55 protein-coding genes and 1 tRNA gene (1 of these 56 only partly in view) are annotated in these 55299 nt (G+C 68.5%); 21 read left to right on the forward strand and 35 right to left on the reverse strand.

What is annotated here, in order from left to right; translation table 11 throughout:
- Window positions 1-176: 176 nt before the first annotated feature.
- The gene (dcd, locus tag KBZ33_RS09630) at window positions 177-770 is read right to left on the reverse strand and encodes a dCTP deaminase (protein ID WP_254952809.1); all 594 of its coding nucleotides are present in this window, start codon (window positions 768-770) and stop codon (window positions 177-179) included.
- Window positions 771-774: 4 nt separating this feature from the next.
- Window positions 775-1350 carry a cob(I)yrinic acid a,c-diamide adenosyltransferase gene (locus tag KBZ33_RS09635; protein ID WP_254952808.1) on the reverse strand — a complete coding sequence of 192 codons (576 nt, stop codon included), beginning with the start codon at window positions 1348-1350 and terminating at the stop codon, window positions 775-777.
- A gap of 200 nt (window positions 1351-1550) precedes the next feature.
- Here KBZ33_RS09635 and rph point away from each other — a divergent pair, with 200 nt between their 5' ends.
- The 4 genes from rph (at window position 1551) to KBZ33_RS09655 (ending at window position 4844) form a co-directional block, all read left to right on the forward strand.
- A complete protein-coding gene (gene rph, locus KBZ33_RS09640) occupies window positions 1551-2285 on the forward strand; it encodes a ribonuclease PH (protein WP_254952818.1) in 735 nt (244 codons plus the stop codon).
- A 67-nt stretch (window positions 2286-2352) separates the two neighbouring features.
- The gene (ntcA, locus tag KBZ33_RS09645; protein ID WP_254952807.1) at window positions 2353-3093 is read left to right on the forward strand and encodes a global nitrogen regulator NtcA; all 741 of its coding nucleotides are present in this window, start codon (window positions 2353-2355) and stop codon (window positions 3091-3093) included.
- A 75-nt stretch (window positions 3094-3168) separates the two neighbouring features.
- Window positions 3169-4416 carry a DUF3084 domain-containing protein gene (locus KBZ33_RS09650; protein ID WP_254952817.1) on the forward strand — a complete coding sequence of 416 codons (1248 nt, stop codon included), beginning with the start codon at window positions 3169-3171 and terminating at the stop codon, window positions 4414-4416.
- Window positions 4413-4844 (forward strand): resolvase, encoded by a 432-nt coding sequence (locus KBZ33_RS09655; protein WP_254952806.1) that lies wholly within the window; start codon window positions 4413-4415, stop codon window positions 4842-4844. The genes KBZ33_RS09650 and KBZ33_RS09655 overlap by 4 nt, the downstream gene beginning before the upstream one ends.
- Here KBZ33_RS09655 and KBZ33_RS09660 read toward each other — a convergent pair.
- The 4 genes from KBZ33_RS09660 to psbH are packed head-to-tail and all read right to left on the reverse strand — an operon-like array spanning window position 4822 to window position 6289.
- A complete protein-coding gene (locus KBZ33_RS09660) occupies window positions 4822-5079 on the reverse strand; it encodes a DUF3146 family protein (RefSeq protein ID WP_216907642.1) in 258 nt (85 codons plus the stop codon). The genes KBZ33_RS09655 and KBZ33_RS09660 overlap by 23 nt on opposite strands.
- 56 nt (window positions 5080-5135) lie before the next feature.
- On the reverse strand, window positions 5136-5744 hold the full coding sequence (gene pth / locus KBZ33_RS09665; protein WP_254952805.1) for an aminoacyl-tRNA hydrolase: 609 nt from the start codon (window positions 5742-5744) through the stop codon (window positions 5136-5138).
- Window positions 5745-5757: 13 nt separating this feature from the next.
- Window positions 5758-6069 carry a TatA/E family twin arginine-targeting protein translocase gene (locus KBZ33_RS09670; protein ID WP_254952804.1) on the reverse strand — a complete coding sequence of 104 codons (312 nt, stop codon included), beginning with the start codon at window positions 6067-6069 and terminating at the stop codon, window positions 5758-5760.
- 19 nt (window positions 6070-6088) lie between these two features.
- Window positions 6089-6289: a photosystem II reaction center phosphoprotein PsbH gene (gene psbH / locus KBZ33_RS09675; RefSeq protein ID WP_254952803.1), complete on the reverse strand. Its 201-nt coding sequence runs from the start codon at window positions 6287-6289 to the stop codon at window positions 6089-6091.
- A 128-nt stretch (window positions 6290-6417) separates the two neighbouring features.
- Between psbH and psbN the strand changes: the two genes are divergently transcribed.
- The gene (gene psbN / locus KBZ33_RS09680) at window positions 6418-6567 is read left to right on the forward strand and encodes a photosystem II reaction center protein PsbN (protein WP_254952802.1); all 150 of its coding nucleotides are present in this window, start codon (window positions 6418-6420) and stop codon (window positions 6565-6567) included.
- 13 nt (window positions 6568-6580) lie between these two features.
- Here psbN and KBZ33_RS09685 read toward each other — a convergent pair whose 3' ends face one another.
- Window positions 6581-9526: an alpha-mannosidase gene (locus tag KBZ33_RS09685; RefSeq protein ID WP_254952801.1), complete on the reverse strand. Its 2946-nt coding sequence runs from the start codon at window positions 9524-9526 to the stop codon at window positions 6581-6583.
- A gap of 161 nt (window positions 9527-9687) precedes the next feature.
- Here KBZ33_RS09685 and KBZ33_RS09690 point away from each other — a divergent pair, with 161 nt between their 5' ends.
- Together KBZ33_RS09690 and KBZ33_RS09695 are read left to right on the forward strand one after the other, a co-directional pair.
- Window positions 9688-9807, forward strand: coding sequence for a photosystem II reaction center protein I (locus KBZ33_RS09690; RefSeq protein WP_015109632.1), 120 nt, complete (start codon window positions 9688-9690; stop codon window positions 9805-9807).
- 200 nt (window positions 9808-10007) lie between these two features.
- Entirely contained in the window at window positions 10008-13031 is a 3024-nt protein-coding gene (locus tag KBZ33_RS09695; RefSeq protein ID WP_255011686.1) for a DUF3769 domain-containing protein, read from the forward strand.
- Here KBZ33_RS09695 and KBZ33_RS09700 read toward each other — a convergent pair.
- The 7 genes from KBZ33_RS09700 to KBZ33_RS09730 form a co-directional block, all read right to left on the reverse strand.
- A complete protein-coding gene (locus tag KBZ33_RS09700; protein WP_254952799.1) occupies window positions 13028-13660 on the reverse strand; it encodes a 3-isopropylmalate dehydratase small subunit 2 in 633 nt (210 codons plus the stop codon). The two genes, KBZ33_RS09695 and KBZ33_RS09700, sit on opposite strands and share 4 nt — an antisense overlap.
- A complete protein-coding gene (gene leuC, locus KBZ33_RS09705) occupies window positions 13657-15099 on the reverse strand; it encodes a 3-isopropylmalate dehydratase large subunit (protein ID WP_254952798.1) in 1443 nt (480 codons plus the stop codon). Before leuC ends, KBZ33_RS09700 begins: the two co-directional genes overlap by 4 nt.
- Complete coding sequence (locus KBZ33_RS09710; RefSeq protein WP_254952797.1) at window positions 15096-15374, reverse strand: DUF2811 domain-containing protein; 279 nt, start codon at window positions 15372-15374, stop codon at window positions 15096-15098. Before KBZ33_RS09710 ends, leuC begins: the two co-directional genes overlap by 4 nt.
- A gap of 357 nt (window positions 15375-15731) precedes the next feature.
- Window positions 15732-17006: a competence/damage-inducible protein A gene (locus KBZ33_RS09715; RefSeq protein WP_254952796.1), complete on the reverse strand. Its 1275-nt coding sequence runs from the start codon at window positions 17004-17006 to the stop codon at window positions 15732-15734.
- A complete protein-coding gene (locus KBZ33_RS09720) occupies window positions 17003-18085 on the reverse strand; it encodes an MraY family glycosyltransferase (protein ID WP_254952795.1) in 1083 nt (360 codons plus the stop codon). Before KBZ33_RS09720 ends, KBZ33_RS09715 begins: the two co-directional genes overlap by 4 nt.
- Window positions 18086-18143: 58 nt before the next feature.
- The gene (gene glyA, locus KBZ33_RS09725; protein WP_261362357.1) at window positions 18144-19457 is read right to left on the reverse strand and encodes a serine hydroxymethyltransferase; all 1314 of its coding nucleotides are present in this window, start codon (window positions 19455-19457) and stop codon (window positions 18144-18146) included.
- Between the two features lie 117 nt (window positions 19458-19574).
- Window positions 19575-19648: transfer RNA gene (locus KBZ33_RS09730), tRNA-Arg, on the reverse strand.
- Between the two features lie 116 nt (window positions 19649-19764).
- On the opposite strand from KBZ33_RS09730, the gene KBZ33_RS09735 reads away from it, so the two are divergent.
- The 3 genes from KBZ33_RS09735 to KBZ33_RS09745 are packed head-to-tail and all read left to right on the forward strand — an operon-like array spanning window position 19765 to window position 20602.
- Window positions 19765-20004, forward strand: a complete 240-nt coding sequence (locus KBZ33_RS09735) for a hypothetical protein (protein ID WP_254952793.1) — start codon at window positions 19765-19767, stop codon at window positions 20002-20004.
- Window positions 20001-20288 carry a DUF3181 family protein gene (locus KBZ33_RS09740; RefSeq protein ID WP_254952791.1) on the forward strand — a complete coding sequence of 96 codons (288 nt, stop codon included), beginning with the start codon at window positions 20001-20003 and terminating at the stop codon, window positions 20286-20288. Before KBZ33_RS09735 ends, KBZ33_RS09740 begins: the two co-directional genes overlap by 4 nt.
- Window positions 20289-20344: 56 nt before the next feature.
- Window positions 20345-20602: a cytochrome-c oxidase gene (locus KBZ33_RS09745; RefSeq protein WP_254952790.1), complete on the forward strand. Its 258-nt coding sequence runs from the start codon at window positions 20345-20347 to the stop codon at window positions 20600-20602.
- A gap of 34 nt (window positions 20603-20636) precedes the next feature.
- On the opposite strand, the gene murJ is transcribed toward KBZ33_RS09745, so the two are convergent.
- Window positions 20637-22241, reverse strand: a complete 1605-nt coding sequence (gene murJ, locus KBZ33_RS09750) for a murein biosynthesis integral membrane protein MurJ (protein WP_254952789.1) — start codon at window positions 22239-22241, stop codon at window positions 20637-20639.
- Between the two features lie 66 nt (window positions 22242-22307).
- Here murJ and sfsA point away from each other — a divergent pair, with 66 nt between their 5' ends.
- Window positions 22308-23066, forward strand: a complete 759-nt coding sequence (gene sfsA / locus KBZ33_RS09755; protein ID WP_254952788.1) for a DNA/RNA nuclease SfsA — start codon at window positions 22308-22310, stop codon at window positions 23064-23066.
- Here sfsA and KBZ33_RS09760 read toward each other — a convergent pair.
- Complete coding sequence (locus KBZ33_RS09760; protein ID WP_254952787.1) at window positions 23054-23248, reverse strand: DUF4278 domain-containing protein; 195 nt, start codon at window positions 23246-23248, stop codon at window positions 23054-23056. The two genes, sfsA and KBZ33_RS09760, sit on opposite strands and share 13 nt — an antisense overlap.
- Before the next feature lie 306 nt (window positions 23249-23554).
- Between KBZ33_RS09760 and KBZ33_RS09765 the strand changes: the two genes are divergently transcribed.
- The 3 genes from KBZ33_RS09765 (at window position 23555) to KBZ33_RS09775 (ending at window position 27143) form a co-directional block, all read left to right on the forward strand.
- Window positions 23555-25000 carry an ammonium transporter gene (locus KBZ33_RS09765; RefSeq protein WP_254952785.1) on the forward strand — a complete coding sequence of 482 codons (1446 nt, stop codon included), beginning with the start codon at window positions 23555-23557 and terminating at the stop codon, window positions 24998-25000.
- A gap of 104 nt (window positions 25001-25104) precedes the next feature.
- On the forward strand, window positions 25105-26313 hold the full coding sequence (locus KBZ33_RS09770; protein ID WP_254952784.1) for a 4-hydroxy-3-methylbut-2-enyl diphosphate reductase: 1209 nt from the start codon (window positions 25105-25107) through the stop codon (window positions 26311-26313).
- 152 nt (window positions 26314-26465) lie between these two features.
- On the forward strand, window positions 26466-27143 hold the full coding sequence (locus KBZ33_RS09775) for a DUF1997 domain-containing protein (protein ID WP_254952782.1): 678 nt from the start codon (window positions 26466-26468) through the stop codon (window positions 27141-27143).
- Window positions 27144-27182: 39 nt separating this feature from the next.
- Here KBZ33_RS09775 and KBZ33_RS09780 read toward each other — a convergent pair whose 3' ends face one another.
- The gene (locus KBZ33_RS09780) at window positions 27183-27659 is read right to left on the reverse strand and encodes a DUF4079 domain-containing protein (RefSeq protein WP_254952814.1); all 477 of its coding nucleotides are present in this window, start codon (window positions 27657-27659) and stop codon (window positions 27183-27185) included.
- A 67-nt stretch (window positions 27660-27726) separates the two neighbouring features.
- On the reverse strand, window positions 27727-29289 hold the full coding sequence (gene purH, locus KBZ33_RS09785; protein WP_254952780.1) for a bifunctional phosphoribosylaminoimidazolecarboxamide formyltransferase/IMP cyclohydrolase: 1563 nt from the start codon (window positions 29287-29289) through the stop codon (window positions 27727-27729).
- A gap of 56 nt (window positions 29290-29345) precedes the next feature.
- Here purH and KBZ33_RS09790 point away from each other — a divergent pair, with 56 nt between their 5' ends.
- On the forward strand, window positions 29346-30023 hold the full coding sequence (locus tag KBZ33_RS09790) for an alpha/beta hydrolase (RefSeq protein ID WP_254952779.1): 678 nt from the start codon (window positions 29346-29348) through the stop codon (window positions 30021-30023).
- A gap of 21 nt (window positions 30024-30044) precedes the next feature.
- On the opposite strand, the gene KBZ33_RS09795 is transcribed toward KBZ33_RS09790, so the two are convergent.
- Window positions 30045-30416, reverse strand: coding sequence for a DUF3155 domain-containing protein (locus tag KBZ33_RS09795; RefSeq protein ID WP_216907583.1), 372 nt, complete (start codon window positions 30414-30416; stop codon window positions 30045-30047).
- A gap of 406 nt (window positions 30417-30822) precedes the next feature.
- On the opposite strand from KBZ33_RS09795, the gene KBZ33_RS09800 reads away from it, so the two are divergent.
- Window positions 30823-31953 carry a HAMP domain-containing sensor histidine kinase gene (locus tag KBZ33_RS09800; RefSeq protein ID WP_254952777.1) on the forward strand — a complete coding sequence of 377 codons (1131 nt, stop codon included), beginning with the start codon at window positions 30823-30825 and terminating at the stop codon, window positions 31951-31953.
- On the opposite strand, the gene KBZ33_RS09805 is transcribed toward KBZ33_RS09800, so the two are convergent.
- The gene (locus tag KBZ33_RS09805; protein ID WP_254952775.1) at window positions 31913-32665 is read right to left on the reverse strand and encodes an adenosylcobinamide-GDP ribazoletransferase; all 753 of its coding nucleotides are present in this window, start codon (window positions 32663-32665) and stop codon (window positions 31913-31915) included. The genes KBZ33_RS09800 and KBZ33_RS09805 overlap by 41 nt on opposite strands.
- A 91-nt stretch (window positions 32666-32756) precedes the next feature.
- Between KBZ33_RS09805 and tgt the strand changes: the two genes are divergently transcribed.
- The 3 genes from tgt to KBZ33_RS09820 all read left to right on the forward strand — a co-directional run bounded on the left by tgt (window position 32757) and on the right by KBZ33_RS09820 (window position 35939).
- Entirely contained in the window at window positions 32757-33878 is a 1122-nt protein-coding gene (gene tgt, locus KBZ33_RS09810) for a tRNA guanosine(34) transglycosylase Tgt (RefSeq protein ID WP_254952813.1), read from the forward strand.
- A gap of 32 nt (window positions 33879-33910) precedes the next feature.
- On the forward strand, window positions 33911-34069 hold the full coding sequence (locus KBZ33_RS09815) for a photosystem II reaction center protein K (RefSeq protein ID WP_015109656.1): 159 nt from the start codon (window positions 33911-33913) through the stop codon (window positions 34067-34069).
- Window positions 34070-35129: 1060 nt separating this feature from the next.
- Window positions 35130-35939 (forward strand): hypothetical protein, encoded by an 810-nt coding sequence (locus tag KBZ33_RS09820; RefSeq protein ID WP_254952774.1) that lies wholly within the window; start codon window positions 35130-35132, stop codon window positions 35937-35939.
- Between the two features lie 31 nt (window positions 35940-35970).
- Here the strand turns inward: KBZ33_RS09820 and KBZ33_RS09825 are convergent, their stop codons facing one another.
- Window positions 35971-36699, reverse strand: a complete 729-nt coding sequence (locus tag KBZ33_RS09825; RefSeq protein WP_254952773.1) for a WecB/TagA/CpsF family glycosyltransferase — start codon at window positions 36697-36699, stop codon at window positions 35971-35973.
- Between the two features lie 79 nt (window positions 36700-36778).
- Between KBZ33_RS09825 and KBZ33_RS09830 the strand changes: the two genes are divergently transcribed.
- Window positions 36779-40009: a glycoside hydrolase family 15 protein gene (locus KBZ33_RS09830; protein WP_254952771.1), complete on the forward strand. Its 3231-nt coding sequence runs from the start codon at window positions 36779-36781 to the stop codon at window positions 40007-40009.
- On the opposite strand, the gene KBZ33_RS09835 is transcribed toward KBZ33_RS09830, so the two are convergent.
- From KBZ33_RS09835 to KBZ33_RS09900, 14 genes are all read right to left on the reverse strand, one after another.
- Window positions 40006-40998 (reverse strand): Gfo/Idh/MocA family protein, encoded by a 993-nt coding sequence (locus tag KBZ33_RS09835; RefSeq protein WP_254952769.1) that lies wholly within the window; start codon window positions 40996-40998, stop codon window positions 40006-40008. The genes KBZ33_RS09830 and KBZ33_RS09835 overlap by 4 nt on opposite strands.
- A 35-nt stretch (window positions 40999-41033) precedes the next feature.
- Window positions 41034-42308, reverse strand: a complete 1275-nt coding sequence (locus tag KBZ33_RS09840) for a hemolysin family protein (RefSeq protein ID WP_254952768.1) — start codon at window positions 42306-42308, stop codon at window positions 41034-41036.
- Between the two features lie 932 nt (window positions 42309-43240).
- Entirely contained in the window at window positions 43241-43549 is a 309-nt protein-coding gene (locus tag KBZ33_RS09845; protein ID WP_315859184.1) for a hypothetical protein, read from the reverse strand.
- A gap of 246 nt (window positions 43550-43795) precedes the next feature.
- The gene (locus KBZ33_RS09850) at window positions 43796-43921 is read right to left on the reverse strand and encodes a hypothetical protein (RefSeq protein ID WP_255011689.1); all 126 of its coding nucleotides are present in this window, start codon (window positions 43919-43921) and stop codon (window positions 43796-43798) included.
- A gap of 81 nt (window positions 43922-44002) precedes the next feature.
- Window positions 44003-44248 carry a hypothetical protein gene (locus KBZ33_RS09855; RefSeq protein ID WP_254952766.1) on the reverse strand — a complete coding sequence of 82 codons (246 nt, stop codon included), beginning with the start codon at window positions 44246-44248 and terminating at the stop codon, window positions 44003-44005.
- Between the two features lie 132 nt (window positions 44249-44380).
- Window positions 44381-44635 carry a hypothetical protein gene (locus KBZ33_RS09860; RefSeq protein WP_254952764.1) on the reverse strand — a complete coding sequence of 85 codons (255 nt, stop codon included), beginning with the start codon at window positions 44633-44635 and terminating at the stop codon, window positions 44381-44383.
- Between the two features lie 141 nt (window positions 44636-44776).
- Window positions 44777-45778, reverse strand: a complete 1002-nt coding sequence (locus KBZ33_RS09865) for an ArdC family protein (RefSeq protein ID WP_254952763.1) — start codon at window positions 45776-45778, stop codon at window positions 44777-44779.
- A gap of 238 nt (window positions 45779-46016) precedes the next feature.
- Window positions 46017-46814: a DISARM system phospholipase D-like protein DrmC gene (drmC, locus tag KBZ33_RS09870; protein ID WP_254952762.1), complete on the reverse strand. Its 798-nt coding sequence runs from the start codon at window positions 46812-46814 to the stop codon at window positions 46017-46019.
- The gene (drmB, locus tag KBZ33_RS09875; protein ID WP_254952761.1) at window positions 46811-48709 is read right to left on the reverse strand and encodes a DUF1998 domain-containing protein; all 1899 of its coding nucleotides are present in this window, start codon (window positions 48707-48709) and stop codon (window positions 46811-46813) included. Before drmB ends, drmC begins: the two co-directional genes overlap by 4 nt.
- A 20-nt stretch (window positions 48710-48729) precedes the next feature.
- Window positions 48730-52269: a DISARM system helicase DrmA gene (drmA, locus tag KBZ33_RS09880; RefSeq protein WP_254952759.1), complete on the reverse strand. Its 3540-nt coding sequence runs from the start codon at window positions 52267-52269 to the stop codon at window positions 48730-48732.
- A 4-nt stretch (window positions 52270-52273) separates the two neighbouring features.
- The gene (locus tag KBZ33_RS09885) at window positions 52274-52624 is read right to left on the reverse strand and encodes a DUF86 domain-containing protein (protein ID WP_254952758.1); all 351 of its coding nucleotides are present in this window, start codon (window positions 52622-52624) and stop codon (window positions 52274-52276) included.
- Window positions 52614-52925, reverse strand: coding sequence for a nucleotidyltransferase family protein (locus KBZ33_RS09890; RefSeq protein ID WP_254952757.1), 312 nt, complete (start codon window positions 52923-52925; stop codon window positions 52614-52616). Before KBZ33_RS09890 ends, KBZ33_RS09885 begins: the two co-directional genes overlap by 11 nt.
- A gap of 30 nt (window positions 52926-52955) precedes the next feature.
- Window positions 52956-53483 (reverse strand): hypothetical protein, encoded by a 528-nt coding sequence (locus tag KBZ33_RS09895; protein WP_254952755.1) that lies wholly within the window; start codon window positions 53481-53483, stop codon window positions 52956-52958.
- On the reverse strand, window positions 53467-53988 hold the full coding sequence (locus tag KBZ33_RS09900) for a hypothetical protein (RefSeq protein ID WP_254952754.1): 522 nt from the start codon (window positions 53986-53988) through the stop codon (window positions 53467-53469). Before KBZ33_RS09900 ends, KBZ33_RS09895 begins: the two co-directional genes overlap by 17 nt.
- A 289-nt stretch (window positions 53989-54277) precedes the next feature.
- Between KBZ33_RS09900 and KBZ33_RS09905 the strand changes: the two genes are divergently transcribed.
- Window positions 54278-55299, forward strand: partial view of a Fic family protein gene (locus KBZ33_RS09905; RefSeq protein WP_255011691.1) — the 5' portion only. Its footprint extends 313 nt past the window's final position; 1022 of the gene's 1335 nt are visible here — the first part of the coding sequence; the start codon lies at window positions 54278-54280; its stop codon lies beyond the right edge, outside the window.

The following is a 55299-nucleotide window of genomic DNA, read 5'->3' on the forward strand; positions in this document are numbered from 1 at the left end:
GTCGCCTCCCAGTCACTCTCAGAAATGCCGGCAGGTGGTGGATGCATCTCGGGCAGTCTCTGCCTGAGATCCAAGCTGTTTTCAGAGGTCTGTCAAGAGCGGAACTGCCCCGGAGCTTTCTCCCCCCTGAACAGTTACCCGACAACCAACAATCCATTTCGCTGCAGAAGCCCCCCTCAAACCCTCGCCAGCGTCACCCGCTCGGGCTGGTGCTGGTATTTGCCCTGGCGGTCGTTGTAGGTGGTGGCGCAGGGATCGCCCTCAAAGAACAAGAGCTGGCAGATGCCTTCGCTGGCGTAGATGCGGCAGTCGGCACCGGAGGAATTGCTGAACTCCAGGGTGAGGTGGCCCTCCCAGCCGGCCTCCGCCGGGGTGGTGTTCACGATGATGCCCAGCCGCGCGTAGGTGCTCTTGCCCAGGCAGATCACGGTGATGTTCGTCGGCACCCGCATCCGCTCCAGCGCCACCCCCAGCCCGTAGGAATGGGCTGGCAGGATGAAGTAATCGCCGTCGTCGTCGCTGTGCATCGGTGCCGGCTCCAGGTTGGCCGGGTTGAACCGCTTCGGGTTCATCACCGTGCCCGGCACATGGCGGAAGATCAGGAACTCCTGCGGCGACAGCCGCAGGTCATACCCGTACGACGAACACCCGAAGCTCAGCACCGGTCCGGTGCGGGCCTCCGGATCCAGGTGGCGCACCAGCGTCGGCTGAAACGGCTCCAGCATCCCGGCCGCGGCCTGTTCGTTGATCCAGTGGTCGTTCTTGAGCATGGCGTCAGCCGCCGCGGCGCAACTGGGTGACCTGATCGGCCATCGCCATCAGGCTGGCCGGCATCGAGGGGCCCGTCAGGATGACATCCAGATGGGCCGGCCGCTGCTCGAGCGCCTCGATCACCGCTTCGGCGCCCAGGTAGCCCAGGGCCACCGCCAGGCCCAGCTCATCGAGCACCAGCAGATCCAGGTCGCCCTTGAGCAACCGCTCACGGCTCACCTCCCACACCGCCGCCACCGCCGCGAGCGCCTCCTCGGCCGTGGCCCCCTCCTCCCCCTGGGAACCCGGCGGCCCATCGAGGCAGTGGGGCGTGCCCGGCCGCAGCCACTCCAGCCGCCCGCACAGCCGCAGGCTGCCGGCCGGCCCCTGCTCCACGCCCCCCTTGAGGAACTGGCTCACCAGCACCCGGCTGCCCAGCCCGGCGCTGCGCAGGGCCTGGCTGAACACCGCCGCGAAGCTGCCCCGGAACGGCGCCGTGTGGATCTGCAGCAAGCCCTCCGGCTGGCTCACCAGCCGTAAGGGCGGCACCAGCGCCACAGGCCGATGGGGGTGGCTGGTGTCGATGAGGCTGGCGGTCATGGACACCCCAAGGAAGCGTTGGTGTGAAGGGTCCGGACGGCAAGCCCCAGCCCCTCACCTCCCGAATGTAGCGGCCCCTGCCGGCTCGGCACACCATCGGTAGTGGCTCGGAACAGACGTACCACTGGCGACGTTTACGCTGCCCCAGCCCCGCCCCAGCCCGCGTGCCCAGCCCCGCTGACGCCCTTCGCACGGACCTCCTGCGTAGCGATGGCCGCCGCGCCGACGCGCTGCGCCCCGTGGGCCTCGAATGGGACCCGATGGGCTTCGCGCTCAGCTCGGTGTTCTTCTCGGCTGGCCGCACCCGCGTGCTCTGCAGCGTCTGCCTCGATCCCGAGGTGCCCCGCTGGCGGCGCGGCTCGGGCAGCGGCTGGCTCAGCGCCGAATACCGCCTGCTGCCGGCCTCCACCCCCAGCCGCCAGGGCCGCGAACTGATGAAGCTCTCCGGCCGCACCCAGGAGATCCAGCGGCTGATCGGCCGCAGCCTGCGGGCCTCCCTCGATCTGGCGGCCCTCGGCGAGCGCACCCTGCTGGTCGACTGCGACGTGCTCCAGGCCGATGCCGGCACCCGCACCGCCTCGATCACCGGCGCCTGGGTGGCCCTGGCCGCCGCCCTGGAGCGCCTGCAGCAGCAGGGCGTGCTGGAGGCCTCGCCGCTGCGCCAGCAGGTGTCGGCCGTGTCGGTGGGCCTGGTCGACGGCCGGGCCCTGCTGGATCTCGACTACTCCGAGGATTCCCGCGCCGAGGTCGACCTCAACGTGGTGATGGACGAGCAGGGCCGGCTGCTGGAGATCCAGGGCACCGCCGAAGGCGCCCCCTTCCCCCGCTCCAGCCTCGACACCCTGCTGGATCTGGCCGAACCGGGCCTGCGCGCCCTGCAGGAAGCCCAGCTCCAGGCCCTGGCTGAGGTTGCGGCCACACGGACGACCGGCTAAAGAGTGTCATTGGCTACATGGATCAGCCAGACCGATCCATAGGTTCCTAACCATTCGCCACGCCTTGATGGTCGGCGCCACGCGTGGCTTCAGCCGCTACCCCAGCAGCCCATCCAGCGGTTCCCCCGGCGCCGTGACGCCCATGGGCCCCCCGGGCGCCACCAGCGTCACCCTGCTGGAGGTGATCCGGGGCCTGGCCGGCAGCAACATCGAAACCATTGAGCGCGGCAAGACGATCTTCTTCCCCGGCGATCCCGCCGAGCGCGTCTACCTGCTGCGCCGCGGTGCCGTACGCCTCTCACGCGTCTATGAGTCCGGCGAGGAGATCACCGTGGCCCTGCTGCGCGAGAACAGCCTCTTCGGCGTGCTCTCCCTGCTCACCGGCCAGCGCTCCGACCGCTTCTATCACGCCATCGCCTTCACCCGGGTGGAGATGGTCACGGCCCCGGCCACCTCGGTGCGGCGGGCCATCGAGCAGGACGCCAGCGTTGGGCTGCTGCTGCTGCAGGGCCTCTCCTCCCGCATCCTCCAGACCGAAACCATGATCGAGACCCTCACCCACCGGGACATGTCCTCCCGGCTGGTGAGCTTCCTGCTCGTGCTCTGCCGCGATTTCGGCGTTCCCGGCAGCGAGGGGATCACCATCGACCTGCGCCTCTCCCACCAGGCCATCGCCGAGGCGATCGGCTCCACCCGCGTCACCATCACCCGCCTGCTGGGCGACCTGCGCAACGACGGCCTGGTCCAGATCGACCGCAAGAAGATCACCGTCTTCGACCCCATCGCCCTGGCCAAGCGATTCAGCTGAACGGGCGGCCCCGGCCGGGTGCCAGGTGGCCACCGGCAGGGATACTTGGTGCACCGCGGAACCGAGGCGCAGACGGTGTCGGGTTGGCTGCTGATCCTGGCCCTTCTGGTGCTCGGTGGGGTGCTCTCCACCCTGGGCGACCGGCTCGGCAGCCGCGTGGGCAAGGCGCGCCTCAGCCTGTTCAACCTGCGGCCCCGCAAGACGGCCGTGGTGATCACGGTGCTCACCGGCAGCCTGATCAGCGCCGTGTCGCTGGCGTTGATGCTGCTGGTGAGCGAGCGCCTGCGGGTGGGGCTCTTCCAGCTCGACCAGATCGAGGATCGCCTGCGCGACAGCCGCGCCGCCCTGCAGCGCAACAAGGTTGAACTGCAGCGCACCCGGGGCGAACTGGAGCGCAGCCGCCTCGATCTGAGCACCGCCGAACGCCGCCGCGACCAGGCCCTGGCCAGCCAGCGCCGGGCCCAGAGCCAGCTGCTGGCCGCCGAGGGCCGCGTTGACACCCTGCGCCGCGAGCTGCAGCCCCTGCAGGCCGAGCGCGGCCGGCTGGAAGCCGAGCGGGCCCGGCTCACCAACGAGGTGCGCGGCCGGGACGCGGAGATCCGCCGCACGGAAGCCGAACTGGCCAGCGTGCGCCGCCGCATCGCCGCCGGCGCCAAGGAACTCAAGGACCTCGAAACCAATGTCATCGCCCTGCGCCGCGGTGATGTGGTGATCGCCAGCGGCCAGCCCCTGGCCACCGCCAAGGTGCAGCTGCAGCGCCCCGACCAGGCCAAGCAGGTGATCGATGCCCTGCTGCAGGAGTCGAATCGGGCGGCCTTCCAGCTGCTGCTGCCCGGCCAGGCCCCCAACCGCCAGATCCTGCTGGTGCCCCGCAGCGACATCACCCGGCTCGAATCGCTGCTCGCCACCCCCGGCACCTGGGTGGTCAGCATCCGCTCGGCCGCCAACGTGCTGCGGGGCGAGGCCCAGGTGCTCGCCTTCCCCGACCTGCGCCCCAATCGCCAGGTGGTGCAGCAGGGGGAGGTGCTCTCCCGCACCGCCCTCGAGCCCGACGTGCGCGACCTCGAGGCCGTGCGCAGCCGCCTCAACCTGCTGCTGGCCGCCGCCTTCGCCAAGGTGCAGCGCCAGGGCACCCTGGCCAACGGCCTCCAGTTCGATGCCGCAAGCTTGAACGCCCTGGCTCGCGAACTCAGCGAGCGGCCAGACGGGGTCACCGCCAACCTCGAAGCGGTGGCCAGCCAGAACGCCGACACCCCCGACCCGATCGCCGTGGAGCTGCGCTGGATCCGCAAGGACGCCCCCACCGGACCCCTGCGGCCATGACGCTGGCGGCACCTGGCCCCCTGGCCGGCCTCGATCCCGGCCGCAGCAAATGCGGCCTGGTGCTCACCGATCCCCAGCGCCTGGAGATCCGCCAGGCCCTGGTGCTGCCCCCCGAAGCGGCCTGGAAGCTCCTGCAGGACTGGCACCGCCACCAGGCCCTGGCGGCCGTGGTGATCGGTGATGGCACCGGCAGCGGCCCCTGGCGGCAGCGCCTGGAGCCCCTGCTGCCGGTGGAGCTGGTGGACGAGCGCGGCACCACCCTGGCGGCACGGCAGCGCTACTGGGAGCTGTTCCCCGCCCGGGGCTGGCGCCAGCTGCTGCCGCTCGGCCTGCGCCAACCTCCGCGCGACTGGGACGACGTGGTGGCCCAACTGCTGCTGGAGCGCCGGCTGGGGTGGCCTCTGCTCAGAACGACGCCCGCACCGTGAAGACGTAGTCGCCGCCGGGTTCGAGCTGGTAGTCGGCCTTGAGCAGGAAGCGCAGCAGGGCGTCCTGGATCAGGGCACGCCCCAGGGAGGGCTCCACCTGCAGTTCACCCCGGTCGAAGGCCCAGCGGAAGCGCCACTGGAAGCTGCCGGCGCTGATCTCCCCCTCCAGCAGGCAGGGGCTGAAGCTCTGGCGCAGCACCCGCAGCTGTGCGTTGGTGGCAGGAAGACGACTCACGGGAAGCGGGGGGCTGCGACGGGTGGAGGTGGTGCCGTCGGTGTCGATCGATGCTCTCAGGATGGCGGCGGATCGGGGCGAAAACTGTTCAGGCGGTTGGCGGCCCGCTCCAGACCCACCCGGCGGATCAGGTCGATGCCCGCCTCCACCTCTTCGAGCACCGTGTCCAGCACGGGCCGATCGGTGGCGGAGAACTTGCCCAGCACGTGCGACACCGTGCGGGCCCGGCGCTCCTCGGGGGTCTCGCCGGGGGCACCGATGCCGATGCGCAGCCGCGCAAAGGACTCGCTGCCCAGGTGGGCGATCGTGCTGCGCAGGCCGTTGTGGCCGCCGGCGCCGCCTGAGGCCCGCACCCGCAACCGCCCCAGGGGCAGGTCCATGTCATCCACCAGCACGAGCATCTGGGCGGGCTCAAGCCGGAACCAGTCGAGGGCGGCGCGAATCGAGCGGCCGCTGTCGTTCATGAAGGTCTGGGGCATCAGCAGCCGCAGACGCCTGTCCCCCTGGCCGGTCTCGGCCAGCAGCCCGTGCAGGCGTCCCTGGTTGCGGAAGCTGGCGCCACCGGCGCGGGCCAGCCGCTCCAGCACCATGAAGCCGACGTTGTGGCGGGTGTCGGCGTAGCGGGCGCCGGGATTACCCAGCCCCACCAGCAATTGCAGATCCAACGGATGGCCGCCCTCAGCTGGAGGGGGCGGCGCTCTCCTCAACCACCACCACCGGTGTGGCAGCTTCCGTGGCGGCTGGGGTGACGACGGCTGCGGTGTCGGCAGCAGGCGGGATGGCGGCGGGGGGGCCGGAGATGTCGATGGACTGGTCGGTGCCCACCGCCGTACGGAACTCTTTCTCGAACTCCTGCGAGGCCGACTGGAAACCGCGCAGGGTGCGTCCCAGGGTCTTGCCGAGCTCGGGCAGGCGCTTGGGTCCGAAGACCAGCAGTCCGATGGCGGCGATGACCGCCATCTCGGGCAGACCGATGCCGAAGATGTTCATGGACAGGGGGCGAGAGGAATCAGCCGACGCCGTTCCAGTTGACGTTGATGCCCTCAAGCAGGAGGGACTTGTTGTACAGCTGCAGGATCACCAGCAGGAACACCAGGAAGAGCAGCATGGCCACGCCCATCACAGGGGTGGTGCCCCAGCCGGGCACCACCTTGCCGTATTCGGAGTTCAGGGGGCGCAGAAGATCTCCCAGACGGGTGCGTTGGGCCATGGCAGCTCGGACCTCTCGGGCACGGGATCGCGGTGCTTACTGTAAGGGTCTTGCCGGCCGCACCGAGATGGGCTGTCGAGAGTTGTGACGCAAACCTCGCGTCCCCTGCCCCGCCTGAGAGCCCCCCCATGGATCCCGCCGCCAGCACCTCCCCCGCCCTCTCCGTGGCCCTCACGGTGCTCGCGGTGCTGCTGGCCCTCACCGGTTTCGGCGTGTACACCGCCTTCGGCCCCCCCTCCAAGAGCCTCACCGATCCCTTCGACGATCACGAGGACTGAGCCGCCGCGGCTTCTACGTCCGGCCGCGTGCCAGCTTCCAGTGCCCCAGTTGCCAGGGGGACAGCAGCAGGTGATCGCCGCTGCCGTCGTCCGCCAGCCCCTGGCCAAGGCCGTCGCAGCGCTCCAGCACCGCCCAGTCCGGGCCGGTGCAGAGGCGGCGCCGGCAGGGGCCCAGGTTCTGCACGCTGAGCAGCACCTCCCCCATGCCCGCCTGGTTGCCTTCCGCCGGCAGCGGCCGCAGGGCCACCAATTGAAGATCGTCCCCGAGCGCGGGGAAGAACGTTGCGCCTGGCGCGACTGGCTCGCCTGAGGCCGCCGCCGCCACCATCGGCCGGCACCACAGCGGTTCCCGCAGCCGGGTGGCCTGCTGGGGCGCGGCGGCCGCCCGCCAGCCGTCTGGACAGGGCAGCAGGGCCAGCCGCTGGCGCTGCCAACCGTTGTCGGCGCCGGGATCGGGCCAGGTGGGCCCGCGCAGCAGCGAAATTCCGAGGGTTTCGGCCGTCGCCGACACCCCCTGGGGGCCGTCCAGGAGCACCGCCAGGCCATCGCCGCGGCCCGGACCCACCGAGGCCAGCCAGCTGATGGCGCTCACCTCCCAACGGGCCCGCTCCCGGGCGGTGCGGGCCGTGGCCGGCCGCTCAATCACCCCACCGGAAGTGTCGGCCGCCCAGCGGCAGACCGGCGCGGCCAGGGGAATCTCCAGCCGCAGCAGCTCATGGCGCTGCTGCCACCGGGTGCTCAGCACCAGCTCCAGCCAGGGGCTGCCCGCCAGCAGGCGGCCGTCCAGGCGCACCGGGCTCTCGCCGCAGCGGCCGCGCCAGACGAAGCGGCCACACAGCGGCCCCGTCTCCAGCCATTGCGGCGCCCCCTGCCAGCTCCACTCCAGCGGGTGCTGGCGGTAGTCGGCAGCCAGATCCCAGGCATCCCAGAACTCGCCCCGATCGCGCCAGCGGCACCAGGCCAGCGGCCCCGCCAGCTGTGGCGTGCCGGCCGCATCAAACAGCTGCTCCACCCCCCGCGGACCGACCAGCACCGAGAGCCGGCCGTTGCTCAGCTGCCAGTGGTCCGGCCCCCCGGCCTCAGCCCGCTCCAGCCGCACCGCCCCCTCCACGGGCCAGAACTTCGCGCCACTGCCTTGGCGCCGCAGGCGTTGCACCCCCACGCCCTCGATGCCGGGGATCTGCAGCCACTGGCCGCCCCCGGGGGCCGGTTGCCCGCCCAGGCGCCGTTCGCCGTCGCCGTCCGTCCCTGCCAGCCACCAGTCGCCCGCCGGCAGCCGCAAGGTGCGGGGCTGGGCCGGCAGCGGTTGGAGCTGCATGGCGCACCAGGCTTCGGCAGCCCCGGCTGGCGCTCCCCCATCCAGGCACCGCCCCAGGGCCCGGTCGCGGCGGCGGGCGGCCCCGCGGCGGGCGTTCCGCCACTGGGGTTCGGCCTGCTCGAACACCTCCGGGATCGAAGTACCGGGCAGGATGTCGTGGAACTGCTGGAACAGCAGGCTGCGCCAGTCGCCTTCGGAGGCCTCAACGGCCTCGGCCGGCTGCGCGAACAGCGCCGCGGCCAGATCCGCCTCCCGCAGCAGCCGCTCCAGGCTGCGGTTGTGGCGCTTCTGGTCCGGGCGGCTGGTGGCGCAGCCCCGGTGCAGCTCCAGATAGAGCTCGTCGCGCCACACCGGCAGTTGACCGGCCAGGGATTCCAGCGGATCGAGATAGGCCCGCAGGGTGCCGTGCCGCTGGCCGGCCGCCACCGGCTGCCCCTGCCACAGCTCCAGCTGCTCCAGCATCTCGGCGGTGGGTCCGCCGCCGTGGTCCCCCACCCCCGGCAGCCAGAGCGCATCGGCGCAGCCGCTGGCCTGTTGCCACTGCAGCCGGTAGCGCTCCATCGCCACCGGGTCGCCATCGCTGCCGATCGGTGCCGTCATCAGGGCCAGCACCTCGGCGCCACAGCGGCTGCGCCAGCGGAACAAGCGATGGGGGAAAGGGTTGGTGGCGTTCCAGGCCAGCTTGTGGGTGCAGAACCAGCGCACGCCGGTGGCGGCCGCCAGCGCCGGCAGACCGGCGGCGAAGCCGAAGCTGTCCGGCAGCCAGGCCAGCCGGTGGCTCCACTCCGGAAAGGTGCGCCGGCTGTAGTGCTGGCCCTCCTGGAACTGGCGCAGCAGCGAGCTGGTGGACAGCAGCACGCAGTCGCTCTCGACCCATGGGCCGTTGAGGGGTTCGAAGCGACCCGCCGCCATCGCCTGGCGCAGGCGGGCGAACAGGGCCGGCCGATGGCGCTCCAGCCAGGCATAGAGCGCCGGAGTGGAATGGCCGAAATGGAGCGAGCCGAAGCGCTCCATCAGATCGAGGGCGGAGGCGAAGGTGCGCTCCGCCGCCTGCCAGGTGTCGGCCACGGGCCACAGCCAGGCCAGGTCGAGGTGGGCGTGGCCCAGCACGTGCAGCAGCCCCTCCCCCGGGGCCTCGGTGCGGCCATGGGCGCGGCGCAGCTCGCGCAGCTCGGCGGCGGTGGCGGCCAGCAGGCCGAGGGGATCGGCCGGGTCCAGCGGCTCGAGCTCGATCCGGCTGGTCATCAGGGCGCCGTCATCGTGAACCGGGCTGCGCAGCCGCAGCTCCAGATCCAGGGCCTCCCCCTGCCACCAGCGCTCGGGCAGGGTCCAGCGGCAGGCGGTGTCGAACAGATCACCACTGTGGACCCGCTGCCCATCGACCCACAGCTCGGCCCGGTCGGCCCACCAGCGCAGCACCAGCCGGGCCCGGGCGCCCGCCGCCAGGGGCCGCAACGACTCCGGGCAGGGGCAGCGCAGCTGCAGATGGCGCCACTGACCACCCCGCGGCCAGAGGATCAGGCCCCGGGCGGCCCAGTCGGGGCGATGGGTGCGTCCCCACGCCTCCCCAAGGGCCGGACCGCTTCCGCCCCCAGGCTGCACGCCCTGCCAGAGGGGTTGGAGATCCAGGGGCCGAAGCATGGGGAACGTGACCGAAACGTTTCAATCGGAGCCGGTTGCCCCTGCCAAACGGCATCGGACAGCCTGGATGTCAACCACCACCCATAAGATGATGCGGCTGCCGAGGGGTCATTGAGACCCGTACCGGCGCCTGTCACTCCCTGTCACCCGCCGGACAGACCATGCTCGCTCTCAAGATCTCGGTTTACTCCGTCGTCTTCTTCTTCATCGGGATCTTCGTCTTCGGCTTCCTGGCCAGCGATCCCACCCGCTCCCCCAGCCGCAAGGACCTGGAGGACTGAAATCTCTTCTGCGGCGACGCCATCCGCCACCCGTCCCGACAACCGGACCGCAGCGGGGGAAGCCCCCTGACTCCCATGGCAGGATCGGCCGCGTCCTCGCCGCTCCTCCACCACCTGTGGTGCTCCATCCCAGCTCGGGACGTCGCCAGGCCCCTGAAGGCCTGACCCCTGGGCTAGGCCTGTGGATAGGGCTGTGCGGCGTGCTGGCGCTGACGGCATCCCCGGCCAGGGCACGACCGGAACTCCCCTCCAGGCTCCAGGCCGCCCAGGCGCAGCTGGCGCCGGCAGCCCCCCCCACAGCCAATCCCTTCGACGACGAGCCCCAAGCCGAGCCGCACGTCCAGTCGCAGCCTGAGCCCCCAGCGGAACCAGCAGGCCCCGTTCAGCCTCTGCCTGCGGCCGCGACGGCACCGGCGCCAGGCGTTGACCCCGCACCGACGGGCGACGCGGTGCCCCTCGAGCTGGAGCTGACCGCCAACCAGCAGGGCTACGACAGCCAGCTGCAGCGCTTCGTGGCCACCGGCAGCGTCATGGCCCGCCTCGCCGGTGGCCGGCTGCTGGCCGACCGGCTGGAGTTCGAGGCCAGCACCCGCACCCTCCTGGCCGTGGGCAATGTGCGCTTTCAGCGCGGCCAGCAGTACCTGCAGGGCAGTCGCCTCCGTTATGCCCTTCTGGAGGGAGTAGGGGAAATCGACGACGTCTATGGCGTCATCGATCTGGACAGCACCCAGGAGGATTTCGACCTTGAGCAGGCCGCCTCCACGCCCCTGCCGCCGCCGGAGCCGATCAGCTGCACGCCCTCTTATCCGGCCGTACCTCAGTGGCAGCCGTACCCCTGGGCCGTCACCACCTGGGCCGGCCAGATGTATGCCGGTGAATTCGGCGACACCTTCACGTTCAGCGGCCGCTTCCGGCCCGAATACCTGGGGGGGATCGGGATGCAGCGCCGCCTGTTCCAGGCAGGCCCGCTGTCGCTGGAGTTCGATGCCAACCTGCTGGGGCACAAGGCCAATTCCCAGCCGGGGGGCGGCTTCAACCAGCTGTTCCCCTTCTCCGACACCCCCGCCCAGAACTTCGGCGAATTCACCGGTGGTATCGGCCTGCGACTCTGGCTGCGGCCCTGGCTCAACGTCTTCTTCGTGGAGGGCCTGAGCGTCACCACGGCCAAGAGCAACTACGAGCAGACCTTCCGAGAGAACTCGGCGCGCCTGCTCAATTACCTGGCCTTTGAGGTGGAGGCTCTGGTCACGCCCCGTTGGTCGGCGGTGGGCCGGATCCACCACCGATCAGGGGCCTACGGCACCTTCAGCGGCGTCAGCGAGGGCAGCAACGCCTATCTGCTGGGTCTGCGCTATCGCTTCGGCACCGACAACATCGCCAGCCAGCCGCTGCCGGTGCCGCCCGCCCAGGGCTGCCCGGGGGCCCCACCGCTGGCCAGCGAGCCACCCGATGGGCTGGCCCAACAGCTGGAGCAGGTGACGATGGGCCCCGGCTGGACCGGCACCAGCGGCCAGCCGGCCCCACCGCCGCCCCAGGCCGCCCCCCCGGCCCAGGGCGGCGTGTGGCGCAACGCCCGGGAGCAGGAACGGCGGCGCCGCGAGGCCATCGCCAGGATTCCCCAGCGGGTCGAGAACGTGACCTTCGAGCGCAGTCTCAAGGCCGAGCGGCGCTTCGGCTTCCCGCGGGAGTTCACCACGCCGGACACGGCCAACGATTTCGGCACCACCCGGCCCGAGCAGCTCAAGGACCAGACCACCACCGGCAACCAGGAACTGATCAAGGGCACCGTGAGCCGCTGGCGCCTCCAGGCCCGGCGGCTGAAATTCACCCCCAACACCCTCTCGGGCGACCGGGTGGGCTTCACCAACGACCCATTCACACCCGCCCAGTCGTGGATGGATTCGGAGCAGGTCGTCATCACCCTGCTGCCCAACGGCGACACCCTGGTCAAAGCCCGCCGCAACACGCTGCGGCTGGAGGATCGCCTGCCGGTCCGGGTCGTGCGCGAGCGCCGCATCGAGAAGGAAGAAGAGGTGAGCAATCCCCTGGTGATCGGCAACGACCGCGAAGACCGGGACGGCTTCTTCCTCGGCTACAACATTCCGGTCAAGATCGGTGAGAAGGGACTCCTCAACCTGCAGCCGCAGGTGATGATCCAGCGCCTCTACACCGGCAACACCGACGCCTACCCCCTGCCCGGATCGCCAGCGGGCTCCACCAACATCGTGGAGCAGCCGGCCGAGGGCGGCGACTACTTCGGCCTCGACGCGCGACTCACCGGGCCCCTGCTGGGCTTCAACGCCGATGCCCGCCTCAGTCTCTCCACCCTCAATCCCGACAACATCGCCAACGGCACCCGCAGCTTCGGCGACCTGGCCCGGGTGCTGAATGTGCCCCTGCTGGGCACCAGCACCTTCCGCCTCTTCGGCGCCTATCGCTTCCGCACCTGGAACGGCTCCCTGGGCGAGCAGGACGTCTACTCCGCCTATGGCGTTTCGCTCGAGCAGCAGGGGAACCTGCCCAGCTGGGGTCAGCTGTCCCGCAGCTACTACTGGCGCATGGGGGTGGGTAACTTCCAGGCCGTCCAGACCAATGACATCGATCTGCTCCAGGTTTGGCGCGCCAATGGCATCGGCTCCTTCAACGTCTCCTACCCGATCTGGACCGGCAAACCCACAACCAGCCCACCGGTGATCTCCCTGGCCAATTCACCGGTGCCCATCGTTCCCGGCCTGCGCTTCAACGCCAACCTGCTCGGCGTGGCCGCCTACTTCAGTGACGGCACCAACCAGAACACGGTCGGTCTCTCCGGTGGCCCCACCCTCACCCTGGGACGCTTCGAGAAGCCCTTCCTCGACTACACCCAGTTGACCGTCACCGGCGGCATCACCCTGCGCCAGGGCCAGAGCCCGCTCAACTTTGACCGCGCCGTTGACCTGGGCACGATCGGCATCGGCCTGTCCCAGCAGCTGGTGGGGCCGCTGGTCTTCAGCGGCGGCATCGGCTTCAACGTGGATCCCAGTTCGGGCTTCTACGGCGATGTCACCGGCTCCTATGTGGAGCTGCGCTGGCAGCGGCGCTCCTACGAAGTCGGCGTGTATTACAGCCCCTACGACGGTCTGGGTGGCATCCGGGTGCGCCTCAACGACTTCAACTTCAAGGGTCCCGGCACCCCCTTCATCCCTTACCACCCCACCCAGGGGGCCCTGCAGCGGCCCTTCTAGGCCGCCGCGAACCCGCTCAGGTAGGGGAGCCGGCTGGCGGTGGCCCGCAGCTCGCCGTCATGGGCCACCAGTTGGGCGGTGCCGTTCCATTCGCCGCTCACCAGCATGCGGCGGGGGCCGGCAGGCAGGCTCAGCGACCACTCCTGAACGTCGCCACCGGCCTTGAGTGTCACCCGGGGTGGCTCCAGTTCGAGTTGGAGAACCGCACCGGGATGGGCGGCGATGGCGGCCTGCAGGGCCAGCACGGCGTCGTGGTCGGCGCTGAGGCAGGGGATCCCCAGGGCCAGGCAATTGCCGAAGAAGATCTCGGCGAAGCTTTCGCCGATCACCGCCCGCAGGCCCCAGCGCATCAGCGCCTGGGGGGCGTGTTCACGGCTGGAACCACAGCCGAAGTTGCGGTTCACCACGAGGATCGCGGCGCCCTGGTTCTCGGGCCGGTCGAAAGGGTGATCGCCGGCCCGCTCGCTGCGGTCATCGGCAAAGACACCCTCCGCCAGCCCGTCGAAGCTGACGCACTTGAGGTAGCGGGCCGGGATGATCCGGTCGGTGTCGATGTCGTCGCCGGGCACGACCACGGCGCGGCCTTCGCAGCGCTGGATCGGTCCGGCCGGGAAAGGGGTGGTGCTCATGCTCGGGTGCTGGCGGGCTCTGGTCTCGTCGGGGCGGCGACCAGGCGACGCACGTCGGCCACATGGCCGCTCACCGCCGCCGCCGCCACCATGGCGGGGCTCATCAACAGGGTGCGGCCGGTGGCCGACCCCTGGCGCCCCTTGAAGTTGCGGTTGCTGGAACTGGCGCTGATCTGGCGCCCCTCAAGGCGATCGGGGTTCATGGCCAGGCACATCGAGCAGCCCGGTTCGCGCCACTCGAAGCCGGCGGCACGGAACACCGCATCGAGGCCCTCGGCCTCGGCCTCAGCCGCCACCTGCTCACTGCCCGGCACCACAAAGGCCTTGATGCCGGCCGCCACGTGGCGGCCGCGGGCAACGTCGGCGGCGGCCCGCAGATCGCTGAGGCGGCCGTTGGTGCAGCTGCCGATGAAGCACACATCCACCGGCAACCCCTCGATCGGCGCACCGGGACGCAGATCCATGTAGCGGTAGGCCTCCTCGGCGATCGGCCGCTCGTCGCTCTCGGTCTGCTCGAGGGTGGGAACGGTTTCGTCGACGCCGATGGCCTGGCCCGGCGTGATGCCCCAGGTGATGGTGGGCGCGATCGTGGCCGCCTCAAACACCACCTCGTGATCGAAGCTGGCCTCAGGACCCGAGGCCAGGGAGCGCCACCAGGCCACGGCCCGCTCCCAGGCCTCCCCGGCGGGGGCGTGGGGCCGCCCCTTGAGGTAAGCGAAAGTGACGGCATCGGGGTTGACGTAGCCGCAGCGGGCCCCCCCCTCGATGGCCATGTTGCAGAGCGTCATCCGCTCCTCCATGGAGAGGGCCTCGATCGCCGGTCCGGCGAACTCGTAGGCATAGCCGACGCCGGCCTTCACCCCCAGGGTCCGGATCACGTGCAGCACCAGATCCTTGGCATAGACGCCGGGTTGCAGGGCCCCCTCCACCCGGATCCGACGCACCTTGAGCTTGCCCATCGCCAGGCTCTGGCTGGCCAGCACGTCGCGCACCTGGCTGGTGCCGATGCCGAAGGCGATGGCACCGAAGGCGCCGTGGGTGGAGGTGTGGGAATCGCCGCAGGCCACGGTCATGCCCGGCTGGGTAAGACCCAGTTCGGGGGCGATCACGTGCACGATCCCCTGGCGGCCACTGCCGAGGCCATGCAGGGTGATGCCGTGACGGGCACAGTTGCCCTCCAGGGTGGCGAGCATCGCCTCGGCCAGGGGGTCAGCGAAGGGGCGGACCTGGGAGGTGGTGGGGACGATGTGGTCCACCGTGGCCACCGTGCGCTCGGGGTGGCGCACCGACAGGCCCAGATCGTCCAGGGCGGCGAAGGCCTGGGGGCTGGTGACCTCATGGATCAGGTGCAACCCGATGAACAGCTGGGTGGCACCACCCGGCAGGTCGGCGACCCGGTGCAACTCCCAGACCTTGTCGTAGAGGGTGCCGGCGCTCAAGAGGAAGGATCGAGACGGTCTGAAACCACCCTAGAAGGCATGTGTTCCGCCGGGGCGGGCTCGCGCCGGAAGAGACCGTCGAGGTAGTGGCGGGCCACGGCCCGGTCATGGCTGGCGTGCTGGAACAGAAAACCGGCCAGGGCGGCCTGCATCAGCCGGTACTGGTCCCATTGGGGGTGCACCCGGATGAACTCCCGCATGGCCTCGAAGAGGTCCTCCGGCATCTGGTTCTCGATGCTCACGGTCCGGGGAGCGTGGTCGGGGATCTGGCTCATGCGGTGCTGGTCGTCGGTCCCCCCCATCAGGCCATGGGGCTCCCCCCGACGTCAAAGCGGGCCCCACCGGTCCGGTCCCAAGGGACCGCCACTGAGAATCACGGCGGGGGGCGGCTTCCGGGCCAACGCTCGGGGGCGGCTGTCGGACCTGCGTGCGGGACTGCGTCCGGTCAAGGGGGGAAGGCCTTTCCCGCAAAAAGAGGTGAGGACCCCTCTGGCAGCTCCCACCCGGCCCCAGCGGCCTGTGGAAAAACCCCGGTGTTTCGGGGGAAAAGTCGCCGGCAGGGGGGAAAACTCCATGCCACAGGATTCGTGATCGTTGGCGGCCGGGGCAGCAGATGTTCCGATGGGGCCCGATCAGCTGGCTGCCGTGTTCAGCCGTAACCGCAGGCGGTTCAGGCTTTCCCCCACCGTGAGCGTCTGGATCCAGGTGCGCTCACGGCCACGGCCGAAGCGCACCGCCTCGCTGTGGATGCCATCGGGACCGGCCACGGCGATGTGGACCAGACCCAGGGGCTTCTCGGGGCTGCCCCCTCCGGGCCCGGCGATGCCCGTCACGGCCAGGGCCCAGGTCGCCCCCGTCAGGCGCCGCGCCCCTGCAGCCATCGCCTCGGCCACCGGGTCGCTCACCGCCCCATGGGCATCGAGCAGCTCAGCCGGCACTCCCAGCAGGTCCTGCTTGACGGCGTTGGCGTAGGCGATCACCCCACCGAGAAACACCTCCGACGCCCCCGGCACCGCCACCAGGGCCGCGCCGAGGCCACCACCGGTGCATGACTCCGCCACCGCCAGGCTCTCGCCGCGGCGGCGCAACTCCGCCAGCACCACCGAGGCCAGGCTGTCGCCATCGGCGCCGAAACAGCTGGCACCGGTTCGGCGGCGCAGTTCCGCCTCCACCGGGGCCAGCAACGCGGCGGCAGCGGCCCCATCGGCGGCCCTGGCCGTGACGCGCAGCTTCACCTCCCCCGCACCGGCATAGGGCGCCACGGTGGGGTTCTCCAGCGCCAGCAGGTCCTGCACCCGCTCCGCCAGGTCGGATTCGGCCACGCCCCAGAAGCGCAGCATGCGGCTGGCGAACACCCCGTCCGCCAGGCCCGCCTGTTGCAGCCAAGGCGCCGCAGTGGCGTCCCACATCGCCCGCAGTTCGCTGGGCACCCCGGGGAAGGTGAGCACGGTGAACCCCGGCACCGGCGTCCAGATCATCCCGGGCGCGGTGCCGGTGGGGTTAGGAAGCACCGCGGCACCGCGCGGCAACAGGGCCTGCTTGCGGTTGCTGGCGGCGACGCTGCGGCCCCGGGCCGTGATCCGGGCCTGGATCGCCGCCCAGATCTCGCCGTGCTCCACCAAATCGGCGCCGAAGGCCGCCGCGATCGCTTCGGTGGTGAGGTCGTCGGGGGTGGGGCCCAGGCCGCCGGTGGTGATCAGCACCCGGCAGCGGCCCGAGGCCTGGCGCACCGCTTCGATCAGCCGTTCGCGGTTGTCGCCCACCACCTGCTGGCGGTGGTGCACCACCCCGAGGGCCGCCAGCTGTTCAGCGAGCCAGCGGGCATTGCCGTTGACGATGTTGCCCAGCAGCAGCTCGGTGCCGATGCAGAGCACCTCCACCCCGGCGCCGCCGGGGGAGCCGTTCACTTGGCCTCCTGCTGCATCTGCCGGCGGCAGACCACGAGCACGGCGATCAGCACCGCCGTGGCCAGGGCCAGCCAGAGGAAACGCATCTCGGCATTGGCCAGCACCAGGGCGATGGACGCCAGCCACTGGGTGAAGGCATAGATGACCACCACGGTGCGGCGATGGCTGAAGCCGGCCCGCAGCAGCCGGTGGTGCAGGTGACGGCGATCGGGATAGAAGGGCGAGCGGCCGGCCTTGAGGCGGCCCATGATCACCGCCGACATGTCGGCCAGGGGCAAGGACAGGATCAACAGGGGCAGCAACAGGCTGACGCTGGTGAGCCGCTTGGCCGGACCCACGATGCTGATCGCCGCCAGGGCGAAGCCGAGGAAGTAGGAGCCGCCATCCCCCATGAAGATGCGGGCGGGGTTGAAGTTGTGGCGCAGGAACCCCAGACAGCTGCCGGCCAGGGCCGCCGCCAGCAGGCCGGCGGCGGGCTGGCTGAGGCTGAAGCTCACCGAGAGCAACCCCACGGCCGCGATGCCGCTCACCCCGGCCGCCAGCCCATCAAGGCCATCGAGCCAGTTGATCGCGTTGGTGATCCCCACCAGCCAGACCACCGTCGCCAGCAGGCTCAGCCCCTCCGGCAAGGGCAGCGAGGAGAGGGAGTCCCCCAGGCCAAACGGCAGGTCGATGCTGCCGATGCGCACGCCCTGGTTCCACACCGCCGCAGCCACCAGCACCTGGCCGAACAGGCGCGGCAGGGGGGGCAGGGCGAACAGGTCATCGGCCAGGCCGATGACGAAATAGCAGAGGGCCCCCGCCAGAGTGGTCCAGATCAGCTGGTCCTTGTCCGGCGACAGCTCGGCGAAGCCGGCGAAGGCCCAGGTGCAGGCCAGCGAAAGGCTGAAGCCGGCCACGATGCCGACCCCACCGAGCCGCACCATGGGCAGGGTGTGCTGTTTGCGCTCATCGGGCGGATCGACCAGCCCCCAGCGCAGTCCGAGCCGCCGGACCACCGGCACGATCAGCGCCGTGAGCAGGGCCGCCGCCGTGGCCGTGATCAAGGCCGCCGCGTTGGGGCTGTAGGCGAGGGTCACAACGGCGGGCCGGAAAGCAGCGGACCTGTAGGCGCCACGTTACGGGCGAACGGGTCCGTCAGGCGTGCTGAAGCTCACGTTGGCGCCCGTAGAGGGGGAAGCGCCCGCAAAGGGAAGCCACCCGTTCCCGGCAGCGCAGCTCGACGGCGGCATCGTCCTGCTGCAGCAGGCGATCGGCGATGACATCGGCCACCTCACGGAAGGCCTCGGCATCGAAGCCGCGCGTGGTGAGCGCGGCGCTGCCCAGGCGCAGGCCACTGGTCACGAACGGGGACTCCGGATCGAAGGGCACCGTGTTCTTGTTGGCGGTGATGTTGACATCGCTCACCAGTCGGTCGGCCAGCTTGCCGGTCAGGCCGATGGAGCGCAGGTCGAGCAGCACCAGATGGTTGTCGGTGCCGCCGGAGACCACGGCGATGCCCCGCTCCTGGATCCGCTCGGCCAGGGCCTGGGCGTTGCGCACCACTTGCTGGCTGTAGCTGCGGAAGCTCGGCTGCAGCGCTTCCCCGAAGGCCACGGCCTTGGCAGCAATCACGTGCTCCAGGGGGCCGCCCTGGGAGCCTGGGAAGACGGCCTTGTCGAACTGGCGGCCGAAGTCGGCGTCGTTGCAGAGAATCAGGCCACCCCGGGGGCCCCGCAGGGTCTTGTGGGTGGTGGTGGTGACCACATGGCAGTGGGGCAGGGGGCTGGGGTGCACCCCGGAGGCCACCAGGCCGGCGACGTGGGCCATGTCGGCCAGCAGGTAGGCGCCCACCTCGTCGGCGATGGCGCGGAAGGCGGCGAAATCGATCGTGCGGGGGTAGGCGGAATAGCCGCAGATGATCAGCTTCGGCCGGTGCTCCAGAGCCAGCTGGCGGATGGTGTCGAAGTTGAGCCGGTGGGTCTCGGGATCGACGCCGTAGTGGACGGCCTTGAACCACTTGCCCGACACATTCACCGGGGAGCCGTGGGTGAGGTGGCCGCCGTGGGAGAGATCCATGCCCAGGATCGTGTCGCCGGGCTCGAGCAGGGCCAGGAAGACAGCGAAGTTGGCCTGGGCGCCGCTGTGGGGCTGGACATTGGCCCAGGCGGCACCGAACAGCTGCTTGGCCCGCTCGATCGCCAGGTCCTCGATGATGTCGACGTGCTCGCAGCCGCCGTAGTAGCGCTTGTGGGGCAGGCCTTCGGCGTACTTGTTGGTAAGTACCGAACCCTGGGCCTCCATCACCGCCCTTGAGGTGAAGTTTTCGCTGGCGATCAGCTCCAGATGGGTCTGCTGGCGCCGCAGCTCCTTCTCGATCAGGGCGGCGATGGCCGGATCGCCACTGGCCAGGGGGCTGTCGATGGGCGCAGGCGCAAGGCCGTGATCCGCTCGGTCCGCTCGGTCCGCCATGGGGCTACGCAATGTGGACCCGATCGTAGGCAAACGGCGCTGGGTTGGCCGGGCCCCGGGCGCGGGCCAGCCCGGTGGCCAAAAAAAAACCGCCCCGGAGGGCGGTGAGAAATGGAACGCGCCTGGAGAGATTCGAACTCCCGACCCTCTGATCCGTAGTCAGATGCTCTAATCCGCTGAGCTACAAGCGCCTGCCAGGTCATTCTCACCCCATGGGGTGCCGATCCGTCAACAACGCCCCTGCCGCCTTCGCCCCGATAGGGTCCACTTCAGAGCGCCACCACCGCCTGCGGCGGACTTTCCCACCATGCCGATTCGCTGGTACGGGCCTGCTGATCCCGACGATCCCACCTATCGGCACTTCGCGCGGATCGTGAATCTCACGCTCCATGCCGCCCTGTTCGCCGCCGTGAACAGCGGCCTCTGGTTCGTCCAAGGGATGCGGCACCCCTGGTCCCACCTGGAGTGGCTCACGGTCGGCTGGGCCGGACTGCTGCTGCTCCATGGCAGCGTGGTGGTGCTGCAACGCCCCCAACCCCAGCCATGACGCTTGCCGCCGCCGATCTCGAAGAACTGAGCCGGACGATCGCGGACCGGCTCTACGTGCAGGTGGCCGGCTGGCACCTGTATCTGGGTGATGCGGGCCTGGCCCAGACCCTGGCGATCGAGTGTGCGGCCCGGCTCGACCAGGGCGCCGAGGTCTGTGCCCGCCAGGCCCTGGAGGCGGTGCAGGTGCCGATCGGCGGCGGGGCGACGCGCCTGCCCCTGGCGCGACTGGTGCCCGCGGGCCAGCTGAGGGATCTCGAAGACGTGCTGCAACCCTTTTGCTGACATCCACTGCTGGAAGGCCTGTCTGCCGATAAGGTGACGCCCCACGCAGGCGGGTCGTGCTGGTCATCGAAGTCACCAATGCCCGCGACGTGGTGCGCCAGCGCATCGGCAGGCTCGGCGGGCGTCTGATCGGCAAGGTGGTCGATGCGGAGGCCCAGGTGGAGAAGGCCCTGATCCAGGAACTGGAGACGGCCTTCCGGGATTTCGGCATCGAAGCCAGAATCGTCTCGATCGATGGCCCGAAGATGATCGGCCGTTCCCATCTGGAGATTCCCGTCCAGGTCCGCGAGGACCGCCAGGTGAAACTTTCCTAGGCCCGCTCAGCACGACCCACGACGGCACAGCCCCTCAGGAGCGGCGGCGCACCATCTGCAGCAGCTGGCGGGCCTCCGGCACACCGGCAAGGGACGTCAGCAGTCCGTACAGACCCACCGCCAGGCCGCCGCAGAGCACGTTCTGCAGCAGCAGGCCCCCCAGACCCGGGGGCCAGACCACTTGCAGCGAAAGCCACCAGCAGGCCGCCCCGGCGGCCACCGCGGCCAGCAGCAGCTTGCCGCTGTCGACGGCCCAGAGCCGCAGGGGCAGGCCCCCCAGCCGGCTGCTCAGGGCCAGCAGCAGCCCCGCGCAGGTGATCAGATTCACCGCCACGGTGGCCAGCACCAGGCCGGCGGCCCCGGCGTTGAGCATCGGCAGCTGGTTGCCCCAGGCGGGGGTGGGGCCGCCGGTGAAAGCCCAGCAGAACACAGCGTTGAGGCCGATCCCCGCCAACGACCAGCGGAAGGGGGTGTTGGCGTCGCCGAGGGCGTAGAACACGCGCACCAGCACGTCACGGCCCAGGTAGGCCGGCATACCGATCCCGTAGGCCATCAGCAGCTGACCCACCAGGTCGGCGGCGCTGCGGTCGAAGGCGCCGCGTTGATAGATCAGCGCCACGATCGGCACCGCCAGCGCCACCATCAGCGCTCCCAGCGGCAGCATCGTGGCGTTGGAGAGCATCAGGCCCTGGCGGATACGGCCGATCAGCTCGGGCCGGTCCTCCGGCGCCGTGAGCCTGGCGTACACCGGCAGCAGCGGCACCAGCAGCACATTCGAGAGCAGGCCCAGGGGCGTCTGCACCAGCAGGTTGGCGTAGCCCAGGCCGGCCGCCGCCGCCGGCAGGCCCGAAGCGAAGAACAGCGACACGAACACGTTGATCTGGAGCATGCCGGAGGAGAGGGTGGCCGGACCCATCACCTTCAGCACCTCCCGCACGCCGGGATCGCGCCAGTCCCATACCAGTTGCAGCCGGTTGAGGCCCTCCTTGGCCAGGGCCGGCAGCTGGATCAGCCACTGCAGGACCGCCCCCACCGTGGTGCTGGCGGCCAGCACCACACCGCCGATCACCGCTGTGGCGGGCAGGGTGATGCTGCTGCCCAGCTGCCACCAGAGCAGACCGATGCCACCGATGACGGCAACGCTGGAGAGCAGCGGGCTGACCGAGGGCAGCCAGAACACGTCAGCGGCGTTGAGGGCGCCGAAGCCGAGGCCGATCAGGCCCGCGAACAGGGCCATCGGCGCCATCCAGCGCAGCTGGAGAACGGCCAGGGCGTGGCGCTCCGGGTCCAGGCTGGGACCCACCAGATCAATCAGCGGATCAGCGGCCACCAGTAACAGCAGGGTGACGACGATCAGGCCCGCCCCCACCAGGGTGTTGATGCTGGCCAGCACATGGGCACCCTGGTGGCGGGGCCGCCGGGCGAGCACGCTCACCATGGCGCTGTGGAACGGTCCGTTGATGCCCCCAAGCAGGATCAGCAGGAAGCCCGGCAACACGTAGGCGTAGTTGTAGGCGTCATAGGCCGCTCCCACGCCGAAGGCGGCGGCAATCACCTGCTGGCGCACCAGTCCCGCCACCTTGCTGAGGGCGGTGGCCGCCCCCACGATCAGGGCAATCCGGCGCAGGGATCGGGCCATGGCGGCTGGGCACTGCCCATCGGGACGCACGGCAGTATGGCCCTCCTCCCCCGGGCACCCGATCCCATGGCCCCTGCGACCGTTGCCGTGCCCGTGCTGCCCACCGGTCCGCTGCTGGAGGGGGTGCTGCTGAAGCGCTACAAGCGTTTCCTGGCCGACGTGGCACTGGACGATGGTCGGACGGTGACGGCCCACTGCCCCAACACCGGGCCCATGACCGGGGTGCTGCGGCCGGGCGGGCGGGTGCGCCTGCGCCACGACCCCTCCCCCAGCCGCAAGCTGGCCTGGACCTGGGAACAGGCTGAGGTGCCGGCCCATGGCGGCGGCCTGGTGTGGGTGGGGGTCAACACGGCGCTGCCCAACCGGCTGGTGCGAGCCACCGTTGAAGCGGGGGTCCTGGAACCCTGGCTGGGTCCCATCGGCACGATCCGGGCCGAGGTGCCCTACGGCGAAGGGCGCCGCAGCCGCATCGATCTGCTGCTGACGCCGGCGGAAGGGGCCGCCGATCCCCGGCCGATCTACCTGGAGGTGAAGAACACCACCTGGAGCGACGGTGATCTGGCCCTGTTTCCCGACACGGTCACCGAGCGGGGCCAGAAACATCTGGTGGAGCTCACGGCCCTGGTGCCCGGGGCCCGGGCCGTGCTGGTGCCCTGCCTGAGCCGTGGCGACGTGACCCGCTTCGCTCCGGGGGACAGTGCCGACCCTCGCTACGGGGAACTGTTCCGAACGGCCGTGGCCGCCGGGGTGGAGGTCCTCCCCTGCCGCTACAGCTTCAGCGACGGCTCAGTGGCGTACCTCGGCCTTGCCGATCAGGCGTGGTGAGGGTGGTAGTGGGTGCCGCGGTAGATGAGGTCGAGCCCCTCATCAGCGTGGGAAGGCTGATGCAGCAGCGGCGAGGCGTAGTGGTGGCCGCGGTAGACGTGCTCCATCGGGGCGGCTGAGGGACGCTCGTCGTGGGAGTGGTCGTAGGGAAGACCGCGGTAGCAGAGGTCGGAATGGGCCATGGGGACAGGAGCGGAGACGGAAGGGCTGGAGCTGGTGCCCGCCCTGGGCGCGCCATGAGCGCGGAACGGGGGACATGGACCTGCCTGGATCATCTCTAGCGCCTTTCCACTGTTCAGAATGAACATTTACGCGAATTCTTTGCATTCTCTGAGGAGCTGGGAGTGACAGGCGTCGCAGCCAGCCCGGACCCTCGGCCGCGTTTTGTATCGGTTCAGACATTGGAACGCCTCCCCCTCCTAGATAGTCGGTCGTTGTTGATGCCTACATCGGCGTCAGAAGTCGAGCGTTCTCTTCACCACGTTCCCATGATCGCTTCAAGTCACCAGCCCAAGGTTCGACCACCGAGAAGCCTCAGGGAGGCCAGTCTCCTGGAGGCTCCCACACTGTTAATGCGCAAGGTTCGTGGTCTGTCTTCCCAGGAGGGGCTCACCTGGCTCGCCTGCGTGCCTCTGGCTCTGTTCGGGCTGGGCGTCTTCAACCTCTCGGCCCACGCGGCCGAACTGCCCGAGCTCACGCCCGCTTTCCTGATCAACAACCTCTGGTTGGCGATTGCGGCCTTCCTGGTGATCTTCATGAACGCCGGCTTCGCCATGGTGGAGGCCGGCCTCTGCCGCCAGAAGAACGCCGTCAACATCCTGGCCAAGAACCTGATCGTTTTCGCCCTGGCGGTCACGGCCTACTGGTTCATCGGCTATTCCCTGATGTACGGCGATTCGATCGCCGGTGGCTGGCTGCACTTCAAGGGTCTGTTCTTTGATCCCACCGTCACCGCTGAAATGGTGACCGAAGGCAAGCTCACCCCGAGCGTTGACTTCCTCTTCCAGGCCGCCTTCGCCGGCACCGCCGCCACGATCGTCTCCGGCCTGGTGGCCGAGCGGATCAAGTTCAAGGAGTTCGTGATCTTCTCCCTGATCCTTGTCGGCATCATCTACCCGATCGCCGGCAGCTGGAAGTGGAACGCCAACGGCTGGCTCAACCAGCTCGGTTTCATCGACTTCGCCGGCTCCACCCTGGTCCACTCCGTCGGAGCCTGGGCGGGCGTGGTCGGCGCCATGATCCTCGGCCCCCGCATCGGCAAGTACGTCGACTCCAAGCCCCAGGCCATCCCCGGCCACAGTCTCGCCCTGGCCACCCTGGGTGCCCTGATCCTCTGGCTCGGCTGGTACGGCTTCAACCCGGGTTCCGTCCTGGCCATGACCGAAGCCGTTCCCTACATCGCCGTCACCACCACCCTCGGCGCCGCCGGCGGCGGCATCGCCGGCACCTTGGTCTCACAGTTCCACTCCGGCAAGCCCGACCTGACGATGACCATCAACGGCATCCTGGCCGGCCTGGTGGGCGTCACAGCCGGCTGCGACGGCTTCCCGATGTGGGCCGCCTGGGTGGTGGGCTTCATCGGCGGCGCCCTCGTTGTCTATGCCGTCAGCTTCGTCGACTCCATCGGCATCGACGACCCCGTCGGCGCCTTCTCCGTCCATGGCATCGGCGGCATCTGGGGCACCCTGGCCGTCGGCCTGTTCAACAAGGACGCCGGCCTGCTGTTCGGCAAGGGCTTCAACCAGCTCGGCCTGCAGTTCCTTGGCGTCTTCGCTTACGCCATTTTCACGATCGTCACGGCCTTGATCCTCTGGAGCATCCTCGGCGCCTTCACCGGCGGCATCCGGGTGCACGAGAAGGAGGAGATGGTCGGTCTCGACATCAGCGAGCACGGCATGGAGGCCTATCCCGACTTCGTGGCGTCCTCCAACTGACCTTCAGTCTTCGTTCCCCCTTTTCAACCGCGGTTTCGGCCGCGGTTTTTTTTCGCCCGCCCCCTCGCCGACCCCCATAGAGTCGGCACAACCGGACCTAGCCAGTGGACACCCGAGCCTTCAAGCGTTCCCTTCACCATTCGGATCGCTACAACCGCCGCGGCTTCGGCCTGGGTGAGGAGGTCGCGGGCAGCCTCGAGCAGGCCTATCAGAGCAATCTGATCGCCAGCCTCAGGGAGAACGGCCACGTGCTGCAGCGCGGTCGTCTCAAGATCCGCCTGGCCGAGGCCTTCGGCTTCTGCTGGGGGGTGGAGCGGGCCGTGGCGATGGCCTACGAAACCCGCCGCCATTACCCCAGCGAGCGGATCTGGATCACCAACGAGATCATCCACAACCCTTCGGTCAACGCCCATCTGCGTCAGATGGACGTCCGCTTCATCCCCGTCGACGACGACGTCAAGGACTTCTCCGAGGTGGGCACCGGTGATGTGGTGATCCTGCCCGCCTTCGGCGCCACCGTCCAGGAGATGCAGCTGCTCAACGAGCGCGGCTGCCACATCGTCGACACCACCTGCCCCTGGGTGTCAAAGGTGTGGAACACGGTGGAGAAGCACAAGAAGCACGCCTTCACCTCGATCATCCACGGCAAGGTGAAGCACGAGGAGACGCTCGCCACCAGCTCCTTTGCCGGCACCTACCTGGTGGTGCTCGATCTGGCCGAAGCCCGCATGGTCAGCGATTTCATCCTCGAGCGGGGCCAGGGGGCCATCGATCGGCAGGCCTTCATGACCCATTTCGCCAATGCCTGCTCCCCAGGCTTCGACCCGGACCGGGACCTGGCGCGGGTGGGCGTCGCCAACCAGACCACCATGCTCAAGAGCGAAACGGAGGAGATCGGGCGGCTGTTCGAGCGCACCATGCTGCAGCGCTTCGGCCCCGCCGAACTGGACGAGCACTTCCTGGCCTTCAACACCATCTGCGATGCCACCCAGGAGCGCCAGGACGCCATGTTCGCCCTGGTGGACGAGCCCCTCGACCTGATGGTGGTCATCGGTGGCTACAACTCCTCCAACACCACCCACCTGCAGGAGATCGCCGTCAGCCGCGGCATCCGCTCCTTCCACATCGACACCCCCGAGCGGATCGGTCCTGGCAACCGCATCGAGCACAAGCCCCTGGGGGGTGCCCTGGAGACCCTGGAACCCTTCCTGCCGGCCGGGCCGGTCCGGGTGGGCCTCACCTCCGGCGCCTCCACCCCCGACCGGGTGGTGGAGGATGTGATCGAGCGCCTGGTGGTGCTCAGCGAGGCGTGAGCCGCCAGCCCGGATGACCCCGCGGGGAGCAGGAACCGACCGGGTGGCTTTAGATTCGTGAAATCTTTGTCTGCCCCCAGGCCGCCGGGGAAAGATCAACCTCTGTCCTTTCCAGCTGCTCCCCTCTGACCCACCGCACGCCCCAGATCACGATGGCGGCAGGTTCCTCCCTGCACCAGGCTCCCGACGATCCAGGGGCCCCCAAGAGCGCACCCCTGCGGGAGCGGTCGGATCCGTCCGTGCGTCGCTACGCCAGTGCCTTCGCCGATCTGATGGAGATGCGGGCTCCGGCCTCCGTGGTGGGCGCCTACCTCGACCGCCACGAAGGCTGGTTCCGCCGCTGTGCCGCCCCGATGACGGTCGAACCGATCGGCAGCCAGGGCTACGTGCTCACCCTCGGCCGGTTCGGCAACTTCGGCTTTGAGGTCGAACCGACGATCGGCCTCGAACTGCTCCCCCAGGCCGGCGGCGTCTACCGCATCGTCACCGTGCCCCTGCCCGAGGTGGATGAGGCCCTGCGCGGGCTCTATGACGTCGAATTCGCCGCCTCCCTGAGGCTCGACGAGGCCGGCGGGGCGGAGGTGTCCACCGAAGAGGTGGATGGCGTCATGCTGCACACCCTGGTGCGCTGGCAGCTGGATCTGGCCGTGTGGCTGCGGCTCCCGGGCATGCTCTCGATCCTTCCCGACCACCTGGTCCAGAGCAGCGGTGACCACCTGCTGCGCCAGATCGTGCGGCAGATCTCCCGGCGCCTCACCTGGAAGGTGCAGGAGGATTTCCATGCCAGCCACGGCATCCCCTGCCCGCCGCGGCGCCGGGCCCAGTTCTGAGCCTGCTTCCTTCCGTGAACGAAACGAGTCCCGATCGCCTCAGGCGGCCGGGGCGGTGAGGATCTTGTTGACGATCTGCATGCCGGTGACGGCCTGCCAGAGGAACAGGGTCATCACGGTCATGTTGAGGCCCACGTGCACTTTGCGGGCGATCAGGTTGCCGGCCTGCATCAGCGGGGACAGGGCCGCCGCCATGGCGATCAGGGAGGCCATGGCCAGTCCCACCAGCAGGTGCGGACCGACGAACAGCTTGCCATTGTTGATGTAGGTGACGGCCATGCCACCGACCAAGCCGAGCACGAGCACGGCCAGCACGAGGCTGCCGAAGAGGTAATGGCGTTTGGCGAACTGGCCCTTGATCAGCTCCTTGCGGTCCTCGGCCGTGGCCGTGCGGGTCTTCTTGGCCTTGATGCCCAGGAACATCGCGTAGCCGGCCAGGCCCAGCAACACCCACATCAGCAGGGGATGGACGAAATTGAGGCCGAAGGCAAGGGAACTGGGAAGGGCGGCGAACATCACGCGTCGGAACTCCACCGGGCCAGGGCCGGTTGGGAGTCCAACGAAGTTACAACTGCCCGCGGCCTCAGTGCAGAAAATGACGACGGCCGGTGATCACCATCACCATGTCGTTGGCCTTGCAGGCGGCGATCGAATCCGGGTCGCGCTTGCTGCCGCCGGGCTGGATCAATGCGGTGATGCCATGCCGTGCCGCCAGCAACACGGTGTCATCGAACGGAAAGAAGCCGTCGCTGGCCAGGACCGCCCCACGGGCAGCGTCGCCGGCGGCCTCCAGGGCCAACCGGGCTGAGCCCACCCGGTTCATCTGGCCGGCCCCGACCCCGAGGGTGCGGCCGCCCTGGGCCACCAGGATGGCGTTGGAGCGCACGTGGCGCACCACCTGCCAAGCGAAGCGCAGATCCCGCCACTCGTCCTCGCTGGGCTGGCGCTCGCTCACCACCTGCCAGCTGTCGGGATCGGCGGGGCCATCATCCGCCTGCTGGGCCAGCACACCCCCCAGCACACTGCGTAGCTGCAGGCGCCCGGAGGCCGCCGTCACGGCCTTGGGGTCGAGCTCCAGCAGGCGCAGGTTGGCCTTCGCCGCCAGCCGCTGGCGGGCCTCCTCCGAGAAGGATGGCGCCACCACACACTCCAGGAACAACCCCGCCAGGTGATCGGCGGCGGTCCGATCCACCGCCCCATTGAGGGCAACGATGCCCCCGAAGGCGGAAACCCGGTCGGCATCCAGGGCCCGCAGCAGGGCGTCGGCGGAGTCGTCACCGAGGGCGACGCCGCAGGGGTTGGTGTGTTTGATCACCGCCGCCGCCGGCTCGGCGCCGGGGCCGTACCCGAAGGCCGCCACCGTGGTCAGGGCCGCTTCCAGGTCGATCAGGTTGTTGTAGCTGAGCTCCTTGCCCTGAAGCTGGCGGGCCGCCCCCCAGCCCACGCTGGCCTCCCCGCACCAGCGGGCGCTCTGGTGGGGGTTCTCGCCATAGCGAAGCACCTGCCGCAGGGGCAGCTCCAGCCGCAGGGGCTGCGCCTCCACCGCGGCGGCGGGCTGCTGATCAGCCAGGCGGCCCTCGATCCAGGTCGCGATGGCGGCGTCGTAGGCGGCGGTGTGGGCAAAGGCGGCCAGGGCCAACCGGCGCCGCAGGGGCCCATCGACCCGGCCGGCCGCCCGGGCGTCCAGGAAAGCCGGGTACTGGTCGGGATCGGTGAGCACCACCACATCCGCGTGATTCTTGGCGGCGGCGCGGACCATGGCCGGTCCGCCGATGTCGATGTTCTCGATGGCGGTCTCCCAGCTGACGCCGGGGTCCGCCACGGTGGCGCGGAAGGGGTAGAGGTTGACCACCACCACATCGATCGGGACGATCCCCTGGGCCTCCAGGTCGGCCTGGTGGGCGGGGTCATCGCGGCGGGCCAGGATGCCGCCGTGGATGCGGGGATGGAGGGTCTTGACCCGTCCGCCCAGGATTTCCGGGGCTCCGGTGTGCTCCGCCACCTTGGTGACCGGCAGGCCGGCGGCCGCGAGGGCCGCCGCGGTGCCACCGCTGGAAAGCAGCGCGAAACCCTGGGCCAGCAACCCCTGCGCCAGCGGCACCAGGCCCCGCTTGTCGGACACGCTCAGAAGGGCCGTGGGAGCCATGACGGCAGCAGGGGCAGGGGAGGAGCCAACCTACGCAGCAACAGCCGAACGCCACCGTGCCGACAGATCCCTCCGCCCAAGCCCAGCTGAGCGAAGACGACGGCACCGCCCTCTGGGCCGGTCCCTGTCAGGCCGAGCACCGCCTGGTGCTGCTGCACGGCTGGGGCGCTGACGCCGATGACCTGCTCGATCTGGGCACGGAACTCCTCGGTGCCGATCCCGCCAGCCTCAAGCTGAGCCTGGTGGCCCTGCGGGCGCCCCTGTCCCATCCCGGCGGCTTGGGCCGCCAGTGGTACGACCTGCAGCAACCCGAATGGCCCCAGTTGCCCCAGGCCCGCCGCGACCTGCGGCAGCGGCTGCTGGCCCTGGGCCGCTCGGTGCCCCTGGAGCGCACCAGCCTGCTGGGCTTCTCCCAGGGGGCCGCCATGGCCATCGACGTGGCCACCGGCGGTGGCTCCGACGCCTGCGCCCCCCTCGCCCTGGCGGGGCTGATCGCCTGCAGCGGCTACCCCCACCCCGACTGGCAGCCCGAGGCTCCCCGCACGAAGATCCTGCTCACCCATGGCGAACAGGATCCGGTGGTGCCCTTCGCGGCGAGCCTGGCTCTGGAGCGCTCCCTGGTGGAGGCCGGGGGATCGGTGCGCCGGATCGCCTTCCCAGGCGGCCACTGCATCGATCCCGACCTGATCGCCACCATGCGGGACTTTCTGTTCAGCAGCTGGCGGGGAGACTGAGCCCACCGCCAGCCGTCGGAATCAGACGAAGGCGTACTCGTACTCCTCCATCTCCTCCCAGTCGTCGGAGGCGAGAGCTTCAAGGCCTTCGAACAGGACCTCCTCGCCGATGCTGTCGACGATCAGGCGCAGGGACGGGAACAGGAAGTGGTTCTCTTCGGCGTACTGGGCGCTGAACAGACCTTTCTCCCCCCAGAAGAAGCGGTCGGTGGTGTGCTCGTTGCGGCGCACGTTGAGGATCGCCGGAGCCATCAGCTCCGTTTCGGCGATGTAGCGGCGCGCCGCCGTGACCGGTTTGTGGGCACCGGTTTCAAGGTTGAAGGTCGGGACATGGGCGAGAACCCGCTGACCCGCCAGACGACGGCGACTGATCCGCTTGCGCTTCTTGGACATGGGATGGATCCCTGTGGAGGGAGACCGAAAGGTGGAATGGGGGGGGCTGCAGACGAGCGAGGGTCGGCGGGAGCCGACGACGAGCGCCATGGCGGGCCCGCCACCCTGGAGAGATGGCGGGTCCACGTCCACACGACTGTCGACCTGAAGCGGGTCGGAAAGGATCACCGTCGGTAACGCCGGCCTGAACCCCTGGAGGGGTGGTGGCCGGGACAGAGGCGGTACGCAGCTGCCCCTGCTGTAGCCTCGGATGCGAGCGAAGCGCAACACTGGCTGTTACGACTGCAACTTTCCGCCCGTCCGAGGACTGCGAAGTAGTGGTCGTTACCGACAGCTTAAAACTATTTTTGCGTTTCGACACGCCTCCTTCCGAAATTTCCCGAACGGACGCCGTCCGCGGGTCGTGATGCCTGTCTCAGAGCGGTTTCTGGCCCTGGTGGGTTTCCAGCTGGGTCAGTTCATCGACTGCCCGGAGGTCCGGTCGCTGGTGGTCTACGTCACCCAGCAGGGCGAAACGGGCCAGCCCAGCCTGCTACCGGTCGGCCACTGGCCCCCGGACGAGCGGGCCCTGCCTGCCGTCGACACGGTCAGCCGTCTGCGGGTGCCCGCCGAACAGCGGCGCTGGCTGCCCCTGCGCGATGGCCAGCGCCTGCTCGGTGCCCTGCAGGTGGAGGCCTCCCGCAACCCCTGGCCGGAGCCCCTCGCCCAGCGGCTACAGGCCGTAGCCCTGGCGCTTACCGAAGCCCTGCGACTGGATCTGGAGGGGGGAGAGCTACGCCAGCAGCTCACGGAGCGCGAGGAGCAGCTGGGTTTGCTGCTCCACCAGCTGCGCAACCCCCTCACGGCCCTGCGCACCTTCGGCCAGCTGCTGCTGCGGCGCCTTGGACCCGACCACAACGACCGCTCCCTGGTGCAGGGCCTGCTGGCCGAGGAGCGCCAGCTCAATCGCTATGTCGATGCCATCAGCGAGCTGGTCCACCCCGAAGGATTGCTCGCCGGCTCCGCCACGCCCCAGCCCCTGTTGCTGCCACCGCTGCTGAGCGGGCCGGAGGGCCAGCCCCTGGCCGGGCTGCTCGAACCGCTGCTGCAACGGGCCGCCGCCACCGCCACCCTGCAGGGCCGGGGGTGGCAGGGACCTGAGGGCCTGCCCGACTGGAGCGGCGACAGCGGCGCGGTGGCGGAGATCCTGGCCAACCTGCTGGAGAACGCCTTCCGCTACAGCCCCCATGGCGCCAGCGTGGGCCTGCACACGGCCAGCGACGACGCGCTGCTCCACCTGACGGTGTGGGATGGCGGGCCGGCCATCGCGGTGGCGGAGCGGCAGGCGATCTTCGGGCGGGGGGTGCGGGGAACGCGGGGACAGGACCTGCCCGGCACCGGGCTGGGCCTGGCGCTCGGCCGGGATCTGGCCCGCAGCCTGGGCGGCGAGCTGGAGCTGGTGGTGCCGCCCCGGGCACTGGCCGGAACGTTGCCCGAGCAGGGCAACGCCTTCCGACTCAGCCTGCCGCGGCCGCCAGCCTCAGCGCCGCGGCGATGAGCAGCAGGCCCAACGATTCGGTCCACTCCACGCAGGCCCCGTAGCTGTCGCCGCTGTGGCCGCCCAGGCGGCGGCCCAGGGCCACCGGAACGAGCAGCGCCGGCACCAGGGCCACAAGGCCCGGCCAGGGCAGCAGCAGCAGCAGCCCCGGCAGCAGCAACAGCGTGGGCAACAGTTCCATCGCCAGGGGGGCCCCATGGGCCCGGTGGAACGCGGCGCTGCCGCCGGGCCGCAGGTAGGGGAACCAGGCCATGGCGGGCAGGGGCGCCACCCGCCCGCAGACCGCCGCCCAGACCAGGGCCATCGGCGCCGCCGTCCCCAGCAGGGCGAGGGCCGCGCTCCGCAGCAGCAGCACCAGCACCAGGGCCTGCACACCGCTGGCCCCCACCCGGCTGTCGGCCATCGCCTCCAGGCAGCGATCGCCGGCGGCCAGGCCATCGGCGCTGTCCATGACGCCATCCATGTGCAGGCCACCGCTCAGCCACAGGCCCAGCGCCAGCACCAGGGCCACCTGGGCCACCAGGGGCACCCGTCCCTCCAGCCCCCACCACAGCAAGGCCTGCAGGGCGCCGAGAACGGCACCGACCCAGGGCGCGAAGCGGGCGATCCGCTCGAAGCGGGGCTTCGGCGCCGGCCAGGCCGGCAGCACCGAATAGAAGATCCAGGCCCCGGCCAGATCCCGCAGCCACGGTGGAGCGCTCAGGCGGGGCATGGGGCGGGGAGCGACGGGGAGGTGGCGGCAGGCCCCCCGCATAGCGTCGCAGCAGGCCCGCCTAGCCTCACGGCTGAGCAGGTTCGGCGCCATCGCCTTCGACTTCACGATCACCGCCCGCTGCCCGCGCACCCGGGCCCGCTGCGGCTGCTTCACCACCCCCCACGGTGCCGTGCAGACGCCCCGGTTCATGCCGGTGGGCACCGCCGCCACGGTCAAGGGCGTCACCACGCCGCAGCTGCAGGAGACCGGGGCGCAGATGGTGCTGGCCAACACCTTCCACCTGCATCTGCAGCCGGGGGAGTCGGTGGTGGAGGACGCCGGCGGGCTGCATCGCTTCATGGGCTGGAACGGACCCCTGTTGACCGACTCGGGCGGCTTCCAGGTGTTCAGCCTCGATGCCATCAACCGCATCGACGACGCGGGGGTGGTGTTCCGCTCCCCCCGCGACGGCGCGCGGATCGACCTGACCCCCGAACGCTCCATGGCCATCCAGCGGGCCCTTGGCGCCGACGTGGCCATGGCCTTCGACCAGTGCCCGCCCTACCCCGCCACTGAAGCGGCGGTGGCCGAGGCCTGCCGCCGCACCCACCGCTGGCTGGAGCGCTGCATCACCAGCCACGGCGGCGGCACCCAGGCCCTGTTCGGCATCGTGCAGGGGGGCTGCTTCCCCCAGCTGCGCGAGGCCTCGGCCCGGGTGGTGGCGGCGATGGACCTGCCCGGCATCGCCGTGGGCGGCGTCAGCGTGGGGGAACCCGTCGAGGAGATGCACCGGGTGGTCCGACAGGTGGGTCCCCTGCTGCCGGAGCAGCGGCCCCACTATCTGATGGGGGTGGGCAGCCTGCGGGAGATGGCGATCGCGGTCGCCAACGGCTTCGACCTGTTCGACTGCGTGCTGCCGACCCGGCTGGGCCGCCATGGCACCGCCCTGGTGGCGGGGGAGCGCTGGAACCTGCGCAACGCCCGCTTCCGCCACGACCACGGCCCCCTCGATCCCAGCTGCGGCTGTCTGGCCTGCCGTCACCACAGCCGCAGCTACCTGCACCACCTGTTCCGCAGCCAGGAACTGCTGGGCCGCACCCTGTTGAGCCTGCACAATCTCACCACCCTGCTGCGCTACACGAGCGCCATGGCGCGGGCGATCAGCGAGGGATGTTTTGCAGAGGATTTCGCTCCCTGGGAGCCCGACTCCCCGGCCGCCCACACGTGGTAGGTTCCAGCCATTGCAATGGTTTCCCTCCAGGCATGGCTCTCTCCCTGCTGGCCAGCTACGCGCCCCACACTCTCGCCCAGCTGCCCGAGGCCTACCAGGCCTTCGGACCCCTGGTGGACATCCTGCCGATCATCCCCCTGTTCTTCCTGCTGCTGGCCTTCGTCTGGCAGGCCTCAGTCGGCTTCCGCTGAAGCGCCGAGCGCCCTTGGGCACCAAAGCGATCAAAACCCGCCCAGCATGCTGCCGACGCGACCCAACCATGCGGGCCAGGGGAGGGGACCGAGATCTGCCTGGGCAAGCAGCGACCGGGCCAAAGCCTGGGTGGGCCCTTAAGCCAGGCTTATGGTTTCCTTGCAAGCGTTCAATTGGACTGTCAAGGGGGTAAACTGATGCAGTTACGCATCTTGTTCGTGCAATGTCGGTTGCCTCATTTGCCCTGAGAAGCGGCTTGGCTGTTTTGAGTGTTGGAGCCGTAGCCTTCCATGCTCCGCAAGTCCAAGCACTTTGTGTCTCGTCAAGTGCCGCAAGTGATTGCGCCACCTTTGACCCAACCTCTTCAAGCGTCATCACCTATTTCGGATACACTGATGCTTCGTTTGGCCTCAATCAATCAATATCTCAAATACGGTTCACATCGGAATCCCTGACCCCCTTGAGCAATATAACTTTTATTAGCCTCGAATATTCATTCGACAGTGGCATCAATTGGCTTACCACTAACCTTACGACCGGTGGATCCGTAGCGCCCAATGAAACGGGCTCAAACCTTCTTTCCGCCTCGGTTACCAAGCCTGGCGGCGGCAACGTCGGAACTGGGTTCCAGCTTCGATTCGTGCTTCCGGCACAGACGCTTCTGCCCATCAATGACGCTAATTCTGTCATTGGCTTTGTTGTACGAAGCGCCGGCACGCAGGGCAACTCAACTCAACAAAGGTTTAGTTCTCCTGTTTCTGCCCCTGCCGTACCGGGCCCCCTTCCCATCCTGGGTGCCGGCGTAGCCTTCAGTCTCTCGCGCACTTTGAGAAAGCGCATCAAGGCTACAACTGAGGCCTGATCGGTAGCTCTGCTTCGGATCAAGGCAGCTCAGTTGATGCCTGATTTGAATTAAATTTCTACACTGACCAACCCGATCACAGTGATTGGGTTGGTAATTTTTTATGGCGCGGCCTAGAGTTAAGTATTGAAAACCAAAAAACACCCTTTCCGCGCTGACCTCCATATTCTTCCTTCTGACCTGCCTTCCAGTACCCCATGGCGCTTAGGTACCGTTCCCAGGCCCAGGAAGTCTCCTCGGTGCTCTTCTGGGTCGCCACGGCGCTGCTCGGCATTTATACCGTCACCGTCCTGGCTGCCGCGCTGCCGTTGAGGTTGTTGGAACCCGCCTGGATCGAGCGGGTCTGCGGCAGTGTGCGCGCCGGCGTCAGTTTTCCGCTGGTGGCGATGGCGCTGTTGCTGCTGGCTGCCATCGTCAATGACAGTTCGGAAGAGCCCCGCTATCTCACGGTGACCCGCCGTTTCGCCTGCTTTGCCGCCATCGGCTTCTTCCTGATGATCCCCCTGCAAACCTGGGCGGGCATCGCGGTGCTCCAGCAGACCAACGCCAACGAACACGCCCAGCTGCGTCCCTACACCAGGGCTCTCGCTGCTATCCGCACCGCCGACTCGCAAGAATCGCTCCTGCAGGCCCTGGCCGCTATCCCCGGCAGACCATCGAATCTGGGTGGCGCACTGAAAGAACCATTGCCCCAGGTGCGTGAGCAGTTGGTTCGCCAGATTGAGCCCCAGGTGAACGCCAGGTTGACCCAGCTGCAGGCAGTCCAGGGCAGCCGCTGGCAGGAGGGCTTTCTGCGCTGGTTCAAGGATGCCTTGGTGGCTTTGTTCAGTGCCATCGGCTGCGCCGCCATCGGCCGCTTTTCTGTCGGTCGCCGCACACTTTGGAGTGCCATTCTCGATAAGAGGCCGAAGCCCAAGCAAAGCCACCCGCCTTTTGCGATCGAAGGTCTGATGCCGCTGGACAAAGTTCAGAGGGCGGGCCGGTCCAGACGACGCAAGAGGCTGTGATGTGCCGATCCAGCCCCTTAGCCCAGCTCGCTCAGCGCGGTTCCCGCAGCACTGCCCAGGCGAATTCCGGCAGCGCCAGCATGCGGCGCCAGCGGCTGGGTTCCTTGATCAGCCGATAGAGCCACTCGATCTGCAGGGCTCCCATCCAGCGAGGGGCTCGGTTCTTGACGCCAGCCCAGACATCAAAACTCCCCCCCACCCCCATCCAGAGGCCGGTGCGGGGTTGGGGCAGCGCCTGAATCCAGGTTTCCTGGCGCGGCACGCCCAGGGCCACCAGCACCAGATCGGGGCGGCCCTGCAGCAGCTGACTCTCCAGACCGGGCCAGGCCTCGGCGGGCTGATAGCCATGGGCGCAGAACACCAGCTGCAGATTGGGCAGGTCGTGGGCCAGGCGCTCCCGCAGCTGCTCCATCACCGCCGGGCTCGCCCCCACCAGGGCCACCCGCCAGCCCACCGCCGCCCCGTGCTCCAGCAGGCGCCGGGCCAGCTCGATGCCGGGGCTGCGGCGGACGCGGTGGGACTGGAGGCCCAGGGCCCAGACCACCCCGGCGCCATCGGGGATGACCATCCGGGCCGCCTCAATCGCCGCCCCAAGGGCGGGATCGGCTCGGGCCGCCATGGTCATCTCCGCATTGAGGGTGACGATCTGGCCGCCACCGGCCCCGTGCAGGGCGACGGCATCGCCGAAAACGTCGTTGCTTACATTCACGGGAATGCCCAGAACGCGGGCACGAACCGGCGTGGTCGCGAGGGCTGCCATGGGAGGGGGCGACGGCGGGGAGAATCTATGGCCTGGCTCCACAACAGCGGCCTCTGGCACGCCCCGTCCTGACGCGAACATGATCACCACGGCGAGCACAGGCGACATCGGGGAGGAAGAGGCCCAACAGCTTCTCGAACGGCTGGACCGCCAGATCGAGCACGTCGTCCTGCGCCGGCAGCATCCGATCACCGGTCTGCTGCCCGCCAGCACCGCCAGCACCGTGCACGGCAACTACGGCGATGCCTGGGTGCGGGACTGCGTCTACTCGATCCAGTGCGTCTGGGGGCTGGCCCTGGCCCACCGCCGCCTGCACGGACCCTGCCGCCGCTCCTTCGAGCTGGAACAGCGGGTCCTGCAGCTGATGCGGGGTCTGATGCGCTCGATGATGCGCCAGTCGCCGAAGGTGGAGCGCTTCAAGACCAGCCTCGAGCGGCTCGACGCCATCCACGCCAAGTTCGACACGGCCACGGGAGATCCGGTGGTGCCCGACGACGGCTGGGGCCATCTGCAGCTCGATGCCACGGCCCTGTTCCTGCTGCAGCTGGCCCAGCTCACCCGCTCGGGGCTGGTGATCGTTCAGACCAGCCACGAGCGCGATTTCCTCCAGAACCTCGTCTACTACGTGGCTCGCGCTTACCGGGTGGCCGACTACGGCATCTGGGAACGGGGCGACAAAGGCAACCACGGTCAGCCGGAGCGCAACGCCAGTTCGATCGGCATGGTGAAGGCCGCCCTTGAGACCCTCATCGGGCTGGATCTCTATGGGCCCCATGGTGACGGCAGCAGCTGCCTGACCATTCCCCATGACGCCATCGTGCGGCTGCGGCGCGCCCTGCGCGGCCTGCTGCCGAGGGAGTCGGCCAGCAAGGAGGCCGACAGCGCCTGCCTCTCGGTGATCGGCTACCCCGCCTGGGCCGTCGAGGATCCGGCGCTCGTGGAGCGCACCCGGGAGAAGATCCGCAGCGAGCTGGCGGGCTCCTACGGCTACAAGCGCTTCCTGCGCGACGGCCACCAGACCGCGCTGGAGGACGTGAGTCGGCTCCACTACGAGCGGGAGGAGCTGGCCCAGTTCGAGCACATCGAATGCGAGTGGCCCCTGTTCCTGGCCTACGAGCTGATCACCGCCTGCTGCGAGGGCCGCTGGAGCGAGGCCCGTCAGTGGCGCCAGCAGCTGGAGGAGCTGAGCGTGCCGGTCGATGGGGAGGCCCTGCTGCCCGAGCTTTACCTGGTGCCGGAGCGGCTGATCGAGGCGGAGCGGCGCCAACCCGGCAGCCAGACAAGGGTTCCCAACGAGAACGTGCCCCTGCTCTGGACCCAGAGCCTCACCTGGCTCTCGGATCTGCTGTTGCACGGGTTGATCACGGCCGACGATCTCGATCCCTGCGGCCGCCGCCACCCCAGCCCCCCGGGGGCCGAGGAGGTGCTGGTGGCCCTGGCTCCGGCCGATGCCAGCGTCGCTGCGGCCCTGGCGGAGGCCGGCCTGCCGGTGCAGCCGCTGCCGGCGGGCGAGACGCTCCGCCTGCGGGTGGCCAGTTCCCGCGAGCTGGCCCGGCGCCTGGCGACGGTGGGGGCCAACGGGCGGCTGGGGCTCTCCGGCCATCCACCCGTGCGCATGGAGACCCAGGCGACCGCCAGGCTCTACCGCCACAACGGCGAGCTGATCGGCTTCCTGCCGGCGGTGCTGGAGGAGGACACCTTCTACCTGGCCGACGATGCCCAGGTGCTGGTGGACACCGTCGCCACCGAGGTGAGGGTGCTGCAACGCCACTGGCGGGGCGCCGGAGCCCCCCTGCTGCTCGTGCCGGTCCATGCCGGCCCCTTCCGGCGCGACCCCGAGGCGTTCCTGGGCCTGGGCCGTGAACTGCAGCGGGGCCAGCTGGGCTCGGTGGCCGTACGCCTGGTGTCCCTGGAAGAGTTGGTGCCGCTGGCCAGCCTGATCGACCTGCCACCCCAGGCCCTGGCCGCCTGTGATCTGGTGCCCGACGGCCACACCCTGCTGCCGGCCAGTGCCAGCCACCAGCCGCTCACCGCCCGCCAGGAACAGGAGCTCGAAGACGTCCCGCTGGCCCATCTGGTCGATCGGCTCTGGAGCAGCCGCTTGCTGGAGGAGCAGGCGGAGGTGCTGGAACTGCTGTGCCGCCGGCTCGGCCCCAATGCCCGCCTGCAGGGACCCCGCAGCGGTCCGGGGGTGCGGCTGATGGTGCTGCTGGAGGAGGTCTACCGCCGCGGCCTGGCCGATGCCGACTGGAGTGTGGTGCGCCGCGCCGCCGGTGCCATGGGCCTGGTGCACCCCCAGCTGGAGGATGCCCTCACCGATCTGCTGCTGCGCCAGAAGCAGGTGGTGGTGGGCCGCAACTACACCCACGACTCCCTGCTCAGCCAGCCGGAAGGCAGCCTCGCCATCGCCGCGATGGTGCGCCGCTTCAGCGGCGAGGACGGACGCGAATGGATGCTGCAGCAGGAGCTGCTGCTGGCCATCGACGCCCTGGCCCGCTCCGACGTGAATCTGCTCAGCGGCAGCCTCACCCTGCAGCTGGGCCAGTTGCTGCTGTTGCTCACCGGCGAGCTGGCGGCCGAGGCCAACCTCAGCCCCAGTGAGGCCTTCGAAAGCCTCTGCAGCCTGCCCCCCCACGCCATTCGCCGCCGGCTCCAGGCCGTGCTGGCCGACGTGGAACATGCGCGGGCCTCCCTGCAGCGCAAGGAACAGCTGCACCTGCGCGGACGGGTGCGCTGGGAGGTTCCCGATCCCCTGGCCGAACTGCCGAAGGACGGCAGCTGGCTGCAGCACCGCATGCGGCTGGGGGCGCTGCAGCGGGTGCCGAAAGAGTTCTACCCCGGCATCTGGGACCTGCTGCACCACTGCCGAGGCCTGGTGATCGGCGACAAGCTGGAGCGGCGCAACCGCCTGGAGAGTGCCCCCCTGCTGCGGGAGAAGACGCCAGGGGAAAAGAACTTCGCCATGTTGGTGGAGCACCTCCTGAGCAAGATCGAAGCCCCGGAGTACCGCCGGCTGTGCATCGAAACCCTGCTCACCCTGATGGCCTTCATGGCCGCCAACCCCCAGGTGCAGTTCGACGACGACCTCGCCCTTGACGTGGTGATCGGTCACGCCGTGCGGGTGGGCTGGCAGCAGTGCCATCCCGAGGTGTCGATCGCCGATTACGGCCCCCACAAGGCGGAGGCCTGGGACCTCTTCTATCGCTCCTCCCCCGCCGACTGCCGCCGCTGGCAGCTGCTGGCCCTTCAGGAACTCACCGACCGGGAACTGGCCCCCCTGGCCGGGACGAACCGGCGGCGGGTCGTCTAGATGGGGGCCTCCAGGGCCATGCAGAGGTTGGGCTGCTCGACGCACTGCTCGATCAGGTCGGCCAGCTGCAACGCCCGCGAGGCCTGAAGGCCATCGACAGCTGGGGTTTCCCGGCCCCGCACACATTGGAGAAAATGCTCGAGCTCGGCGTAGAGGGGTTCGATGGAGGTGGTGCTCACCTCCTCGATGAAGCCGTCGTTGCGGTAAAGCAGCTCGCCGTGGTCGGCGCTCACCGACTCATGGGAGCGCCTGTGGATGCGCAGATTGCGGTTGAGGAAATCCGTTTCCATCAGGCTGCTGCGGCAGTGGGCGCTGAGGCTGCGGATCTTGCGGTGGGCCATCTTGCTGGCCGTGAGGCTGGCCACCACGCCGTTGGCGAAGCCGAGGGTGGCATTGACGTAGTCAATCGGGCCATCGGAGCTGCGGCCACCGGCCGCGGCCAGCCGCACCACGGGGGAGGCGGCCAGCTCCAGCACCAGATCGATGTCGTGGATCATCAGGTCGAGCACCACCGACACATCGTTGGCCCGGTCGGCATTGGGGCTGTGGCGCCGCGCTTCCAGCACCACCACCTCCTCGTTGGCCACCACCCGCAGCAGCTCCCGGAAGGCGGGGTTGAAACGCTCAATGTGGCCCACCTGCAGCAGGCGACGGGCCGATTCGGCCGCGCGGATCAGATCGGCCGCCTCCTCCTGGGTGGCGGCGATCGGCTTCTCGATCAGCACGTGCACCCCCGCCTGCAGACAGGTCATGCCGACCCGGTGGTGCAACAGGGTGGGAACGGCGATGCAGACAGCCTCCACCTCGCCCAGCAGGTCCTCGTAGGTGGGGAACCAGCGGCAGTTGAACTGCTCGACCGCCAGGCGGCCGCGGGCCTCGTTGGGATCGGCGACGCCCACCAGTTCGGCATCCCGCAACAGGCTCAGCACCCGGGCGTGGTGCCAGCCCATGTTGCCGATGCCGATGACACCCACGCGCACTGGGTTCATGGCAAGGGCAGAGCAGAAGGGCGCATTATCGATGATCAGGTTCCTTCCATGCTGGCGAGGGTGATCTGCACCCGCTCGATGCGGGGTCCATCCATGGTGAGCACGTCGATGCGGACGCCATGCCAGCTGAGGCCTTCCCCAGGGGCGGGGATGTGCTGCAGTCGCTCGAGCACAAACCCGGCCAGGGTGTGGTGGCCCTCCGCCTCGGGCAGCTGCAGGCCCAGCTGGCGGTTGAGCTCGACGATCTCCAGATCGCCCGCCGCCGACCAGCTGCCGTCGACAAGTTGCAGCAGATCCTGGGCCGTCTCCAGGGGGTTGTCGTCCTCACCCACGATCTCACCGGTGAGGTCAGACACGGTGACCAGCCCCTCCGTGCCGCCGTGCTCGTCGACCACGACCAGCAAGGGCTGTCCGCTGCGGATCAGGGGCAGAAGGTCGGCCAGCGAGGCACTTTCCTGCACCTGGGCCACCGGCAGGATCCAGGGAGCCAGCGGCGTCTCGGGGCGCAGCAAACCCCGGGCGATGGGCTCGGCCAGGCGCCTGAGGTCGAGCATGCCGCGCACGTCATCGAGGGAACTGCCGATGACCGGAAAGCGGGCGTGCTGGCTGGCGTGGACCGACTCCATCATCTCGGCGAAGGTCACCTCCACCGGCAGCGTGACCATCCCCGAGCGCGGCATCATCACTTCCCGTACCAAGGTGTCCCGCAGGGAGAACACCCCCTCCAGGATGCTGCGTTCATCGGGCATCAGCCCGGTGACACTGCCGCTTTCGATCAGCGTCTCGAGTTCGCCGGCCGAGAGCACCGGCACCAGCTCATCCCAGTTGCGCGGCAACCCCAGCAGTCGGAGCAAACCCCCACTGAAGCGCTCGATCAGCAGCAGCAACGGCGCCAGGGTGCGGGTGAGCGATTCCAGCAGCGGCGCCAGTCGCAGGGCCGAGCCTTCCGGGCGGTGGAGCACCCAGGCCTTCGGCACCAGACCGCCCAGCAAGGTGGCCAGCAGCGCCAGCGCCAGGAAGACACCGGCATCAATCCAGGCCTGTTCGCTCCGGCCCATCCAGCCGGCCACCTGCTCCGCCAGGCCCCGCGCCAGCCAGCCCATGGCCAGCAAGGCCAGCACCAAGCCCAGCTGGGTGGCCACCAGAACACTGCGCATCCGGTGCTGCAGCCGGGCCACGGAACGGGCCCCGGGCTCCTCGGCCTCCTCGAGCTGCTGGACCCGGCTGGGCCGCAGGCGAATCAACGCAAGCTCCCCGGCAGCGAAGAAGGCCAGCAGGGCCAACAGGATCGCCAGGACCAGGAAGCGCATTGGTGGGGGAGGTTGGCAGAAGGTTAGGCCCCGCCGCCCGGCTCAGCCTTCGCCGCCTTCACACGCCGGGTCATGGGCCTGTCTGTGTCAGGAATGGGGGTCCCGGGGATCGAACCCGGCTAAGGCGAATGATGAGTTCGCACGAAGCCCTTGCCCTGACTTGGTTCTTGGCAGGAGCGTGACTACCAAGTGACTACCACGGCTCACAACTGTGCCTTTTTGGCACTGAAATACGCCTCTTACAGCCGACGGATCTCCTCGCCGTTCGGCTCTTGGAACACAACCGCTAGGCCTGAGTCAAGGGTCCCAGCCCCGCCGAATGACCTGACTCGTTTCGTAGGAGCGATCACCCCCGGTCTTCCCACCGGGCCAACCCCAACCACTTGTCTTGTCAGATAGGGGGGGCTCACGTCACGGGGCTGCTCGTCTGACATTCCATCCGTTTCTGGTTCTGAAAGGCGCCCTTACCCCAACGCGATCACTGCGTCAGCCATGGACGGCAAGCAGGACCGCATCGGCGCGATGGCAGGGACGCTCCTTGTAGGCATAGATAGGCAGAGAGAGAGAGAGAGGGGGGGGGGCGGCAACCAGCCCAAACACAAATCCAGCTTATCAATCAAAACGCCTTACATAAGGTGATCTTATCATCTAGTGGTGTCATCACCAACCCATTCGCACCAGTCAACGCTCGGTGATGTGATGCCCCAGCCGACCATCCCGTCTCCAGGCTCTTGGCCACCCCCACCGGTGCTGGTGGCGCGGGCCCGCTCCTGCCCAGAGGAGCGGGCCCGCATGGCCCTCAGGCCGTCACCTGCTCCCGCAGGCTCAGACCCTCCAGCACCGTGAGCCGCAGGGCAGCCGCCTGGGCAGTGGGTAGCTGCTCCACCAGGGCCTCCAGCCCAGGCTCCAGGGCTGAACCAACCTCGGAGGACTCAGGGGCGCCGAGGGCATCGAGCCAGCTGCCACCACTGCCCTCCAGCGGCTGATCCAGGCACTGGTGTTTCCAGGTCGCTTCTGCGCGGGCAGCGGCCGGCAGTCGGACAGACGATCAGCGCCCGATCGCGCAGCCAGTGGGCCAGGGCACCCTGGATGCAGCGCTTGAGGTACGCCGGGGCGGTGGTGGGATCGGTGACGCGGCCGCAGGCCCGAACGAGCTCCAGCTGGGCGACCCCGAGCGCATCGCAGGCTTCAACGAGGTCGTGGTAGCGGCGGTGGAAACGACGGGCTAAGGCACCAGCCAAGGGAAGGTATTGATGCACAAGGCGATCGCGGTCTGAAAGGGGGCGCATCGTGGGGTTGGCGCAGGACGCGCCCCCCAACCCGCAGCAGAGCGAAGGGACAATCGGGGGAAGACCAAGCCGGCACCACGACGCCCCCTCCAGACGCGTGTCGTGTCAGCAGCAGCACCCCCACCAGGGGCAACAGCCCAACGAACAAGCCGCGCACCACGCACCGAAAGCTGCAACCCACCGGGGAGCCCCAGCGGGTCAGCAGACACGGCCAGCACCCCGGCAGCCCCCCCCCTGCAGCAGCACCCCCAGCGCCACGGGCGGTAGCGGCATAACCCCGAGCAGGCGCGAGCGGGTGGAGCCGACACCGCAGGCGCGGGGCAACCAACAGGCGCTGCTCGACGAGCAGCACGATCCGCTGTCACAGGGGCAGGTGTCCGAAAAGGGGCCGCAGCCCCTCAGGCGTCAGTCCCGCTGCCAGCGGCGTTCACAGCGGCGCAGTTCCAGCTCGATCGCCAACCGGCGCGGCAGGGTCCACAGCGGCCAGACCAGGGCCACAAACCAGCGCAGACCCCGCGTCTGGCGGTACAGCCAGAACCAGCAGGTGAGTTTCCAAGAGCGGCTTTTCATGGCTGAGGCGCCAAAGAACACCGCTTCCACCACCCGGGGGCCAGGCCCGTCCAGGGGGCCATCGGCCCGGGGGGTATGCACCCCGCGCAGCCCTTGACGGGTCTGGACGCAGACCAAAAGGCGTAGCCAACCAAAACCCTGCTCCCCGGGTGAGGCTCAGCGGTGTCTGGCGCGGCAGCCATGAACCAGCCGCCGCTACCAGCACCTGGGGGCTCACCAGGGTTCAAAGGCGGCAAAGCCCGGCTGCTCTTCCACCTGGGGTTGCTCCAGATAGGGGTTGGAGGACCAGCTGTCCCAGGCCGAACCCAGCAAGCCCTGGTCAGCAGCAGCGGGGAGGGAGAGTTCGCCCTGCAGATCCACCGGCGCGGGCTCGCTCCAGCCGGCAGCGCATTCGGCTTCCCAGGCCTCGATCGTGGCGGCCAGCTGCAGGTCAGCGGGGTGTTGGTGAGCAGTGGTGATTGGCTCCATGGGAGGAACGGCAAAGAACACCGTCCCCACCCACTGGCTGCTGCTACCAGGCAAGGGTGGTGCTCAGCAACACCCGCGAAGCCCTTGCCGGTGGCTGCCCCCACCCCCGCGTGCAACACGGGCTGGTGGGGGGCCGGTGGATCATCGGGGCGGGGTTTGGCGTTCGCCCAGAGCCGCTCCAGCGGCCCCCACCACGAGCTCCACGGCTTGGCGGGCCTCCCCGAGGACCTGGTACAGCACCTGCGGGCTCTGCCGGAGCAACTCGATCCAGTGCCCCAGGTAAGCCGCGTGGTTTTCAAGCGCACTGCCGATCTCCAGCTGGTCCCCCAGCAGCACTGAGCCCAGCTCCGCTACGAGCTCCTCGCGGGCGTAAGCCCTGGAGCCACACCGACCGCTGAGGTCTCGGTTGAGGCGACTGGTGTGTCCCGTGGAATGAATCACCTCGTGGGCCCAGGTGGCATAGAAACCTGCGGCTGTATGAAACGCCTGGCGCTCAGGCAGCTGGATCCGATCGATCTGCGGGAGGTAACAAGCCCGTTCCCCGCCGTAGCTCACCGGCACCGGCCAGGCCCCCAGCAGAGACTCAGCCGCTGCCAGCCGTTCTGGTTCACTGCGCTCAGCCCCAGCAGCTTCTGCCTGCCTTTGCTCCACCCAGCCAGCCAGGGCGGCACCTTCAAGATCCACCGCGTTGAACACCACCACTGGGCGGAAGCTCATCCAGACGCGGTCGGCTGCGTTTCCTGCTTCAGTGCCTGAGTCCGAGGTGTCCGGGATCCCCGACCCCTCCGTACCAGCTGCCACCCGGTTGACCTGTGGGCGCAAGATCCGCACCCCCTGCGAGCCTTTACGGGGGAAGATCCCTTGGGCACGGGCCTCGGCAAACCCGCACCAGTACGGCAACCCAGAACCCCGTAGGTGCATCCCCAGGCACAACAAGATCGGGTTGGCCCCCTGGTAGCGATGACCGCTCAGGAGGTTGACGTGGTGCCCACCACCGGTGGAGTCCCATTCGCGGCGCCAGGGCGTGGTGCCTGCTTCCAGCAGCTGGATCAGCGCCTCCACAAGACGGTCGGGTTGAGCATTCGACTGGCTGGTGGGCTCGGAGCGGGTCTTCGAACGGGAGCGGGAAGAAACAGCAGCCATCGGGCAGCAGCGCAGGACCCGAAGCACCCGCGCGGCCAGCAGCAAGGGCTGGCCCGGGGCCTCGACCTACAACCAGTTCCACCGGGCGTCACCAACCCAAGGCGGGCCAGCTTGCGTCAGCCCTTGTGCGGCCGCGCATGCTGAGGAATCCAGCGCGCGCCACCTTTGGTGGATTCGGGGGTGGCATCAGCCATCCGCCCCAGGCGTCTTGATGCAATGACTGCCCCAAGCCCTGCCATCAAGCCTCAATGTCCAGGGGCAAAAAAAGGCCCTGGTCCACGGACAGCGTGAACTGGCGCCTGATCTCCTGAACCCTTGATGTTGACGTCGTCAGCCAGCCAGCCTCTACGTTGTGACGCTGGGCGGTTTCGCTGAAGTTGGCGCTGGTCACAAGGGCTTTGGCGTTGGGGGTCGTTGCATCAGCGATGACAACCTTGGCGTGCTGATAACAACGCTCAGGTGATCCGGAAACCAGCCGTCGGTCCACGTAGGCATGGGGCTTGGTGGGCCAAGGCCAGACGTCCCGGTTGAACCATGCTGAAATCGTCGCCAGGGGGTCAGCACCAAGGCGATCCTCAATCTGCTTGGGGTGGAAGAACAGGTCGACACGGTTCAGCTGGCGATGGGCCAGGCGATCGGCAATGGAGGCGAACAATTCGCGAAACTCGCTGCTGAGGCCGATGTTGTAGGTGGCGATCAGCAAGCTGCAACGGGCTTCGCTGATGAGTTGAGCGACAGTGGCAAACGTGTCGGCCGTTTTGGCATGGAGAGGATCCGGGCCCGACCAGACAAAGCTCCAGGCGTTCCGTTCCTTTTGGAGAGCGTCCTGGGCATCGGCGAGACGATCCAGCAGCAACGCCATCAGGCGGGGATGGGCCTCCTCTCGGACCATCTCCACCAGCAGTGGTTCGAGCTGCTGGCGGATCGCTTCGCTGTGGGTAGAGAGCAAGCCCTGCCAGCTGGTGGGGGTGTAGCTCAGTCGCCTCAGATCTGTCGCCACTGCCCGCAGGGTCAGAGCTGGCAGGGTGGGGCTCATGCGTTGATGAACTCCCAGAACGAGGGATCACCCACCTCAGGGTTGGCAGACACGGTGGGACTCACCAGGGCTCGATCGAGGAACTCATTGCGAATCTCGCAGGAGGTTTCCGCGATCAATTCACAGCCATGGCAAGCGGCGCCATGGGTGGGGCGGATGTCGAAGGGGTGGTTGGGGTCGTGCTCGGAGCAGAAGGGATCATTGCTGCAGAGCTGGCCGCGCTCGAAGGCCTTCTCCAGATAGGCCACGATCCGCTTGCCGGCTCCCACCAGGCCGCCCAGGGTGCCTTCCGATCCGGAGCTGCTGGTGAACAGCAGGATGCCGTAGCCGATCTCGCTGTTGGCGTAAATGCGCTCGCGAATCGAGCTGGCGCCGTAGCCGCACTCCAGAGCCATCTCAGTGATCAGCAGATGGCTGAGGCTGTGGAGCAGGAGGTAGGGGGCTCCAGGGAAGGGGAACTGGACTTCGTCCAGCCCCCGCGACGCCAGCCATTCGTTCTCGAAGGCCCTGGTGAACTGTCCGGCCCGCATCGCCACCGGATCACTGGCGGCCCAGGCACGGATCGTGGCGGGATCGAACTCGATGAAGATCCCTTCCCCCTTGTTCTCACTGGCAGGCACCCAGCGCAGGTCGTTGGCCAGCGGTGCTCGGCGGTTCACCTTGGTGGTGTCGATCGGCAGGCCGCCGAGGCTGCTGGTGCGAGCTGTGAAGCGGGTGAACCCCACCAGGGCCTGAACTTCCCTCAGGCGGTGCACCAGCAGCACCCGCTTGATGGCATGGCTGAACCAGGCTGGAGGGTTGGGGGGCTGCCAGACATCGGCTTCGAACAGGCTCCCCTCGGCTGAGCTGGAGACCCCATCCATGGGACCGATCAGCAGGGCCAGCTCCTCATCCTTGGGTTGGGCGACCTGGCCGGCGGATCCGCCCCTCTGGGCCTCGATCGTCTGCCAAAGGACTGCTGGATCCACCCCCGCGAAGGCGCTCTTGAGGCGAGGGTTGAACTTGATGGCTGCAGGCACGTCCGCCTCCGTTTCGATCAAAGCGAGGTCGTCCTTGAGTTCGGTGACGCGCTTGACCAGGGAGTTGGCTTCCTCCGGCAGGGAGATCACCGAGATCGTCTCGGTGAAGTAGGCGTTGGTGGCCGAACGCACCAGGAGGCGGTTCGTGGTGGGCTCACCATCGGTGTGGCACTTTTCCGGATCACGGGTATTGCGGCCCAGCCAGGGCGTGTGACCCTGGCAAAGCCCCAGAGGGCTCATGTCCGTGACCAGGGCATCGGCCAGCTTGCGGGTGGTGCCACCTTCTGACTGCACATAGATCTGGGTGAAGTCGTTGCCGGTACCGGCCTCAAGCAGATAGAGGCGCTCGCTGTTCTTGCAGCCGAACTGGCGGAAGCAGAAATCGCGCCAGCGGATATCGCTGAGGTGGCCGTGGGGGCAGGCCATCACGAAGCGAACGGGCACCAGCGAGTACTTGCCTTCGTCGTCCTGGTAGGTGCGCCAGTCGGAGATGCAGCCGTCGTTGAAGTGCACCAGGGGCCTGGCCCGGCAGGGAACCCCGAACGCGATCCGCTCGCTCACCTTCTGGGCGACGGACCACTCCGGAAAGCGCAGTGCCTTGATCGAACCGCTGATGCCCTTGAGTTTGTCGACCTCCTTGGGGGGCGTGCGCAGGTCGACCCGGACCGCCCCTGTGGCCTGCCGCACCAACTGCAGCAGCCGCGGCTCATGGATCAGGTCGCAGCCCCGCTCGTTCCAGAAATCCAGCCCCCCGATCAACAGCGAGTAGTCGGGCAGATCGACCATCGCCCCGGGCCCATAGAGCTGGAGCACCTGGCTCTGACGGGCCTCGCCGAGGGGCGGGGGAGCAGCTTTGCGGCGCGTGGAGGGGGGCATAGGGGGGTTGGCTATCGGGTTCAGTCGTCGGCGGTGATCTCTTCTTTGAAATTGACCATCCGGATCGGTGCAGAGGGTTCCACATCGCGCAGGCTCCAGTTGGTGGTGAACTGCTTGTAGCCCTCGGCTTGGTAGATCGGGTCGTTGTCGAGGGCGGTGTGCAGGAAGCCCGCCCCAGCACCCTTTTCCTCATGGGTCCAGTACTGCAGCTTGGCCTCCGGCTCCTGGGTGAGCTTCCACCAGGCCTCCAGCAGATCGATCACGTGATCGCGCACGTCGGTGGGCAGGTGCTCATCGAGGCTGTCGTCTGCTGCACCAGTGGCGATGCAACGCTCCTGCAGTGCCTTGGCGATCTGGGCCTTGCTGCGTTGCAGGGCATCGGCTGCCATGGCGCCCTTGGCACCAGCCAGGGCTGGATCGCCGTGGCGGGCCATCGCCACCACCACTCCCGGCAGGCCGCGGTCAAGGGCCCGGCTGGCGAAGGGCGTGCAGCTGGTGGCTTCCACATGCCGGTAAAAGGTCTGGTGCCAGTAGGGGAACAGCTCGAAATGGGAGCGATCCCGCGGGCGGTTGGGGTTGAGCAGCACCAGCACCAGGCCAGGTTTGTTCTGCTGTGGGTTGTCGCTCAGCTGGCGGCCGACGCGGCTGGTGGCCTGGATGTACTCGGCGGCGGTCTTGGGCTGGTTGAGCACCACCATCAAGCCGAGGCGCGAGATGTCGAGACCCACCGAAATCATGTTGGTGGCCAGGGCCACGTCGAGGTGGTCCTTGTCGATGTAGGGCTTGGAGAGGCGGTCTTTGGTGCTGCTGATCCTGGCGGTGTTGACGCGGGACGTGAGCTCCTCTGGTTCGCAGGGCCGCTTGCGACTGGCGAACGGGTTCTCGAAACCCTCCATGGCGAGGCCACGATTTTTGGCGAACTGCTCCAACTGGGCGCCGAGTTCGTCTTCCAGGATGCTGCGCGTCACGCCGAGCTCCTTGAGGTTGGAGAAATAGCCCAGCAGGGTCATGTAGGGATCCGCCGGGTTGTTGGCGCCCATGGCCTTGTTGTCGTTCCAGCCCTTCTGGGCCGCAGCCATCAGGCCCAGATAAGAACGCAGCAGCACACCCTTGAGGTTGCGGCCCGGGGCTGAGAGGCCCACGTACAGCCGCGCCTGGTCGGGATCAGGGATGGTGCGGGAGAAGAAGTTGTCGTCGCGTTCGGGGCCCGGCGGCGGAAAGATCCGCACCTGGCTGCGGGCGAACAGGGCCTTGATCTGGGCCTCGGCCCGGCGCACGGTGGCGGTGGAGGCAATGATCTTGGGAGGCGGGGTGGAGGCGTTCGGCCGCATCAGCCCCTCGATCACCGTTTCATAGAGGCCAGCGAGGGTGCCGAGGGGGCCACTGATCAGGTGCAGTTCGTCCTGGATCACCAGTTCCGGCGGCAGCAGACGGCCGTGGGGAATCTTCAAGCCACCCGTGCCCTTTTCCGCCGGCCCCCAGAAGCCGGCAGGTGCAGTCCCCGTGGGCAACTGATAGGTGCTGACGTTGCCGAACAGCGAGGAGGTTTTGCCGACCCAGGGGAGGGCGGCGAACTTGTCGATCGTGGCGATCAGAAAGCAGGGCAGGCGGCGGTAGATCTGCTCATCCACCGCCAGCACCGGCAAAGGCGTGCCCTTATGGAAGGGGCATGGCCCCATGGGGGCGAATTCCTGCTTGGCCTCAGGAGAGCGGGGCTCGCGGCAGTAGATCTCCAGACGATCGGGATTCCTCGGGGGCAACAGGTGGAATCCTTCCGGCTGGAGGGGGCGGTTGCACCAGGGGCAGGTTTCAATTGGAATCGGACGGTCGCGCTTGCCGGCCTTCCACTTGGTGAGCACCGCATGGGTGGACTGCTGGTCGCTGTCGCCCGGTCCGCCGAGCTTGTTGGGGGTGGCGGCCTTGCCCACCCACATGCCGATCTCGAAGGGCCATTCACCCAGCAGGTAGGGGTCGCTCTTCTCGATTCGCTCCAGGCGCTCCAGCTCCAGGGCGCAGATCAAGGTGGCGGCGCGGCCGAGCTGATCGAGGGTGAGCAGCCGCAGGGTGTAACGCATCAGCACCGTGATGCCGGCGGATTCGATCCCAGGGCTCTGCAGGCGACGGTGCACCAGGAGGAAGGCGGCCAGTCCCAGGTACGCCTCCGTCTTGCCGCCACCGGTGGGGAAGAACAGCAGCTCCACGGCCTCACGATCCAGCCGGCCATCGGGTGTCTCTGGAGCCGCCAGGCCCGGCAGGTTCATCAGCACAAAGGCCAGCTGAAAGAAGCGCCACTTGGGGGCGCGGGTGTTCGGAGCGATGCCGATCTGATCCGGCGGCACCTTGGCGCTGAAGGCACTGCGCTGGCGGCTGGCGCGGGCCATCACCAGGTTCATGGTGCGGAAGGCCTCGCGCACCAGGGGATCGGCGAGCAGCTTGATGCCGTTTTCGATGCGCGTGGCGCAGGCTTCCGCCTGGGCCCGCAGCTGCTTGGCGGTTTCGTTCTGCTCGTTGTTGCTGATGGGGTGTTTTGGTTGCTGGGTGATCCAGCCCCGGTAGGAGGTCACCATCGGCATCAACTGCTGGCCGATGCGTTCGCTGCGGGCCAGATCCGCCAGGGCCTCCATGCCCATCGGCACGTTGGTGCCGGGGGGTGGTTCCGGCAGGGTGCGGAAGACCCGGGCCGTGGGTAGCCAGGTGGTGGTGAGCGTGTGGCAGCGGGCCGGGTTGTCGTCTGGGATGTCTGAGGCGATCACGGCGACGTTGTGGCCGCCCGCAAAGCAGTAGTCGCGCCGGTACTGGAGAGCCGCGAGGCGTTCGTCGGGATCCTTGGCGGCCTGCTGCAGGGCATCGCGACGCGGTGGGAAGCCCTGGGGGCACTGGAGGCTCAGCTCCACCTGGAAGGCAGAAACCGGATCACGGTGACGGATCTGGTTGGTCCTGGGCGGCTCCCTCTTGTTGAGCAGAAACAACGACACCGACAGCTGATCACTGGGATAGCCGAGCTTGCTGGGGGCACGCCGAGCAATCCAGCGCAGGCAGAGGCCCTGAGGGTTGGCCTCCAATGGGATGTCTGGGCTGGTGCCCTCGCCGGCGATCGTGAGCGTCACGCTGTGGCGCTGAGGGGTGCGCAGCCAGAGCTTCTCGTCGTCGCCATCGGCCGGGGCTGTGTAATCCCCCCAGGAGACAGTGGCCTCGATGGTGGAGCCACGCTCCAGGATGAAGCTCAGGCCGCAGGAGGAGGTAAACCAGCTGCGGCGGGTGTTGGCCTGATCGAGGGCATCGTTGGCGTCGTCGTCGTTCTCGTTGCTTTCCAGGCGATGGCCGGCGTCATTGCTGGGTTCTTCTCCAGCGAGATCAGCGAAGGACAGTTGCTCATCACCAGAGGCACGAGCCGCTTCCTGCTGGAACACATGGGGCACCAGGAAGCCCGTGGTGAACCAGACCGAAGGCGGCTGGGGCAGTTGCTCACGGCGGCGGGCGACATCGTCCCAGCCTGGTCCGATCAGATCGCTATGCAGGGCAGCGACCAGCTGGGAGCGGATGTCGGCGGAGGTAGCCATGGCGTCAGGGAGCCTCCAACTGCTTGAGCAACTGCTGGCAGCTGGCGTGCAGGGCCTGCAGGTGGTGCTGGATCACGCCCCAGACCAGCGGATGGTTGATGGTGACGTACTCGTGGGTGAGCTTGTTGCGGAAGCTGATGATCTGCGGTGCCTCCTCAACGCGGGCGAAGAGGTCGGCATCCCGGCGGGAAAGGTGGGTGAGAGCCTCTCCGATGATGATGAATTCGCGCTCCACAGAAGAGCGAATCAGCCGGCTCTGCTCGTAGTGCTCCAGCGTGATGCCTGCAACGGCCGCCTGGATGGCCTCGATGGCCTCCTGAATGTCCAGCAGGTAGGCCCGGGGATCACGCTTCATAGATCAACTGCTTGGACGCATCGATGTCGGCCCGCACGTAGCGGTTGCGCACGGCATCTGCCATCACCAGATCCACACGCTGGCCGGTGATGGCGGCAAGTTGACGCTCCAGGCCGAAGTAGGCGCCCACCAAAGCAGCAGGATCGATCGGCTGAAACTCCACCAGCAGATCAAGGTCGCTGCGGCTGGGGTCGAAGTCGTCCCGCAGTCCAGAGCCAAACAGGTGCATGCGCAGCACCCGGTGCTGCCGGCAGGCGACGGCAATGGCGTCCAGCTGGGGCTTGGCAAGGGTGAGGCTCATCGATCCATTGTGCTCACGGAGGCAGGCTGCTCAGCTCTTCGGTTGCCTGGGATCCGACCAGGCCTCATCGATGGCGTCGGTTGCGGTTCCCAGTTGTCGCAGCAACAGCAACAGCAGTCGCTCGATGCGGTTGGCCTCTGGCGGGTAGGGAAGGGAGGGGACAGCAGCAGGGCCTGGGGCCTCCGCAGCGTGTTCTCGCTCCTGCCGTCGGACCGCCTCCACGGTCTGCAGTTCAGGGCCCAGCTTTTCCTGGAGGAAGGCGATCAGTTCGCTGCGGCGGAGCTTCGACCAGCCACGCAACCCATGGCGCCGGCAGATGTTCTGCATGTCCCCGGCAGTAAGGCTGTTCAGATCCAAGCCAGGGGGAAGGAGGACGTCAGCGGTTTCAGAGAGGAGATGGCCGTGGCGTTCCTCGATCCGGCCGGCCTGCCGCTGGAGATAGTCATCGAGGCCGCGGGTGTGGTTGGCAAGAATGGTGCCCAGGGTGTGCAGATCGGCGCCAAGGCTGTCGCTGATCGGCGTGCCACGGCGACGACGGGGCTCAGGCTTCATCGTCATCGATCGATTCCTCGAAGAACTCAACGGAATCGGCCCGCTCCAGCAACCGTTCCACCGCGAGCTTGAGATCCTGGATCGACTGGCTGGTGGGGCCACCGCTGGCGCGCTCCTGCTGGTCGACCGCCTCCTTGATGTCGGCCAGGTTCTCCAGGGCCTGCTCGATCTGCTGCACCTGCAGCAGCCGGCCCTTGAGGCGTGGCAGCACGGCGGAGATCTGGTTGGCCTCCTCCTCCACCTGTTGGCGGTAGGCGAGCAGGTCGTCCCGTTCCTGCTCCAGGAGGGTCATCTCCGCCTCCAGCTGGGCGATCTTCTTCTTGGCCTTGGTCACCAGACCCTGCTGGGCCCCGGCGCGGCGGTTGGCGGAGATCAGGGACTCGCGCATGTCCCGGTAGAAGTTGCGCAGATCGGCGAAATGGATCAGCTGGTGCACCAACGGAAACCGCCGCGAAGAGGTCTTGTCGATCTCCGCAGGGGACTGGCTGGACGTTCGACGGGCGGCGGGCATGATCCAGGCCGGCGGATAGGAGCCTCGCGCCAGTATGAACCGCAACCGCGTAGATCCGTCGGGCCCACCCCTCACCATGACCCCATGGTGATGCCCGCTCAAGATCGTGTTGAGCGCCACGCTGTGCCCCTTGCCGGTCATGGGAACCGTGAGTGCCTCGGGAGGCGAACGGCGGCCTCGATAAGCCCCGTGCAGGCTCTGCTGGCCAGGCTGCAGGCCCGACCCGCCTCGGATGTCGGCCCACGGGCACAACGCCAAACCATCTTCTAATTTGAAGCAAGTTTGAAGTTTGTCGCCCTTGTCCGCCCGGCTGCCCCGCAAGCCCCCTTCTCTCCAGGAGATGCTGCAGCGCTGCGGGGGACTGGAGGAGACGCTGCCGATGCTCTCCCGCCTGGCCACCGCGGCGGAAGGAGATCACTACCTGCACTGGGATGAGCTGCGCCATCGCCCCCCGCCGGAGGGGCTGAGCCATGAACAGTGGTGGTTGGCCGAGAAGCTCTCCCGCCGGCCCACCCCACTGCCGCTTCTGGCGAGTGACGGACAGGCCTTCTGGTGCTCGCAACCGCCTGTGCTGCTCCAGGGCCTGCATCAGATCGAGAGGCAGGCTGGTATCAATGCGGTGGCCCCCGAGGCCGTCAACACCCGCTCCACCCGGGATCGCTATCTGCTGAGCTCGCTGATGGAGGAGGCGATCACCTCCTCGCAGATGGAGGGCGCCGCCACAACGCGGGATGTGGCCAAGGCGATGATCCGCAGCCGCCGGCCGCCCCGGGACCGCTCCGAGCGGATGATCCTCAACAACTTCCTGACGATGCAGCGCATCCGGGAGCTGCGGGAGCAACCGCTGACACCTGAACTGGTGCTGGATCTGCACCGTTTGGTGAGCGCGGACACGCTGGATGACCCCGGGGATGCCGGCCGGCTCAGGCCACCAGGGAAAGAGGTGGTGGTGGACGACGCCTACGGCACCGTGTTCCATGTGCCGCCACCGGCCGAGGAGCTGCCCGGGCGGCTGGAGGAGCTTTGCCGCTTTGCCAATGGCGAAACCCCAAAGGTGTTCATCCACCCGGTGGTGCGGGCGATCGGCCTGCACTTCTGGCTGGCCTACGACCACCCCTTCTGCGATGGCAACGGCCGCACGGCCCGGGCGCTTTTCTATTGGGCGATGCTGCATCAGGGCTACTGGCTATTTGAGTTCATCTCGATCTCCTCGGTGATCAACAAGGCCCGCGGCCAGTACGAGCGGTCGTTCCTGTTCAGCGAGAGCGACGACAACGACCTCACCTATTTCCTGCTGGCCCAGGTGAAGGT

Origin of the sequence: Cyanobium sp. Cruz-8D1 (assembly GCF_024345975.1) — a bacterium.
GTDB lineage: Bacteria > Cyanobacteriota > Cyanobacteriia > PCC-6307 > Cyanobiaceae > Cyanobium.

Excerpts from the sequence above, each read along its gene's own strand:
- dcd (WP_254952809.1), bottom strand. The coding sequence starts at position 770 with ATGCTCAAGAACGACCACTGGATCAACGAACAGGCCGCGGCCGGGATG.
- KBZ33_RS09635 (WP_254952808.1), bottom strand. The coding sequence starts at position 1,350 with ATGACCGCCAGCCTCATCGACACCAGCCACCCCCATCGGCCTGTGGCG.
- ntcA (WP_254952807.1), top strand. The coding sequence starts at position 2,353 with ATGGTCGGCGCCACGCGTGGCTTCAGCCGCTACCCCAGCAGCCCATCC.
- KBZ33_RS09655 (WP_254952806.1), top strand. The coding sequence starts at position 4,413 with ATGACGCTGGCGGCACCTGGCCCCCTGGCCGGCCTCGATCCCGGCCGC.
- KBZ33_RS09670 (WP_254952804.1), bottom strand. The coding sequence starts at position 6,069 with ATGAACATCTTCGGCATCGGTCTGCCCGAGATGGCGGTCATCGCCGCC.
- psbH (WP_254952803.1), bottom strand. The coding sequence starts at position 6,289 with ATGGCCCAACGCACCCGTCTGGGAGATCTTCTGCGCCCCCTGAACTCC.
- psbN (WP_254952802.1), top strand. The coding sequence starts at position 6,418 with ATGGATCCCGCCGCCAGCACCTCCCCCGCCCTCTCCGTGGCCCTCACG.
- KBZ33_RS09685 (WP_254952801.1), bottom strand. The coding sequence starts at position 9,526 with ATGCTTCGGCCCCTGGATCTCCAACCCCTCTGGCAGGGCGTGCAGCCT.
- KBZ33_RS09690 (WP_015109632.1), top strand. The coding sequence starts at position 9,688 with ATGCTCGCTCTCAAGATCTCGGTTTACTCCGTCGTCTTCTTCTTCATC.
- KBZ33_RS09700 (WP_254952799.1), bottom strand. The coding sequence starts at position 13,660 with ATGAGCACCACCCCTTTCCCGGCCGGACCGATCCAGCGCTGCGAAGGC.
- KBZ33_RS09710 (WP_254952797.1), bottom strand. The coding sequence starts at position 15,374 with ATGAGCCAGATCCCCGACCACGCTCCCCGGACCGTGAGCATCGAGAAC.
- glyA (WP_261362357.1), bottom strand. The coding sequence starts at position 19,457 with ATGGCGGACCGAGCGGACCGAGCGGATCACGGCCTTGCGCCTGCGCCC.
- KBZ33_RS09735 (WP_254952793.1), top strand. The coding sequence starts at position 19,765 with ATGCCGATTCGCTGGTACGGGCCTGCTGATCCCGACGATCCCACCTAT.
- KBZ33_RS09740 (WP_254952791.1), top strand. The coding sequence starts at position 20,001 with ATGACGCTTGCCGCCGCCGATCTCGAAGAACTGAGCCGGACGATCGCG.
- murJ (WP_254952789.1), bottom strand. The coding sequence starts at position 22,241 with ATGGCCCGATCCCTGCGCCGGATTGCCCTGATCGTGGGGGCGGCCACC.
- sfsA (WP_254952788.1), top strand. The coding sequence starts at position 22,308 with ATGGCCCCTGCGACCGTTGCCGTGCCCGTGCTGCCCACCGGTCCGCTG.
- KBZ33_RS09760 (WP_254952787.1), bottom strand. The coding sequence starts at position 23,248 with ATGGCCCATTCCGACCTCTGCTACCGCGGTCTTCCCTACGACCACTCC.
- KBZ33_RS09765 (WP_254952785.1), top strand. The coding sequence starts at position 23,555 with ATGATCGCTTCAAGTCACCAGCCCAAGGTTCGACCACCGAGAAGCCTC.
- KBZ33_RS09775 (WP_254952782.1), top strand. The coding sequence starts at position 26,466 with ATGGCGGCAGGTTCCTCCCTGCACCAGGCTCCCGACGATCCAGGGGCC.
- KBZ33_RS09780 (WP_254952814.1), bottom strand. The coding sequence starts at position 27,659 with ATGTTCGCCGCCCTTCCCAGTTCCCTTGCCTTCGGCCTCAATTTCGTC.
- purH (WP_254952780.1), bottom strand. The coding sequence starts at position 29,289 with ATGGCTCCCACGGCCCTTCTGAGCGTGTCCGACAAGCGGGGCCTGGTG.
- KBZ33_RS09795 (WP_216907583.1), bottom strand. The coding sequence starts at position 30,416 with ATGTCCAAGAAGCGCAAGCGGATCAGTCGCCGTCGTCTGGCGGGTCAG.
- KBZ33_RS09800 (WP_254952777.1), top strand. The coding sequence starts at position 30,823 with ATGCCTGTCTCAGAGCGGTTTCTGGCCCTGGTGGGTTTCCAGCTGGGT.
- KBZ33_RS09805 (WP_254952775.1), bottom strand. The coding sequence starts at position 32,665 with ATGCCCCGCCTGAGCGCTCCACCGTGGCTGCGGGATCTGGCCGGGGCC.
- KBZ33_RS09815 (WP_015109656.1), top strand. The coding sequence starts at position 33,911 with ATGGCTCTCTCCCTGCTGGCCAGCTACGCGCCCCACACTCTCGCCCAG.
- KBZ33_RS09820 (WP_254952774.1), top strand. The coding sequence starts at position 35,130 with ATGGCGCTTAGGTACCGTTCCCAGGCCCAGGAAGTCTCCTCGGTGCTC.
- KBZ33_RS09825 (WP_254952773.1), bottom strand. The coding sequence starts at position 36,699 with ATGGCAGCCCTCGCGACCACGCCGGTTCGTGCCCGCGTTCTGGGCATT.
- KBZ33_RS09830 (WP_254952771.1), top strand. The coding sequence starts at position 36,779 with ATGATCACCACGGCGAGCACAGGCGACATCGGGGAGGAAGAGGCCCAA.
- KBZ33_RS09835 (WP_254952769.1), bottom strand. The coding sequence starts at position 40,998 with ATGAACCCAGTGCGCGTGGGTGTCATCGGCATCGGCAACATGGGCTGG.
- KBZ33_RS09840 (WP_254952768.1), bottom strand. The coding sequence starts at position 42,308 with ATGCGCTTCCTGGTCCTGGCGATCCTGTTGGCCCTGCTGGCCTTCTTC.
- KBZ33_RS09860 (WP_254952764.1), bottom strand. The coding sequence starts at position 44,635 with ATGGAGCCAATCACCACTGCTCACCAACACCCCGCTGACCTGCAGCTG.
- KBZ33_RS09865 (WP_254952763.1), bottom strand. The coding sequence starts at position 45,778 with ATGGCTGCTGTTTCTTCCCGCTCCCGTTCGAAGACCCGCTCCGAGCCC.
- drmC (WP_254952762.1), bottom strand. The coding sequence starts at position 46,814 with ATGAGCCCCACCCTGCCAGCTCTGACCCTGCGGGCAGTGGCGACAGAT.
- drmB (WP_254952761.1), bottom strand. The coding sequence starts at position 48,709 with ATGCCCCCCTCCACGCGCCGCAAAGCTGCTCCCCCGCCCCTCGGCGAG.
- drmA (WP_254952759.1), bottom strand. The coding sequence starts at position 52,269 with ATGGCTACCTCCGCCGACATCCGCTCCCAGCTGGTCGCTGCCCTGCAT.
- KBZ33_RS09885 (WP_254952758.1), bottom strand. The coding sequence starts at position 52,624 with ATGAAGCGTGATCCCCGGGCCTACCTGCTGGACATTCAGGAGGCCATC.
- KBZ33_RS09890 (WP_254952757.1), bottom strand. The coding sequence starts at position 52,925 with ATGAGCCTCACCCTTGCCAAGCCCCAGCTGGACGCCATTGCCGTCGCC.
- KBZ33_RS09895 (WP_254952755.1), bottom strand. The coding sequence starts at position 53,483 with ATGACGATGAAGCCTGAGCCCCGTCGTCGCCGTGGCACGCCGATCAGC.
- KBZ33_RS09900 (WP_254952754.1), bottom strand. The coding sequence starts at position 53,988 with ATGCCCGCCGCCCGTCGAACGTCCAGCCAGTCCCCTGCGGAGATCGAC.